Genomic DNA, 56,877 nt, shown 5'->3' with positions numbered 1-56,877 from the left:
GATATCCTAAGTAAACTTAAAATATCTCCGTTCGACTTGCATGTGTTAAGCGTGCCGCCAGCGTTCGTCCTGAGCCAGGATCAAACTCTTTATTAAAGTTGTATATTTAAATCTTTCGATTTAGATATCTGATCCAGTTCATAACGCTTGCGTTATTACTTCAAAGTGTTTTTTAGTCTTTTCTTGACTTTTCTTCTTTTACAAAGAAATCTCAAGGGTCGTTACTTTTTCTTATTCGCATTGTTCAATTTTCAAGATGCTGTTCCATACTCTCTCTTCCGAGACAGCTTTAATATTATATCACTTTCTTTCAGAGTTGTCAAGGCTTTTTTCAAAATTTCTTGATAAATTTTTCTCGACTCGCTGTTTTCTTTCAGCTCTCTGTCGGACAGTAAATATATTATATCATCAAAATACGCTTTTGTCAAGGATAAAGTTTTCAACTTTCTGCATGTTTAAACGTTGAAAACTCCTAATCAGAAGAATATACGCATAAAAAAACAGCTGCAAAAGCAGCTGTTTTAAATTCTTATTTTGTAACAACTAATTTTTTCATAATCGCATCATTGATGGACTTTATAGAAGTTGTTCTGACATCGCCTAAAGTTTTATTGTCGAGCTCATTCATCGACTTGGGATATGTACCCTTATAATTTCCGTTTTCGTAGGCTGTATATACTACAGACTGAACATTATAATCCTTGACGTAAATCTTATAGAAGCCTTCGCCACCTGTAATATTATTTACAGCTCTCGCAAATGCTCCGTTATTAAGGTTGTTAGTAGTTTCATCTACAGCAGTTCCCGAAGCACTTACCTTTACGCCTTTTTTACCGTCCCAGTAAAAATAGAACTCACCACTGCCCATATAGATCTGCTTTTTCAATTTATCACGAAGCGTCGAGTCAGTATTCGGATCATTGATCTTATTTAAAGTGCTTCGCTCACTGTTACAAACACGAGTTACCTCTGTCTGAGCAGCATTAAAAACTACCTTTGCTCTTGAATTCGCATCTCTTTCGCGTGCTCTTCTAATAAAATATCCCCAAGAAGGAATAATTATCGCCATCATTATGCCCATTATTGCAATAACGATAATAAGCTCCATCAAAGTAAAACCTTTGCGAGTCTTTTTCGCCTTCATAGATATGCACCTCCCAATACAATCTTTACATATATTATATCAAAAAGTTCACATTTTGTCAATAAAGAATTGGTCATTCCACGACAATTTTTTTGCAGTATAATTGTGCAATTTAGCCGAGAAAAGCCCCCCCTTATTCATTGTAAAAAAATGCTCCTCCCGATTGGAAGGAGCATCTTATTATTCATTTCAAGAATCTAATTCAATTAGATTATGAAGCCTTCTTTACAGCCTCAGTAAGAGCCTTGCTGTAGTCTCCGCTATACTTCTCATAGCTATCAACTGTAACTACGCCAGCAGGTGATGTACCTGTGTATGTCTTGTCAACTTCGATAGCAGCAGCGATACATACGCCACCTCTACAAGCAGCACCCCATTCCTTCTTCTGTGCCTTTTCCATGTAGTTATCTACCTTGGTCTTGAAATCAGTTGCATCAGTCTTTTCGCCAGCATTATCTGCGTAAGTAATTGTAACAGCCTTACCATCGCAAGCAAGCTCCTTGATGTTAGCTGCACCCTGATTCTCTTCATCAACTTCTACGAGAGCTGTGTTGATAGCCTTGAGAAGTGAGTTAGCTGCTGAGTTAGCTGAAGAAACCTTTGACTTCTTAACGTAACCGAGCATTGAAGGAACGAGGATTGCTGCGAGAACACCGATGATAGCGATAACAACGATGAGCTCAATAAGTGTAAAACCTTTCTTTGTAGTTTTCATAAGAAAACCCTCCTTAAATAATATAGTTTTGTGAAAGCTTTTTGCTTCCACCTCATTTTTGGGTTCGTGGTTTTTTTAACTCCCTTTCCCTTCCCTGTGATTATAGTATACCACCTTATTCACATAATGTCAACAGTTTTTGAAAAAAAATTCCATATATCAAGGCACTTTTTACATTAGAACGGTAAATAGGCATATTTTTTTTAGCGTTTCCGTCGAAATGCACAAGTTTCTGTGAATATGTAAATTCTTTTATCTTGTTTTTGTTATATTCACAGCTGATTATACTTTTTGTAAACGGGTATTTTGACCCCCATATGAACATTTCATTTCCTTTTTACGTTGCTTTTCTTAATATTTCTTTATCTTCTCACAGCAAAAAAACAATTATTTCTGTAATATTGTGTTAATATATTACGTGACGTAATAATTTTGGCGTATTATTTAAGTTACGATAATTTAAGTCCATTTAAGTGATGAGCAGTAAAATCAGTGCTTAGTTGTTAGGAATTAGTGAGTAGAGAGCAGTAAGTAGTGTGGCTTTGGAGCTGATAATATCTGACCATACAATCTTAGCTCTTAGTTCTTGCTCTTGAATTGGCGCTTGAGGACTGCCAAAGGCAGCCCCTACAAATAGTCCATTTATTCTTTACACGCATAACGTGGGACGTCGAGGACGCCGTCCCCTACTAATCTCTTTTATATTATAATAAGAAAGACCGTCGGAATTTTATCCGACGGTCGGTTTTACTTATGCAGTCATCAGCCCTGCATTCCACCTCTGGGTACTCCGCCCATCTGTGAAAGGAAACGATAGAATTCCTGCTTGTCGAGGCACTTTTCGAGAGCATCGACTTCGCCGATAACGTTCTTGGATACGAGTCTTGCAAGCTCCATATCCAGAGACATCATGCCCTGCTGCTTACCTGTCTGGATAGCAGACTGTACAAGATGGATCTTGTTATCACGGATCATAGCCGAAATAGCGTCTGTTACGTTAAGGATTTCCATACAAGCGATTCGTCCTGAACCGTCCTTCTTTGGAATAAGGGTCTGTGAAATAACAGCTACAAGGTTGTTAGCGAGCTGTGTTCTGATCTGCTGCTGCTGATGCTCAGGGTAAACGTCGATGATACGGTTGATAGTATCAGCGGCAGATGTTGTATGAAGTGTTGACATAACGAGATGTCCTGTTTCAGCGGCAGTTACAGCAGCCTGGATAGTCTCGAAGTCACGCATTTCTCCTACGAGGATTACGTCAGGGTCCTCACGGAGAGCAGCTCTAAGAGCAAGAGCGAATGACGGAACGTCGTCACCGATCTCTCTCTGGTTTACCATACATCTCTTATGCTCGTGTACGTACTCGATAGGATCCTCAACAGTTATAACGTGAGCACTTCTGTTAAGGTTAACGAAGTCGATCATAGCTGCAAGGGTTGTAGATTTACCTGAACCGGTAGGACCTGTTACGAGAACGAGTCCACGAGGACGCATTGCGAAATCTGCGAGTATCGGAGGAAGTCCGAGATCCTCAAGTGTAGGGATATCGTTTCTCAGAAGTCGGATAGCGATAGCAGGCTTACCCTTCTGGAAATATACGTTTACACGGTGACGGTAGCCGCTTCTTGTTGTGAACGAGAAGTCGGTATCGTGGTGATTGTTAACGCTTGTCTGCTGTGCATCGTTTGTCATCTGGTGAACGATGTTGAGTATTTCCTCTTCATCCATTTCAGGATACTGTGAACGCATGGTTCTGAGTGTACCGTTAAGACGTACAACAGGAGCGATCCTGTCTGTAAAGTGAAGGTCAGAACAACCGAGGAGTCTTACCTCGTCAAGTATTCTATGAATTTCAATTGCCATGTTATTATCCTCCCTATATAGATAAAGCTATTATACTGTGTATGTAGCTCTTACAAGCTCATCTATAGATGTTTCTCCTGCCATTACAAGCTCAGCAGCGTTATCACGAAGCAGCTTTGTTCCGTTTGCCTTTGCTGCCTTCTCGATTTCTTCCTTTGTACCGCCTGCTGCGATGATAGAAGAAACGGTTGTTGTACAGTGAATGATCTCGTGGATAGCAGTTCTTCCTCTGTAACCTGTGTTATTGCATACAGGGCAGCCGCCTGCCTCGAAGATCTGAATTGAATGATCTAATCCCATGAGTTCATTTTCTTCGGGAGTTGACATTCTTGGCTTCTTACACTCAGGGCAGAGAACCTTTACAAGTCGCTGAGCGATTACACCGATAAGTGAAGTTGCAACCATGTATGGAGCAACACCCATATCAACAAGACGAACAACTGTTGAAGCAGCGTCGTTTGTATGAAGTGTGGAAAGAACCAAGTGTCCTGTGATAGCGGCACGGATACCGATATCTGCTGTCTCGGTATCACGCATCTCACCGATCATTACTACGTCAGGGTCCTGACGGAGGATAGATCTAAGAGCTGCGGCGAATGTCATACCAGCCTTCATATTAACCTGACACTGGTTGATACCGTCGATAGCCTTTTCGACAGGGTCCTCAACTGTTACGACGTTTACGTTTGGCTTAGCGATCTCACCAAGAGCAGCGTAAAGTGTAGTTGTTTTACCTGAACCGGTAGGTCCTGTTACGAGGATAACGCCGTGAGTAACTCTCAGCATTGACTCGAACAGTGTATAGTTATAATCAGACATACCCAGATCCGTGATCTTACGGAGTGCGATCTGTCCGGTTGAAAGAATTCGGATAACGATCTTTTCACCGTGTACCATTGGAAGTGAGGATACACGGACATCAAGAGTTGTTCCGTCAACGACCTGTGTGAAACGGCCGTCCTGAGGTACTCTCTTTTCAGCGATGTTCATGCCGCTGATAAGCTTGAAACGTGTTGTCAGCGCACTATGAACTGCACTTGAGATATTCATGAGCTCAACGAGGTCGCCGTTTACACGGATACGGATTCTTGTATACTTGTCAAATGGCTCGATATGAATATCGGTAGCGTCTGCTCTGTATGAGTTTTCAACGATAGTAGTTGCAAGCTTAACGATAGGTGCGCTTTCAACTCTGTCCTTAGACTCGATATCAGCCTCGGTCATTTCACCAAGGTCGCCGCCCATACCGGCAACGCCTTCGAGAACGCTGTCAACATTCTGCATTGAGTAGCACTTACCGATAGCCTTATTGATAGCTGATGTTGTTGCAAGAACAGGAACGGTATCCATACCTGTAGAAACCTTGATATCCTCGAGGACGATGAAGTTTACAGGATCATTTGTAGCAACTGTAAGACGCTTACCTTGTACATTGATAGCGATTACTGTATGCTTTCTTGCAAGAGCCTCAGGTACCATCTGTACAGCATCGCTGTTGATCTCGATATTGTCAAGGTCAACATACTGAACTCTCAGGTTTCCAGCCAGTGCCTTAGCGAAGTTAACTTCTGACATGAATCCCAGTTCAACAACAACGTCACCAAATTTCTTTGAGCCGTTTGATGCCTTCTGAGCTTCGAGTACCTGCTGAAGCTGTTCGCTTGTGATAAGCCCTTGATTGACTAAGTAGTCACCAATTCTCTCGTTTCTCATAAAAAACCTCCGCTTATTTTCTGAACATCAGACATATCCGTCATACGCCTGATATTCTAAAATTGTACTTGAATTTTCCATAATTTATGTTATAATAAGATTATGTACTTTATAATATGAAGGAGGGGTAAAATCATGTTTGAATTTGAAAATATGCTCCACGATGAATTTACCGAGCTACCTTTCAAGATCATGTTTTACGTCATTATTTTCCTGTTCGGCATTTGTATCGGAAGCTTCCTTAATGTTGTCATTCTAAGGCTTCCAGCAGGCGAGTCGGTACTCGGAATAGGAAAAACCAAAGAGGACAAGGAAAAAGCTTCACACTGTATGACCTGTGGTGCAAAGATCAGACCGATCGACCTGATCCCTGTTTTCAGCTGGCTTATGCTGAGAGGAAAATGTCACAGCTGCGGTCAGAAGATCTCGCCGCGCTATCCGATCGTAGAGTCGCTGAACGGTTTACTCTACGTTCTGACGTTTTTTGCTTTGGATATTAATGTTAAATCCATAATAACCTGCGTTGTAATGTCGTTCCTTATATGTATAGGATTTATCGACTGGGACACAAAGGATATCTACGTCAGCATGGTAGCTGTTATTCTGATCCTTACGATCCCGCTGCATCTTTTCTACTCTCGTGAGTTTCACGATGTAAGTCTCAAGAGCCGCATAATCGGAGCACTCATAATCAGTGTACCATTCTTCCTTATCGGCGAGATAAGCCGACCGATCATCAAAAAGAAGTTCGGTGAGGATTTCAGAGCTATTGAACTCGGTGATACATATCTTATGTTTGCAGCAGGTGCGTTTCTTGGAACGCGGGCTGTTATCGCTTCAACATTCATTGGTATTATGACCGCCGCTATCGGAGGTCTCATAGTCAAGAAAGTGACTAACGATTCAAAGTTTGCTTTCGGACCGTTCCTTGCAATAGGAATTGCGGTCGGAAGTCTGTGTGGAAATCAGATAGCACAGTGGTATCTGAATTTACTTGCCACGGAATAAAAACAAAAAATAAGTACAGGCAGCAGCATTAACTGCTGCCTGTTTTTTTACTTATTAATAGAGCTCATCTGTATAAGCATATACAAAGTAGATGTCGTTAGTGAAACTGAAGTCAGCGCTTGCATATGTTTCGCTGTATGCAGAACCAACGTCTCCATCACCCTGAAGTGTTACTGCTCCATCTTCTAATTTTGGTCTTTTGAGACCCCATGGAGAAGGATTGTGCTTACATCTTATAGCTATATTTGTAAGTGGGAGATTTGCAATCTGTACAGCTACAGGACTTGCAAATACTCTACATGCCTTCTGTGTACCTACAGCAGGAATATCTATAGAGCCGCCAGTTTTCTGATCGAGAACTATTGACAACGAAAGATTTGTTGCTGATATCTCAGTTGTCTTATCAGCCATATCTCTGTCAAGAGCTCTGTAAACAACATTTTCTTTTACCTTTGCTTTTGTTTCTTCATCTAAATCACCAGCATCTGGCATCTTTGCTATTTTAAGGTTTGATGAACCAAGTGCGTAGTTGAAGTTATACGATGAGTCCTGAGCATTGAAGAAAGCAGGATTTAACTCGCTTTTTTCTTCGTATGTCTTTGAAGGATCAATAACGTTATTTGAAGTGAAATCGTATACTCTGTGAGTGATCTCGCCTCTCTTAAACTTTACCTTACCGTCTGATCCTACGACATCATTATTGCACAGTCTGAGAATATGGATATTGCCCTTTATGTAATGAGTATTTGTTCCGTCGTTAGTACCAACAGTATTCTTAAAGTGTTTATTTCTGAATTCCTCAGCGAGCTTAACAAGATCACCGTCGTCTACGCCGTTTACACCGTCAAAGTCGATCTTATCAGATGTACATACATAAAGGTCTTCTGCATACTCCAGCTTTCCCTGAAGGAAAAGCTGGATATTATTAGCATAAGAATAAGTTTTTTCTGAAAGAGCTGTGTTTTTGAACATTCTCTGAACCGGTCCTGTAAGAGCCATTACTGCTACCATAAGTATAGAGAAAATAGCCATTACAACGATAAGCTCAATAAGAGTAAAGCCCTTTTTGATACGTTTTTTCATAGACTTACCCTCCTCGCTTATTCCGTTTCTGCTGATTCGCCTTCAGCTTCTGGTTCTTCAGCAGGTAATACGTCGAAGAAATCGAGATTGAGCTTTCCGTTTACCTTCTTCTGCATATCTTTGATCTGCTCTTCAGTCATACCGTCGGTTACAAGCTTTTCTGTTGAATACTTTTCAGCCTTCATGTTAACAACTACATCACCGTCAGCATTTCCGTAGCTTTTCTCAACGAATTCAAATTTAGAAGGATCATCGGCATCAGTCTGTTCCTTTACCCAGTACTTTCCGCTTGCGTGGATCTTTACAGTGATGTCCATTTCCGACTTATCAAGATACTCGGGATCACCGTGTTCGTCCTCACCAATTTGACTTATGTGATTTGCTGCATAAGGCGACTCAACTACAACCTTGTTTTTTAGGTTGTTAGTTGCCTTTGAGGTAGCATCAATATGAGTACCTATAAGTATGAGCAAGCCGCCCATTATAGCAAATATGAATATCGAAATGATCATTTCGATCAGAGTCATGCCCTTCAGCTTTTTTTTGCTTTTTTTCATAAGAACATTCCTCCTTTATGAACCTGTGAAGTACGATATTTCATATGTTCCAAGTGCTGTTTTAACGCTGCCCTTGGTCTTTGTAGCGCCGCCGCCACCAGAGTTAAGAACGCCAAAATCATTCGTAGCCTTATCAACATGCTTGAACATAGCACTTCCTACGATTGGTGACTTATAATATGTTTCCTTGCCCTTAGCAGTGTATGCACCTCTGTATCTACAACCAATTAAACCAGCAACGTTACCGCTGAATGTTGTTTCAGGGCACATGAATGTTCCAACTAATGTACAGTCATTGAACATCGTAATAGATGAACCTTCTGTACCATAATACTCAACGCCCCATACAGAATCAGGAGTTACGATACAGTTTTCAGTATAAGCCTGAACGCCACTGCCCGAAACTACAGGTCTGATAGATGTCTTGGATATATCAAGTGTTTTATCAATAAGGAAGCATACCTTACCCTTTGTTGTATCGCAGAGTAAGCTGTTTTCAGAGTCATCAGTTGTTTTTACGTTTTGGAGCACAACCCAGATACCTTCACCTGAACCTACGACATTATAGCTCTTTTTATTCTCAAATTTAAATACCGTACCGTCTGTTTTTCCTATGATACATGAACGTATAATCTTTCCGTCTGACCATACACCTGAAGCTGTATTTGGTGTACCATCATTATTGAAAGCATATGGGAGCTTATTTCTCTGAGCTTTATTAGCAGGTGTATTATATGCTGGATCATCAGGATCATCAATAAATGTGTCATCAGCTGCATTTTCACAGAATCTCTTAGGAACGTGATTATGATATACCTTCTCGTCATAATTACCGTTTTCGTCCATGTTAAGATCTTCTCTTACTTCATATATATTCTTGACGATCTTTGTCTTAGGATCTGCTTCAATAAACTCATGTGTATCAGGATCTTCATATCCGTAGATTGCCTTACGTGTCATATTATCAGGATATGCAGGCTCCTTACCACTTCCTGTGTAGTCCATATGATTTACGGCTGAAAAACTGCCATAGGCTTCATTTCTACCATATACTGTATATGGATCGCCTTCCTTGGTATAATAGGTTGCTATTGCATGAGCTTCATCTGTCTCTTCGGCAACAGTATTATCCTCATTCATTTTATAGTATGAGAAGTCTTCATCGACCTTGCCGTAAACAGGCTTGCCATCATCACCTATCCATACACGCTCTTCATCGGTTGTAGGATCACCCTTATATGTAACAGTAGGTGTTGTTACAACTCTATCGGATACAAAGCCGTCAATGCCTGTTTCATAATAAGCATTTCCTACATACCATGTGTCCTTGATCTTCTTGTAACAATAATCTGCATTACGAATACCATCTGTCTTATCATTTTCCCAACCGAGAACAGTTGGTGTTGTATCGCCCGGCTTTGTGATAACATATCGCCAGCCCTCTGCTTCTGACTTTTCTGACCTGATAGTCTCCTGAACGTCTATATCGGGAACAAGCTCATTCTCATAGATAAAGTTATGAACTTCCTTGTATCTTGGAAGAAGAGCATTCTTATGCTCGATAAAGCCTTCTTTAAGACGCTCGGTATCTCTGTTGCCAGCACCTCCACCTACAACATTATCACAGTAAATATCACCGTGAACACTGTTTGCATTGCCGCCGTCAAATGTAAGAGTTTTCTTTACAATGAGGTCGCCCTTAATTGTAACGCCATTCTTGATAGTACAATTACCATTTACTCTAACATCGCCCTCAATCGTACACTGCTGCAATGTAAGGTTGCCCATTGAATAAAGATTACCGCCTGTTGTCTTATGCTGAGATTCGCTCTTATGAACATATGAGCTTGCCCAGTCATAAAGCATTGTGTTACCTACATCTTTTCCAAAGTGGTTATCTCCTACGACAACTTGCCTATCATTTTCCTTACCCGGTCTGTCTGCATCTTTAGCAGCTAATTCTTCGGAAGCGTAATCTCTTTCAGAAGAAAACAGTATGTTATATTTATTATCATCAGATGTGTATTCATCTAACATATAAACATCAGCGCCGCCAAATTTAACATCAGTCTGGAAAGTACGGCTATCGAATGTACCTATAAATACATTGAATGGTGCTTTACCCACTCTATTTGCATCGCCATTAAATTCATATTTACCGTCTTTTTTTACAAACTTACCACTTTTTACAAAGTTTAAAGATGAAAGACCAGCAATCGATTCGTCGATATAGATATACGGAATATCCTTCTGAGTAAAGTTATTTGTCATAACATAATCGAGATTGAACAGACTATCATTCTTCATATACAAACTGCCCATGATAACAGTCTGTGAATTAGGCATCTGAAGCTTGCCGGTTTTATTGTCAACAGGATTCTTTATATTTATCGCAAAAGAACCTGTACCGCCTGTTACACTTCCGTTTATGAAGGTTGACTTTGTTTCAATCGTAACTGCATTATGAAGTGTGAAAAGTCCTGATTTATCCTTGGAAATACCAAGACCAAGACCACCGGTGATAACCGCACCGTTAGGGAATGCGTTACCGCCGACTTCCTGAAGTCCATCAAGACCGCCAGGAGTTACCTCAGAATGAGCAGAAGCTGTCTTCTGAATGTACGCAGAAACAGTCTCCTCTTCCTTACCTACTCGGCAGGTTGCTGTGAGCTTTACTGCTGTTACTGGAACCCACTCAGGATTATTATCACCGTCGATATCGGTAAATATATAACCTGCTGAATCAGCAACAGGTGTAATTACCATTTTGTCCTTCTGCCATTTGTGTGAATCATCATAGTAACCAATGACGCCAAGTGTTGGATCATTGATCTTCATCTCTACCTCAAGTGGAGTATCTCCAATGTTCTCGATTGCGGCAGGGATTCCTGGCTCACGCCCCATTGACTGTACGAACGTGTCAATTGCGGCTCTTGCTGTGTAGCTGGCCTGTGATGATGAATATGACTTATGTGCTCTGTTGCTCGATGCTGATGCAAGAGCAAGAGTACCAGTCAGAAAGATTATCAACAGCGCCATTACACAAACAACTGTAAACAATACAGAACCGCGTAATGTTTTCTTGTTCTCTGTTTTCATTTTTCTAACCGCCTTTCAAGTTATATTAATTCAATAACTATAGCGTATGATGTAGAAAGCCTGCATCTTAATTAGAAGAAGGAACTTCGTCAACATTTGGCTTTGACATGTCGAATACTGAATAAAGTGTAACAACGATCTTTACATCTGTTGCATTAGAAATCTTCTTACCATTTGCATCTACGGTTACTTCTTCGTCACTATCCTTTGAATCAGGAAGTGAAACATTTGCAGCCTTTGCGTCATTCTGACCAAAGCTTGAATCGCCCATTGTAACTGAGTTTATGGTTGCAGTCTTGTCAAACTTCTTGAGTTCTTCAAGGTAAGCCCATATAGCCTTCTTAGTACCGTGTACGCTGATACCGTACTGTGTCTGCATTATAGACTCCTTAGCTCTCTGTGATACGGCTGTATCAGCAGCAGTGAGCTGCTCATATTCCTTTTTGAGACTGCCGTCAATATCAGCTGCACTACGCATTTCTGCGAAGTTATCAGTCCTTGAATTGAAGTAGTAATCAATAGGACTAAGCTTAGCTTCCTGAAGCTCTACGCTCATAAGCTTAGCATTTGCCTTTTCAGCAAAGTCTCTCATGTATCTATCAATTACTACAGGATCCTGTACATCCTTTACAGGAACGAAGTTAGCTGTAATAGCTGTTGTATCCTCATAGATCTTTAAGATATCTTTCTTAAGACCTGGGATCTCAGCGATCTTAGCTCTGATCTCTTTTTCTGTCTTCTGGACATCTTTAAGAGTTTCCTTGTGAGCCTTTATATCCTTATACTTTGGTTTGATAAATGCAAAGAAACCAATCAGAAGGATTGTGATAGCTATAAGAATAGCAGCAATGATCTTATCTCTGTAATTAAGTTTCATTATTAGTTAGCCTCCTCTTCTTATTCTGCCTTATCGGATCCGTTATCCTGATCGCCCTTATAAGCACTCTTAAAGCCTGTCAGCTTAGCACTTGAAGAGAAGTTGATCCTCTCAACAGGCTCTTTGCCTTCTTCTTCGATCTTATTTACACGGTATCCGCCATAGCTTGAGCCGCAGAATAATGGATCTGCCAAAATATTAGCAACAAAATCCGCAGGAAGCTTCTGAGCTTTTTCATCTTTATTGATGTCACAATCTACTGTGAACTGAATTGTTCCGTCTGCATAACGTGCATTGGAGATAGTGAAGTTCTCGATCTTTTCCTTTTCACAAGTTTCCTTGAGCACCTTCTCAACCTCTTCATATGACTTACCTTCGATAACAGGCTTTGACAGATATGCATCATATGCATTGTTTACCTTTGTGTAATACGCATTTACCGAGCTCTTCATATCTATAAGATGCTGACGGTGGTTAAGCTCCTGTTCTGTCTTAGGTGAGTTGATGTACTCCTCGCACTTCTCGATATCGTTCTGAATGCCCTTATCTTTGAAGTGGAAGAATGCATATGTACCGCCTGCGATAACTACAGAACCGATAAGAGCTGCGATCATAGCAACGTTGCCTGAGCTTTCGTTTCTGATCTTGTTCTTAACAGCAGTACTGAAGTCAGTCTCAAGAAGATTGATCTTTTCGATCTCTCTGTTTCTCTTGAACATAGCACCGATTGCATTTGCATACAGTGAGAATTCAAGATTTTCATGTCCGTGGATCTGTGGTGGAACATTGATAAGGCTTGTTTTAAGATCAAGCTTTTCAAGCTCATCGGTAAGTCTTACATACTCGTGAGTATCGCCGTAGAAAATTACGTTCTCGATAGACTCGCCTGTGTTACGGCTTCTGTGGAACTGGAGCATACGGAAGATGTTCTCGTTAACGGCTTCAAATACGTAGTCGTCAGAGTAACCGTAGTCAGCAGCATCGATAGAAGCGAAACGTGAGAATGAAAGCTGTCCCTGCTCATAGAGGTTGAGAGAGATGAAGTTGTTGTCGATCTGTACAGCAAGGAGCGGCATCTTTGATCTGATCTTTGTATCAGCAAGAAGTACCTTTGTGATACAGTTACAGCCGATCATTACTGATCTGAGAGAAATACCAAGAAGCTTGAATGCCTCTCTGTAGCTGTTAACGATCTCATAAGGACAAGCTGTAGCAAGGATCTTGTATGAAGGCTCGCTTACCTCGCTGCTGTCTGCGTCACCAACTATGATGTATGATACACTGTATGAATCATCAAGATTGAGCTCTGCCTGCATCTGGAGCTTAACTGTCTTCTGAAGGTCCTGACCTCTGCCCTTTGCAACTGTCATTTCCTTGAAGATCGTAAGGTTTGAAGAAATCGAAACGATTGCTTCCTTATCAGGCATTCTGTGCATTTTAATAACGTTGTTTATAAGTGTTGCAACTGCTGGAACGTCCTTAACGTGTCCGTTAACGATAAGTCCCTCTTCAACATTTACTGTAGCAGCAGAATTAATCTTGATCTTTCCGTTGCCCTCAACGCCTCTAACTACTCGTATGTTTCTATCTGTAATATCAAATGAAAGCATTTATCTTTCCTCCTTATTAACCGTTTTCTATGCTCTCTAATGAGCCGTAAAGTGCAGGGTAAATACCGCACACAACCATTCCTATGATAAGGCCCATGAAAATAAGAAGGATAGGCTCTAACATACCAACAAGACGCTGAATGGCTGAATCTGATTCTTCTTCGTAGTAATCTGAACTCTTTTCGAGGATAGTATCAAGAGCACCTGACTCTTCACCAACATAGATTACAGAGCAGAACATAGGCTCAAATATCTCTGTACGTGTTATTGCTGATGAAAGGGGCTCGCCCTGTTTTACTTCGTCGATAACAGTTTCAAATTTTTCATCTACGTATGAATTTCCGAGAATTGCTGAAGCTCTCTGTAAGCACTCTACCATTGGAAGACCACTTGAGTAAAGTGAAGAAAGTGTTCTTGAAAATCTTCCTGTGTAGACCTTGGTTACAAGAGGACCAAATCCGGGTCCCTTGATAAGCATTCGGTCAACCTTTTTACGGAAGCTCGGAACCTTCAGTGCATATCTTATACCAAAGAAAGCGCCGGCAACTATGATAATAAGTACATACCATTTTGTCTTCAGGAAATCACTGATAGCAGCCAGTATCTTCGTGAGGAGAGGCATCTTACTCTTATCCTCGAACATATCGATAAATGTAGGCATGATAACAGTAAAGAGGAAGATAACGATTACAACACAGAGTACGAGAAGTATGATCGGGTAGATCATTGCGCCTCTGATCGTGTTTTTAAGCTTATTTTCCTTTGCGTAGTGATCTGACATTCGGGTCATGATGATATCCAGCGAACCGCTGCTCTCGCCCGCGCCGACCATGGAAATAAGAAAGTCAGGGAATGAACCTGCGTGCATTTCGAGAGTTGACGAGAAAGATTCACCCTTCTGTACGTTCTCGTAGATATCCTGCCATATTGCTCTCGCCTTTTCGTTCTCCTGCTCCTTGGTTAGGATATCGATGGCTTTTACAAGTGTCAGACCCGAAGTAAGCATAGCACTCAGCTGTCGGCAGCAGAAGTTAAGTTCCTTCGTGCTGAACTTGTAGATTGATTTTGCGTCACCTGAATCGCTTTCCTTATAATCCTTGACATATAAGCCCTTTTCCTTGGCTTTCTGTAAGAATTCCTGCTCATTTTCCGCATTGATGATTCCCTTGACCTGTCTGCTTCTTGCGTCCTGAGCTACATAGGAAAAACTCTTCATGAAACCACCTCCATAATTAATTACTTGTGATGAACGTTTCTCACTGCCTTAATAATAACAATTATAACATTTTAATAGTTACTTTTCAATCGCTTTTTTGACATAAATAATCAACCGTTTTTTATCAATATTTACCAAGAAATATACTCTCTGTAATACCGACTGCTATAAACGGTTAGTTTTTTACAAAAACACAATATCAAAGGCAGCCCAATATATGGTATATGCACACGTATACCAAACATTGTTAAACTTCCACAATAATTATATCACACTCACTTTTAAATTGCAACATATAAGCTCATATTTTCTGCTAATTTTTACAGAATTGTAAACTGCGGCAATTTGCATATTGCTAATTTAGTTATTTTGACCGTTATTATATAAAAACCTTGTATTCAGCGTCGAAAATCGGAAGGGTATTCTGTGGACAAGTTTACATTTTTTACTATATACACACCGAAATTGGACTGACCGCCTGCGTATACTATTATAATATAAGCATTTTTGAAATAATATTCCTGCCGATACTATCAAAGCCCCTGTATCGTTTTCCATAGCTCCGCTGCGGTGTCCATATTTACTCCCGCAGCCGCCGCAAGCTCCTCGGGAGTCGCATTGCGGAGATTGGTTATGGTCTTGTACTGCATAAACAGCTTCGCCGCCTTTTTTTCACCTATTCCCCGTACATTCAGAAGCTCGGAGCTGTAGGTCTTTTTCTTGTGGCGCGAGTGCATAAAGCTTACGGAATAGCGATGTACTTCGTCCTGTATACGCGTAACAAGGTCGAATACGGATCTCAGATTATTTATCTGTATTTCCCTGCCGCCCGTTGCGATAGCTCTGGTGCGATGCTTATCGTCCTTGACCATGCCGAACAATGGGATATCCAGCCCCAATTCACGCAGTAGAGGCGCAACTGCGTTCACATGACCTTTTCCGCCGTCAAGGAGTATCAGATCGGGCTTTCTGGTGAAATACTCATCCCCCTCGCCTGTTACGATGTGCATGAGCCGCCTTTTGAGTACCTCATGCATACTGCCGTAGTCGTTCTGGAACTGCTGTTCCTTTACGGTAAAGCGTTTGTACGCCTTTTTAAGCGGTCTGCCGTCCTCAAAAACCACCATTCCCGCAACCATTGACTCCGATGACAGGTTTGAAATGTCATAGGCTTCGATATATCTGGGCGGCTTGGAAAGTCCGAGACTCTGCCCCAGCTGCTCAAGAGCGATGACCTCTTTTCCCGTGCGGTCATTCTTTATAGCGGCATACTCTGCACTGTTATTTTTTGCCAGCTTCAGCAGTTCCAGCTGTCTGCCCTTCTGCGGCACATGGAGCCTGACCTTATGCTGAGTCTGCTCCTCCAGCATCTCCGTCAGCAGCTCGCTGTCCTCGGGAATGTGGTCAACTATCACCGAACGCGGTATATCGGGCTTTTTGTAGTAGAATTGCAGCATGAAATGGCTGAGTATGTCTTCGTCCTTATCGGGAAGCGGAAGCTCAAATACAGCCTTATCAAAAAGCCTGTCCTCGCGGTACATGAGCACGGAAATATAAAGCCCGTCGTAAAATTCAGCAATGCCTATAACGTCAGCGGACTCGACTCCGCTGTTTATTATCTTCTGCTTTTCGGAAGCCTTTTTCACTGCCGCTATCCTGTCACGGAGCATTGCTGCTTTCTCGAATTGAAGCTCCTCGGCAGCTCTGTTCATCTCCTCCTCCATGCGTTCCACAGACTCGGCACTTCCGCTTTTGATGAACTCTATCGCCTGCTCTACTGCGCTGCGGTAGTCCTCGGCACTTATCCTGCCCCTGCAAACTCCCATGCACTGCTTTATATGGTAATTCAGACAGGGACGGGATTTGCCGAAATCCTGCGGGAATTTACGCTTACAGGTGGGCAGCATGAACACGCGGTTAGCTTCGTTGACGGCTTCCTTTGTGATAGCTCCGCTGGTATAAGGTCCAAGATATCTGCCGCTCTGTTTTGTGTTTTTTTCGTTGGTTATACGAGGGTACTCCTCATCTGAAATACGAATATAATGATATCCCTTGTCGTCCTTCAGAAGGATATTGTATTTCGGCTTGTGCTGCTTGATAAGACTGCATTCCAGAAGAAGCGCCTCGAACTCGCTGTCTGTGACGATAAAATCATAGTCGTACACATTTGATACCATAGCTGCGACCTTTGGAGTATGGTCGGGATTTTCGCGGAAGTAGCTGCTGACACGGTTATGAAGGTTCTTAGCCTTGCCGATGTAGATTATAGAGCTGTCCCTTCGGCGCATGATATACACCCCCGGAGACGAGGTGAGCTTCGAGGTCTTTTCGCGTAAATATGGTAATCTGGTATTCATGTATCCTCCTTTCTTGAAAATGCAGAGGACGACCATCGGTCGTCCATGTTTACCATAATATTATGGATCGTTCAACAAGCGGAGCATACCTGCTCATAAAAGCTGCTGCGCCTCTTAACGACGGCTTTTTCTGACCTGTCTGCGGATATAGCGGAACACCTCGTCCTCGCCCTTGTCACGCAGCATCGTCAGCAGAAACTCCAGCTTTGCCGCAGTCGTCTTTTCAATTATCCTCTTAGGCTTCGCTCTGAGGAAATACTCCAGCGGCATCGAATTATTGTACTTTTCCTTGTTATATATCTTTGAAGCTGCCACACGGTCACAGAACATCTCAAAAATGAAGATATCAGGCATTTTCACAGGCTCCATACGCTTTGTTTCGGGATTATAGTCCGTCCAGTATTCAAAATGATGACGATTGCGTCCTTTGTGATGCATCCACGCCCTTGAACAGCCGTAGACCTCTCTTTCGCGCTCATTAGGACTGCGGTTGCCCTGAAAATACATCACCCCCGGAATAAACTCAGTTGGCGAGAATTTCGACAGATCGTGGACAAATCCGCGCCACGGTATGCCTGCTTTCACGCAGTTTATAAATACCTGATGTCTGTGCTGCTGAACAGTCTTAAAATGGCCTATAAAGTTACGGAGTATCATTCTGTCACTCCCTGTTGTAGCTGCCGCTTATATCGAGTACACTGTCTTTCTCGATAAGCCTTCCGCTTATAATGCGTGTACCCTCGCTGTATGTGGGGTCAGATAGCTTCCTTGCCATGATTTCCACAGATACCTCAGCCATTTTTGCAAGGTCAACTTCCACTGTTGTTATAGTCGGAATACATATACTTGATACTGTATAATTGTCATATCCTACAACACTGATATCATCGGGAACACGTACACCCTTAGTTTTAAGAGCGGATATTACGCGAAATGCTGTCTCGTCGCAGTTGCATACGAAAGCGGTGGGCATATCAGCAGGAAAATCTATTTTTTCATTGAGTATTCCCTTTTCGTTTCTGTCACCGATTAACCATTCTATGCGGTATTCAAGCTCATTTTCCATAACGCACTTGAGATATCCGAGATATCTGTCATTGATACTGCTGGTAGCGTTAAGGGTACCGAAAAAGCCTATCTTGCGATGTCCCTTGGAAACAAGATAGTCCGTAATCATATATCCGCCGTTGAAGCTGTCGGATATGACTGAATCAACATGATATCGGTTATCATAGAAATCCACGAATATAAGCGGTATAGTCAGCTTGCTCAATATCTCTATGTAGCTTCTGTGTACCTGTCCGATAACTATAACACCGTCAACCTTACCGTCAACGATCATATTCGGCAGTATACCGTCCTTTTCGTTGTCAGCAGATATACATTCGTATACTGTGCAGACATTTATCTGCGAAAGCTGGTTAGAGATGCTCGCTGTAAGCTCCCAATAAAATGTACCTCTCGCACCGACGAAACGCTCAGACGTAAGAATACCCACATTTTTGCTCACCTTCGGTATGGACATACGTCTTTTCTCGCTCTTGGTATTTGAAGGCTTATAGCCCATTTTTTCGGCAGTTTCGCAGATCCTCTTGCGCATCTGCTCGCTTACTCCATCACGGCCTGCCAGTGCATTAGAGACCGTTACGACGCTGACGCCAAGCTTTGTGGCAATATCCAGCATCTTTACTCCGTTTTTCATAAGACTCCCCCTTCTGTTAAGCTGTCAGAAAGTTTTCTAAGGCATATAGCCTATCGTATCTATATTACGAATTAAATTAACATTGACTATTATACCATGCTTTAAGTAATAAATAAAGTAGTTTTACAAATTTTGGAACATATGTCAAAATCATCATATTTTTATTGTACATAATAGCGAAACTGCGGAGAAAAACTCCGCAGTTATCCTTATTTTTCGTCTTTATTTCCCCCGTATTCGGACAGGTGCGGGTACATTTCATCGTATGAGTCACGCTGAACGCTGTCCTCTGCGGCAACGGGAATATGTCCCGTCATGTCTCCCCACGAAGCCGAAGGGCAAATATACTCCTCTTTTTCGGGTTCAGGTACGGGAATTTTCTTTTTTCTGCTCATTTTATCATCTCCCGCAGCTATTATCTGCATAAAAACAATGATTATTCATGGCAAAAAAAATTGCCCCGACACGGTAAAATACCGCATCGGGACAATTCTGTATATTACACCATTATGAAACGTCTTGTTCATTCTTCGGGTGAATTATTCACCGTCTGAGTTATGTCAGGCTTTTCATCTGCTTCATCTTCACCTGTTTTAGTCATACGTGCATCAGGTTCATATTTAAGGATAACCTTCTTTATCTCTTCATCGCGCGTAAGATTATAAGTAAGCTTCAACGCTTTAAGAGCATTAGGTATATCCTTATCCATGAGGTAATTCGCCGAAAGCTGAGCAGCAACGGATACAACGTCCTCATTCGGACCGTAAGGGATATCGTACTTCTTCATAGCCGCATTTATCTCTGCCTGAGTAGGCGGCTTTATAGGACTTCCCTTGCGTTCTGCAACATCTCTGAGCTCATATGGAATGGCAGGGTGCGGAGCAAAGATAAGGCTTGCCGACAGGAACGCTACTGCGTCATCGTATTCGCCTAAATCAGTAAGTGCATAGCCCACATTTGCATAGCATCTTGCTATTGCAACAGGTGAAGCAGCTACTTCAAGAGTCTCCTTAGTGGTCTCTATAAGCATTCTCTTGTTTTTAAGAAGCTTATAGACCTCTGCAAGCTCGAATCTCGGGTTGCAGTCAAGGGGATTATACTCGATAGCCTTTTCAAGTACAGGTATGGCATCAAGAGGCGAGCCCGTCTCTACAAGGAGATATGCATATGTAGTGATATATGCCGGGAAATCGAAAGGAGTGCGGTTGAGCACCTTCTGATCCTTCTTGTATTTGAGCTGATACAGATTATCCTCAAAGGGATTTCTGAGTGAGACAAATCTTGCCTCCTCGCCCTCTCTGTAATCAATGATTATTTTCTTGTAAAGACGCTCTGCAAGCGACTTGGCTTCTGTCGTATTCTTCTCATTTATGAGCTTTACGATCTTATTCTGCATCTCGTCGAGGCGCAGACCGTCGATATGAGTAAGTCTCTCGACCTCCTCCTTCTGATCCTGTGGCATTATTTCCACAAGGAGCATTGTAGCGGCATTCATGCCCTCTACGTTGCCCTCCTTGGCAAAGCGCTCTGCTTCGCCGCGAAGGAATTTAGTATTTTGCTCGGGAGAGCCTGTGAGCTTTGCTCTCAGCTCTTCGAGGAGCTTGTTTTCTGCCATTGGTTTTCCTCATTTCATCGCAAGTTCTTTATGATCAGAAGCCTCTCTTGGACATTTCCTTCTTGAACTTAGCGTCGATCTTATCCTGCTTCTTCTTAGCCTTGAGCTCTGCCTTTGTCATATAGCGGGCATCATTCATTGAAGATGACTGCTGTCTCGGAGCTGAGCTGCCTCTGTAGCTGTTCTTCTGAGGAGCCTTGTATTCATCGAATACAGGAACGTTCTGCTGTGCCTGAGCCTTTGCCTGCATCTGTCTCTTTGCAGACTCATCTCCCATCGTGGAAAGAACGTCCTCAACAGATGTAAGAACAGGGCTGTTAGCCTTGAGACCCTGTGTCTCGATAAGGTTCTTGTCAGCATAGTCCTTTGAGCTTGCGATAGCGTTGATGAATGCCTGTGAAGTAGACTTGCTGTGTGGATTTACAGCGATCTTTGAGATGTTTGCAGATGGGATTCCGCTCTGCTGAACAGGCTTTCTCGGAACAGGCGACTTTACAGGAGCCTGCTGTACAGGTGCTACAGGTCTCTGAACGCCCTGCTGTACGGGAGCAACAGGTCTCTGAGCCTGAACGCCCTGCTGTACAGGAGCTGCAGCTGCTCTCTGAGCCTGTGCTGCTGTCTGCTGAGCAGGAGCTGCCGGTCTCTGAGCCTGACCTGCCTGTGGTGCTCCTACAGGAACATATACAGGCTGACCGTTCTGGTCGCGTCCTACGAGCTTCATCTGAACATACTTGTATACAGGCTGATTGTTTGCGTCATAGCCTGCAAGCTGAGGCACCTTTATTATCTGAGGCTGCTGTGCCTGCTGTTTTGGCTGCTCTGCCTCGTTTGTATTTGCACCTGCGCCCGGTGCTACATAATTATAATCACTCATAATATTATCATACTCCTCTTCTGCCATTAAAGGCTCATTAAATGTTTGTGAGGAAATATCCTCGATCACCGATCCGCCTGCATCGCCAAGTACAGGCATATCATCAAGCATCGGTGCTGTCAGATCCTCTGCGGCTGAGATATCATCGATTATCGGTGCAGCTGCATGACCTGCTGCGGGTATTTCGTCAAATGCTGGAACTGCAATATCTTCAACTGTCGGTACGGCACCTGGAGCAGCTGTTTCCTGCACCATTGATATGTCATCGATAACAGGTGCATTTCCGACGGTAGAGATCTCGTCGAAAGCAGGAGCTCCGATATTCTCGGCGGAAGGTATTGCTTCTGGAATAGGTGCTGATATATCATCTATAGCAGGGATATCAAGCTCTTCCATTTCCTTCGGCATATTCTCATCATACTGAGGATAAACGGGAGCTGATACAGGGACACCCTGCTGGATAGTCTCGTCATAACCGTACATCTGGTCTGCATTGTAATATTCTGCGCCCTGTAAGGACTCGGCAGGATATACCATATCAGGCTGGATATACTGTGCATCTGGCTGTATGTACTGCTGAGCAGGATCAATATACGGCTGAACTATCTGTCCGTCCTCTGTGTAGTAAACAGGCTGATCGCCGCCGTAGACAGGCTGCTCGTAAACAGGCTGACCGTAAGGGGGCTGACCGTATACAGGTTCCTGAGCATTGTTATTGTCTATAGAGAACATCTGCATGATATCCTCTTCGCCCTGACCCTGCATCGGCTGTTCGGGCTGACTGTAAACAGGAGCAGGCTGTACAGGCTGCTGATTGTAATTAAAGTCAAGACCGTCCATTTCTTCGGGCTCTGTACCGTAATTTACAGGTGCAGGCTCACCGCCGGGCAGTGTCGAATTCTGAGGTGCAGGTATTGCGAACTGTGCAAGAAAATCGTCCTCGGGAGCTACCGTATTGTCCTGAACGGGAGCTGCCTCGGCATCAGGCTTCTGGATAGCGAACTGAGCGAGGAAATCGTCCTCCTCCGCTGCTGCCGCAGCAGGGGCATTTTCTTCTTCATGCGGTACATTTATTGCAAACTGTGCAAGACTTTCGTCCATAGGTATCCCTGTTCCGGGGATATTGCCTGCGGGTGCTTTGTCCTCGGGCTGAGCATTATTCTGAGCGGGAGTATTGTAATACTCGATCGCTTCCTGTGCAGCCTCTTCCTCTGCCTTCCTCTTGGCTTCTGCGGCAGCTCTTGCCTCGGCAGCAGCCTTTTGTCTTGCCTCTTCTTCTTTTCTTCTCGCATCGGGATCCTTTGTGATCCTTGCAGTAGTATTTCCCAGCGGAACGATGCCCTCATCGCCGTAACCAAGCTTTTCACGCTTCTTCTCTTCCTTGAGAAGGAGTGCCATTTCTTTTTTATCAGCCTTTATGAGCTTTTTGGCAAGACTTGCCTTACATTTCTCACAGGTGATCTCTTTAAGGTCTGTCATTCTTGAAGTTCTGTGGAAACGGGTCACATTTTCCGGCTTCAGAAGGTTAATTCCACAGCCGGTCTTCTTATCGTTATCAGTACCGTGAACGACCTTATCATACGAAGAAGTTACCAGTGTTATATCCATAGTCCTCTCCCAACCGCAGACAACTGCAGCCTCCGCTTTACGGCAGCGGACCGCCGATTTCCCAGATCGCGGCAGACTTTCCGCGAAAAACAGCAAAACTGCCGCGAAACCTGCATGATGCGAACAACTATACAAGTATATTATACATGATACTTTGAAAAAAATCAACACTTTCTAAAAAAATGACGCAGCAAATTATACCCAATTTAAAATTTTCGGTGAAAATAACAAATCGTTATTGATTTTTTTGTCAAAATTCTCCTACACTGTTTAAGTTAAATTAGGTAATGGGGATAATGCTCATTTTATCAAAAAATATCACCGCATATACGCCGAAAAATCGTTTTCCTAACAGATAGACCAAAATAATAGCCCTTGTCGGCTATTATTTTACATAGACGTAAAAAATTATTAAATCCTGCAATTTGCTCTTGCATTATCAGTGATTTTGTTGTATTATTAATAGTGTATTGGCAGATAAAAAAACTCTTTTTATGAGCCGATTAAGCTTCTTTTGAAGGAGGAAAAAACGTGAAGCTCGTTTCAGTAGTAGTTCCGTGCTATAATGAGCAGGAGGTTCTCCCCATGTTTTATGAGGAGATCACAAAGGTAACAGGTCAGATGTCCAGGGACAATCCCGAGCTTACCTTTGAGTATCTGTTCATCAATGACGGATCAAAGGATACAACACTTGACATATTGCGTTCCCTCGCAGACAGGGACAAACGTGTAAGATATATTTCATTTTCCCGTAATTTCGGTAAGGAATCGGGTATGTACGCAGGTCTGAAAAACGCAAAGGGCGACTATGTTGTCGTTATGGACGCAGACCTTCAGCATCCGCCGTCATTCCTGCCTCAGATGTACAGTTATGTAAAGGACGGCGAGTTCGACTGTGCTACTACCCGCCGTGTCAGCAGAAAGGGCGAATCAAAGGTACGCTCATGGTTCGCAAGACTTTTCTACAGGATAATGAACAAGATCTCTCAGACAGAGATCGTTGACGGCGCACAGGACTTCCGCTTCATGACAAGACAGATGGTGGACGCTATCCTTGACATGACGGAATACAACCGTTTCTCAAAAGGAATTTTCAGCTGGGTAGGTTTCAATACCCGATACATAGAATACGAAAACGTTGAACGACCCGCAGGTACTTCCTCATGGTCGTTCTGGGGATTGTTCAAATACTCCCTCGAAGGTATCATGGCTTTCTCAACAGCTCCGCTGGCTATAGCCTCACTGCTGGGAATACTCACCTGCTTTATCGCGTTCATACTCATCGTTATCACGATCATCCGCTCAATATTCGGCTGGCTGGACGCTCCCGACGGATACCCCACACTGCTCTGCCTTATATTCCTTTTCAGCGGATTACAGCTCTTCAGCGTCGGTATCGTCGGACAGTATCTCTCAAAGACATACCTCGAAGCCAAGAACCGTCCTATATATATAACCAAGGAAACAGAGGACATCTACAGAAAACGCAAGGCTGAACAGCAGAACAACGCCCCGAAGTCAGAGAAATCTGACGATGAGAGCAAATGATCCCGAGGAGGTGCGGAGACATTGACTAAGCATATGAGACTTGTAGTCTCCGTACTGTTTATCGTTATTATAGTCCTCGCTGTGGCTATCACCCGTTTCTATTCAAATGCCAATCCTGCTACGGAGCTGAGCGGAACTCAGCCTGCTGTTGCAAAAAAACTGGAGCCGGCTCACGCAGGCAACCACATTTTTACCGACAGCGCAGGTCATTACGGTATGATCGACAGCAATGAACGTGTTATCGTGTATCCCGAATGGCAGGAGATAGAATTCACAGACAGCGACCTGTGCATCGCTTCAAAGCAGATGCGCGGAAAAAAGCTTATGGGCTGTATAGACTATGAGGGCAATATTTCCGTGCCCTTCGTGTATTCACAAATAGAAGCCCTGAAGTTCCCTGCACGTACATTATACGCTGCAAGATCGGCTGATAATAACACCTATGTGATATATGACCAGAACTTCAATCCCTGCTTTTCAAACCCATGGACTTCTTACGAAAAATACGATACCGAAGATAAGGAAAACATAATCAATAAAAAAAGCAGCGACAAAAGCACCGACAAAAACGAACTGATCCTGAAAACCCAAAAGGGAGAGTACAGCTATACCGTTACCGCAGGTGACCTTATTTTAAGGAATGCTTCCGTAAACTGCAAGGCAATGGATTGCTCCTGTAATATCGAGGTCACAAACAAGTATCTGCTTTCCGACCTGAGTGTTTCCACACTCGAAAAAATGAGCAATGCCGTCGAAAAGTATCTCGAATACGCCTTTACTGGCGACAGCAGCCTGCTTTCGGATATCGGCGCGGAACCGTCAGCGGTTTTCCTTACACTTTTTCCGCAGGATCACTCTGTTATATCAAAAAAGCTTATGAAGCTGTCAGAGCTGTCGGTATATAACGCTACCTCAGATGACGGCATCAGTCATTACAAGGTTTATATAACCGCTAATATATCTGCAAACTATAAGGGCGCAGATAAAAAGGCACAGTATTCCAGAGCCGATTACAAGGCTGTTGTGGAATTCACCTACGCTCCCGAAAAGGGGCTCCGTGTTATCTCGGGCAATTTTATTCCCAATGAGCTTTCTTATCCTATCAAAGCGGCTGAATCAAAACAGCCGGCAGAGGCAAACAGCGATCAGCAGGCTCACTGAGGGAGGTAATGTATGAAGAAAAAAACTGCTCTTTTATGCGCACTTATAATGCTTCTCACAACTGCCTGCGGAAGTATGGATAATTCCAGCGAAACAGACGAGGAGATCACCACTGCTTCCGAAGAAGAAACAACCGCAGAAGCTGAAACCGAAGAAAATACCGAAGTATCCGATAAGCTCGGTACAGAATTCAGAATATTCCCCGATATATCACTTGGCATGACCGAGGAAGAGTTACAGGCTGTTATCGGTGACGATTACGGGCGCAAGGCTGAAAAATTCCTTGATAACGGTCCTGAGCTCATATATTATACAGTTCCCTTTGAAAGTGTTCCTTACCTTGATACGGATATGGAGGGCTATGAGTTTTTCACATTCATTCCCGACGGCGAGCTTATAAGCATGGGATATAATTTCGGAGTCAAGGACAAAAATGATACTCCTTCAAAGGAACATTCCGAGGAAGAGATAAAGGCTGTTTATGATAAGCTTTTCGAGCAGGTGCATAAGCACTACGGTGACCATTATGATTCTGACGATAAGCAAGAAAACTGCATAGGTAATGTCAGCTGGAACAATGCTTTCGGATATCTTAACCTTTCAGCCTTCCATTATCCCGACAGCGGAACAGGAAAAGTCACTCTCTCGGTATCGGGCGATGACTTCATGACAAAGATACTGGCTGCTGCTAAAGAAAAAACAACAGTATCCGATGATCTGTCGGAGTCGGATATAATTGCAGAAGGCAGTCTGTTTTCCGAATTGAATAAAGGCGTTAAAAAATCCGAGGCTTTTTCCCTTATAGGAAAGGAACCTGCTACCTCCGAGGAAAGAGGCAGCACTTCGTTCTATGAATGGAATTTTGACAAGGACGATGCCTTTGGTACAGAGCTTCCTTTTTCACTTTATATCGAATTTAACGATGGTAAAGACATCATACTTTCATACGGATACGAGCTTGGAGTGCAGCACGTTGACGGAAATATTGATTATTATGATGTTCGCTGCGATTTCGACGATATCGACAGACCGTTCCATAATATTGCCGCTAAATTCAAAGCCGTATACGGTGAACCGCAAAACGACTCGGGCGAAACAGATAATATCTATATATGGAATAATTCCGGTATAGTAATGTTCCTTATGGTGACCCCACGGGAAGAAAATTATCCCGCCGAAGAGCAAAACAACGATACCTTCATGTGTATTGCAAGATCATATGAATAAAAATAAAGAAACGGAGAAATGAAAAATGGCTAAAAAAGTTGCAGTTATCATGGGAAGCGACAGCGACTTCCCTGTTGTAAAATCAGCTCTTACAGAGCTCAAGAAGTACGGCGTTGAATTTGAATGCCGCGTAATGAGTGCGCACAGAACTCCCGCTGAGGCTGCTGACTTTGCTTCAAACGCAAAGGCTAACGGCTTCGGAGCTATCATATGCGCCGCAGGTATGGCTGCTCACCTTGCAGGTGTTGTTGCAGGTCATACAACACTTCCCGTTATCGGTATCCCCATGAAGTCAAAGGCACTTGAAGGCGTTGACGCTCTCCTTGCTACAGTAATGATGCCTCCGGGAGTACCTGTTGCTACAGTTGGCATTGACGGTGCAAAGAATGCGGCTGTACTTGCTGTACAGATGCTTGCTATCGCCGATGATGAGCTTGCTGCAAAGCTTGCTGCCGAGAAGAAGGCAATGGCTGACGGCGTTATCGCCAAGGACAAAGCCCTTCAGGAGCAGATCGCAGCACTCTGATATAAACCCAATACCACCACTTTCCCCTAAAGGAGGTAAATCATGACACCTTCAGAAAGAAAAGAACGCTCAGAAAAGATATTAAAGAAAAAGGGAATTGGCATAAACAAAAACCTTCCTCTCATCGAGGACGCTTCTCAGGTAAAGCTCAGAAGCCTTGACGATATATGCAAGAGAGCCATAGCTGCTCTGCTCTGCACTCAGATAGGTATAGAGCTTGGCGAGAACAAAACAGATGAGACAGACATCTTTGTAAACCTTATAAAGCACTTCGGTGTTGAGGACTGCCTCAATGCAAAGGAGCAGAAGGTCGTAAACGGCAAGGGCTCTCAGCAGGATATCACAGATGTCGTATGGGAGTACGAGTGCTACTGGTCACTGTTATGGGCAGTTGGACTTGTTGAGGATATCACCGATGCAAGCAGCATATGCGACTGCACAGCGGCTATCCGCGCAGTTTCTCAGTGTGAGGACTTCGACGATTTCAAGAGCAGATGCTCTCTCAGAAGCACAGACGAGATACTTGATATGCTTGATCTCTATTACCGTTATCACTGGGCTGTGGTACAGAATGAACATATCGACAAAAAATGTCCTATAGGCGACCTTGAAGGCGATGTGGTATTCGAGCGCAGACGCGGTCTCGAATGGCTTATTTCCGATAAGGACGACTGGCACGACATCGAACTGCACACATGACAGATAATTTTGATACATTGCTTTTCGACCTTGACGGCACTCTTACCGACTCTACCGAGGGCATACTTAAATGTATGGAACACGCTCTCGTAACAATGGGCTATGAAGTCCCCGAGGATACAAATAAATTTCTCGGACCGCCGCTGTATCAGTCATTCGCTGAGTTCTGCGGCATGAACGAAGCGCAGGTAAACGAGGCTGTAAGGATATTCCGCGAACGTTACTCTGTAACAGGACTTTTCGAGAACCGCGTTTACGACGGTATCCCCGAAATGCTGGAAAGACTGAAGAACGCAGGCAAAAGGCTTATGGTAGCCACAAGCAAGCCTGAGGTATACGCAGTCCGCATTTTTGAAAGGTTCGGACTTTCTCAGTTCTTTGAAATAGTAGGCGGTGCCAATATCAACGGTACCCGCAACTATAAGGACGAGGTAATTGAATATGTCCTCGCTCAGGCAGGTATCACCGACAGGAGCCGTGTGCTTATGATTGGCGACCGTAAACAGGACGTTGAAGGCGCCCACAAAACAGGTCTGAAATGTATGGGTATCCTCTGGGGCTACGGCTCGATAGAGGAGCTCAACGGAGCAGGGGCTGACTTCATAGCAGAAACGCCGGTCAAAGCGGCAGATATGCTGCTGAAATAAAAAATAAGGGAGATATTTATTATGTTTGGTAAGGAAAAGAAAACAAAAAGATTTATCGTCACCGAAGAACAAGCAATAGGTATGGGTGGCTTGCGCATACTTGTTGATACTCAAACAGGTGTCAATTACCTCAATACAGCAAGCGAAATTTATGCAGGACTTACTCCCCTGCTTGATGAAAACGGCAAGGTCATTGTGACCCCAGTTTCAGATACTAAAGAATAAGCCTACAATTTCCGTAATGATGCGGAATTGCATATATAATCATTTATATAATTCTCAAGGAGGAATTTTAAAATGTCAAACATCGAAAAGAAGGAACAGCTCTATGAGGGCAAGGCAAAAAAGGTTTTCGCTACAAATGATCCTGATCTCGTTATCGTAGATTACAAGGACGACGCAACCGCTTTCAACGGCGAAAAGAAGGGCACTATCTCAGGCAAGGGCGTTATCAACAACAAGATGACAAACTATATGTTCAAGATGCTCGAAAAGGAAGGCGTACCTACTCACCTTGTTGAGGAGATCAGTGACCGCGAAACTATCGTTAAGAAGGTTTCCATCGTTCCCCTTGAGGTAATCATCAGAAACGTCGCAGCAGGCAGCTTCTCAAAGAGAATGGGCGTTGAAGAAGGAAAGAAGCTCCTTTGCCCTATCCTCGAATTCAGCTACAAGAACGACGATCTCGGTGATCCATTCATCAACGATTACTATGCACTTGCTCTCGGTATCGCTACAAAGGAAGATATCGACACTATCTCAAAGTATGCTTTCAAGGTAAATGAGTTCATGGTAAAGTTCTTCAAGGGACTCAACATCGACCTCATCGACTTCAAGATCGAGTTCGGTAAGACTTCTGACGGCACTATTATCCTCGCTGACGAGATCTCACCTGATACCTGCCGTTTCTGGGATTCTACAACACATGAAAAGCTCGACAAGGACCGTTTCCGCAGAGACATGGGCGGCGTAGAGGAAGCTTATCAGGAAATCATGAAGAGACTTATGGGAGAATAATCGTATGGGCGGATTTTTTGGTGCAGCCTCTAAAAACGACTGCGTTACCGACGTATTTTTCGGAACTGACTACCATTCCCACCTCGGCACAAGACGAGGCGGTATGACATCATGGTCAGAGGAAAACGGCTTTCAGAGAAATATCCACAGTATCGAAAACTCCCCTTTCCGTACAAAATTTGAAAACGATGTTGTAAATATGAGAGGCAAGCTCTGTATCGGCTGTATCAGCGATACAGACCCTCAGCCTATCCTCGTCCGCTCAAAACTCGGACTCTATGCAGTATGTTCAGTTGGTATAATCCGCAACGCAGATGCTCTCGTTAACGAGCTTCTCGAAAAGGGCTGCGCTAACTTCGAGGCAATGAGCAGCGGCAATATCAACTCAGGCGACCTCATCGGTGCTCTTATCGCACAGAAGGACAGCTTTGTTGAGGGTATCCGCTATGCTCAGGAGAAGATAGAGGGTACTATGTCCCTTATTATCCTCACAAAGGAAAGCATCATCGCTGCAAGAGATAAATTCGGCAGACTTCCCATCATCATAGGAAAGAGAAGCGACGGCTTCTGCCTTTCGACAGAGTCCTTCGCTTTCCAGAAGCTGGGCTATACAACCTATAAGGAGCTTGTGGCAGGCGAGATAGTCGAGATCACCTCAGATGAATGTAAGACACTTGCAGAGGGCGACCCTTCAAAGATGAAGATATGCACCTTCCTGTGGACATATTACGGCTATCCGAACGCTGTTTACGAGGGCGTTAACGTTGAAGTAATGCGCACCAGAAACGGTGAGATAATGGCTGAAAACGATATCAAGAACGGCAGGCTCCCTGACGTTGACTATATCTGCGGCGTTCCCGATTCGGGTACTCCTCACGCTATCGGCTATGCAAACAGAAGCGGCATACCATTCGCAAGACCATTCATCAAGTATACCCCAACATGGCCAAGAAGCTTCATGCCTACAAACCAGAGCATGAGAAATCAGGTGGCAAAGATGAAGCTTATCCCTGTCCATGACCTTATCAACGGCAAAAAGCTCCTCTTTGTTGACGACAGTATCGTAAGAGGCACACAGATGAGAGAGACAGTTGAATTCCTCTATGAGCACGGTGCTAAGGAAGTTCATATGCGCTCTGCCTGTCCACCTATAATGTACGGCTGCAAATACCTCAACTTCTCACGCAGCACCTCCGAAATGGAGCTTATCGCCCGTCAGATAATCGACGAATTTGAAGGACCTGTGGGCGTAAAACATATTGAGGAATACAGCAATTCCTCTACTGACAGAGGCCGCAGACTCAGAGATGAGATCTGCAAGAGACTCCGCCTCACTTCCCTTGAATTCCAGACCCTTGAGGGTACTGAAAAGGCTGTAGGCGTTGATACCTGCGGACTCTGCACATATTGCTGGAACGGCAAAGAATAATTTATTGCAACCGATTGTAGGGGCTGGCGTCCTCGACAGCCCGTAAATTACATAAGCTTTGCGGGACACCGAGGACGCTGTCCCCTACATTTATTCATGGAGGTAAATTAATGAACAACAGTTTTTCCGAAAGCTACAAAAAAGCAGGCGTTGACGTTACCGCAGGCTACAAGTCAGTTGAACTGATGAAGGAGCATATCGCACGTACTATGATAAAGGGTGCGCTTTCAGGTATCGGCGGATTTGGCGGTCTTTTCGAGCTTGATATGACAGGTATAAGCAAGCCTGTACTTGTTTCGGGTACAGACGGCGTAGGCACTAAGATAAAGCTCGCTTTCATCATGGACAAGCATGATACTGTAGGTATCGACTGCGTTGCCATGTGCGTAAACGATATCATCTGCTGCGGTGCAAAGCCACAGTTCTTCCTTGATTATATTGCCTGCGGCAAGAACTTCCCCGAAAAGATAGCAACTATCGTTTCAGGTGTTGCTGAGGGCTGCGTTCAGGCAGAATGTGCTCTTATCGGCGGCGAGACAGCCGAGCACCCGGGTCTCATGCCTGAGGACGAATACGACCTTGCAGGCTTCTCAGTAGGTGTTGTTGACAAGGACAAGCTCCTCCAGCCCGATACTCAGAAGGCAGGCGATGTGCTCATCGCTATCAAGTCAAGCGGTATTCACTCAAACGGCTTCTCACTGGTAAGAAGAGTATTCGATGTAAACGAGCAGAACCTCAATATGCATTTTGATGATCTGGGTACTACTCTCGGCGAGTGTCTTCTCACTCCTACACGCATCTATGTAAAGGCTGTAATGAGCCTTCTTGACGCTGTTAAGGTAAAATCTATCTCACATATCACAGGCGGCGGCTTCTATGAGAATATCCCACGTTCTCTCCCAAAGAACCTTGCTGCAAAGATCGAAAGAAACGCCGTACAGGTACTTCCTATATTCGATCTTATCCAGAGAACAGGCGATATCCCCGAGAGAGATATGTTCAATACCTTCAACATGGGCGTAGGTATGATAGTATCAGTTGACAAAAACGATGCAGATAAGGCTATCGCAGCTATCAAGGCAGCAGGCGAGGACGCTTATGTACTCGGCGAGCTTGTTGAGTCAGAGGAAGGCGTTATCATCTGCTGATACAGCATTTATTAAAGCATACTTCATAACATTAACCGCAAAAATATCCGAATTCATAATTACTTGACTGATTGAAAAAAAGCTCAGACAATGACAAATGGGATATGGGATTTGGAAATTTTATAAGGTCGTGATGTTTATGAAAAAACGAATTATATTGGCTGCATTGCTGCTTGGTGCGGCAATGACAGCTTCTCCTATAAATGGCGGAGCGGCTTCTCAGATCGATATGGACTACAATTCCGATGGTGTTGTTGACTGCTTCGATATGATAACCGCAAGAAAAAATACCGAGATATCAAGAGCTGAGATAAACGCTCTTCAGAAGTTCCTGCTTGGTGTCAACGGCAAGACTCCCACTGAATTCGAGGTGCAGACCAACCCTATCGACGAGGACTGTATCCTTGAACCAAAGGGCACTGTACATACAGGTGAGGGAACCTTCTACGGCGGCGGATACACAGGCGGTCATGCTATGCTCGACCCTGTTTCCCACGATTACTGGATAGTTGCCATGAACCATTCGGATTACAACGAGGCTCAGCTTGCAGGCGCATACCTTGAAGTAACAGGCGAGCTTGGCACTATAAAGATGCTGGTAACAGATGAGCTCCCTGAGGGTAAAAAGGGCGATCTTGACCTCTATACGGACGCTTTCCCCCTCATCGCTCCCGTTGAGAAGGGCAGAGTTCCCGTTAGCTGGAAGATAATCCCCCTTGATACCGCAGCAACAGCTCCTATCTCATTCAAATACAAAGAGGGCAGCACGGAATTCTGGTGCGGAGTTCAGGTGCGCAATCACCGCTACCCCATAACAAAGCTGGAATACCTTGACGCAGACGGCAATTTCGTGGAGATCCCCCGCCGTCCGTACAATTATTTCGAGTCAAGAGATATGGGAAAAGGTCCGTTCACCTTCCGCATAACCGATATATACGGTCAGGTGGTAATTGACAAGGATATCCCCCTGTCCTATGACGATACCGAAATAATACAGGGACACGTTCAGTTCCCCGAGTAATTCGGACAACCTGCCCCCGGCATTATAAATTTTACTATTGCATAAAATAATATCATTAAAAGCCTCAAAGGAGGAAAAAACATGAAAAATATAGTCGTTCTCGTTTCAGGCGGCGGCACAAATTTACAGGCACTTATTGATGCCGAAAAATCAGGCATCATCAAGGGCGGAAAAATAACCTGCGTGATAGCCTCTAAGGAGGGCGTATACGCTCTTGAAAGGGCGGCGCAGAACGGCATAAAAAGCCGCGTTATACCACGAAAGGAGTACGCTGATATAGCGTCCTACACCAAGGCAGTTACAGATGCTCTCATCGAGGAAAAGGCAGACCTTGTGGTATATGCGGGATTCATGACCATACTCGACGAGCAGGTAGTAAAGGCGTTCCCATACAAGATGATGAACGTCCACCCTGCACTGATACCAAGCTTCTGCGGAAAGGGCTTCTACGGACTTCACGTCCATGAGGCTGCTCTTGCGGCAGGAGTGAAGCTTTCAGGCGCAACAGTACATTTCGTAACCGAGGAGTGTGACGGCGGACCGATAATAATACAGAAGGCTGTCCCCGTAGAAAACGGTGATACTCCCGAGTCACTCCAAAAGCGCATAATGGAACAGGCTGAGTGGAAGATACTCCCCGAGGCTGTATCTCTCTTCTGTCAGGACAGGATAGAGGTAACAGACGGAAAGGCTTACGTAAAATAAAACTATGAATAAGATAAAGGAATTATTGGAAAAACAAACTATCCAGAAGCTTTTTCTGTGCTTCTGGATGTATGCTGTACTCGGCTGGCTTTACGAGGTGTTCCTCGAAGTAGTCGTATACAAATGGGGTTTCACAAATCTTGGAATAATGTTCGGACCGTACTGCCCGATATACGCCGTAGGAGCACTTCTGTTCCTGCTGTTCTTCAGTAAATTCATGAAGAAGGAAGGCGGCATCGGCTTGCAGATAGCCCGTCCGTTCATAATATTCTTCGGCTGTATGACAGTTGCCACTACAGTTGAACTTTTAGGTACATATGTCCTTGAATTCTTCACAGGCTCATGGCCGTGGCAGACCTATGCGGACTATAAGATCAATTTTCAGGCAAGAATAGCTCTCTCCCCTGCCCTTAGATTCGGAATGGGCGGACTGCTTTTCATGTACTTTGTACAGCCATTCTATGATTGGTTTCTCGCAAAACCAAAGAAAAAGACGCTTAACATCATCACGCTTGTCGTGCTGGTGGGAGTTGTCACAGACTTCATACTCACACTTATATTAAGATACTGATAAACCATTATCCGAAAGGAGCAATTATTATGAAAAAGCTTGATTTAGCACAGGAACTCAGTTCAAACGCATACCCCGGAAGAGGTATCGTAATCGGCAGATCTGACTGCGGAAAGTACGCTGTTACAGCATACTTCATCATGGGCAGAAGCGAAAACAGCCGCAACCGCGTTTTCATCGAGGACGGCAAGGGTATCCGCACAGAGGCTTTCGATCCTTCAAAGCTCACCGATCCCCACCTCATCATCTACGCTCCTGTAAGAGTTCTCGGCAATAAGCTCATCGTTACAAACGGCGATCAGACTGATACTATCTATGAGCTCATGGACAAGCAGTACACCTTCGAGCAGTCTCTCCGCACACGCGAATTCGAGGACGACGCTCCTAACTATACACCTCGTATCTCAGGTATACTCCGTTTCGGTGAGGAAGGCTTCAACTACGCAATGTCCATACTCAAGAGCGCAAACGGCAATCCTGAGTCATGTCAGAGATACACATTCAGCTACACAAATCCTATCGCTGGCGAGGGACACTTCATTCACACATACATGGGCGACGGCAATCCGCTCCCAAGCTTTGAGGGCGAACCTAAGCTCGTAGGCATCAGCGGCAATATAGATGAGTTCACAGATATGCTCTGGAACAACCTCAACGCCGACAACAAGGTATCACTTTTCGTTCGCTACGTAAATCTCGAAAACAATACCGAGGAGACTCGCATAGTAAACAAGAACAAGTGATATGAGTGCCGTTACAGAGGTTTTCTCGCGTATCATCGAGCTTTCAAAGCAGCTTCACGAAAAAGCCGACTGGTGGTTCTATGAGATCAATGAACCTGTATCGCGTGTCGAGATAAGCAAGCACGAATATGAAAATGATATCGTTCTACCCGAAGCCTTCCGCGAATGTCTTACCGTAAGCAACGGCTTTATGGTCGATCATTGCAGCACTGTAGGCTATCTCGAGCTGGACAAGCTTACGTGTGCAAGACACGTAACATCAAAGCGTCAGTGCATAGGCTGGATAAGAGGCTGCTGCCTTTACTACGATCATCAGAACGGCGATTTCTTCATTGAGCGTGAAAGATATAAGTACGACCTGATAAACGATTTCTGTCAGGAAGTGCTCATTCCCGCAGAAGAATACCTTAAAAAGCAGCTTTCAGCTTCCGAAAGGAAGTATGAGCTCCTTGAAAAGCAGAAGGACAATCCTTACCGCGAGTATTACGACATAGTGGTAAGCTTTATGAATAAAGGCAACGAAGCCAACATTGATCCTCCCGTTTCCGAGGAAGAAATAGCCGAATGGGAAAAAACGAACAATATCTTACTGCCCGAAAGCTACAAGAACTGGCTGCTGCTTGCAAACGGTATGTTCTTCGACGGCTGGGATCTTTACAGCCTCGATGAAGTTGCAGAAAAAGCCGACACATGGTACGAAGAATACGAAGGCGAGAAATATGTTTTCCTTGCATCGCTCACAGGCTGCTGTGACTTCCTTATCGGAAGCGTAACAACAGGTAAAGCTCTGGAGCTTTCTGAGGAATATGAGATCTCGGACGGAGAAGATTCTCTTGAATATAACCTTGACTTCAAGATCGATTCCTACAGGGAACGCTTTGATATCAGCGATTGACTTTTATTTAAAACCATGAAAATATCCTTTGATCTTGATGAAACTCTTTTCGTTAATCCTGCGGAGGTCCCCACAGAGCCCGAGCTGAAATTCCCGTATAACAAGATATACAAGGACAAGCTCAGAAAGGGTGCTGTGGAGCTTCTTACGGAGATAAACAATTCCGATACCGAGCTTTGGATATATACCACCTCCAACAGGACAGACAGATATATCCGCGGTATTTTCAAGCACTACGGCATAAGGATTGACAGTATTGTAAACGCCAAGCGTCACGAGGCAGAGGTGGCACGTGGACGAGCAAATTTTCCGTCAAAATATCCCTCTGTGTACCGCATTGACCTCCATGTGGACGATGAAAGATCGGTATACGAAAACGGTATCGCATACGGTTTCAGAGTTTATCATATCACCAATGATGATACGGACTGGTCTGACAATATCCGCAAGGAACTCCGGCGTATAAGAAGAAATCAGAATAAATGACAGAGCCGCATATATTGGCTTATAACAGGGGAAAAGTGATAAAATGGACATAATCAAAATAGACTGTCCTCACTGCGGTGCAGCAGTTGAGCGCAAAAAGGACGAATACTTCGGAGTCTGCCCATACTGCGGCAGCGAAGTATGCTTCGATGATGCAAAGGCAGAAGCAGAAGTAATTGGACTGCGTGACAAGGTCAGCGACCTTGACCAGCGTATCAATGACGATAAGCAGTACAAGCAGAAGCTTGCTGTCTGGGAGAAAAAGCGCAACAGAATGTATATAATCACCGGCATAATGACCTTTATCGGATTTTTATGCGCAGCATTCAGCGATAGCGAAGAAGGCGCCCTCATTGCCTGTGGAGTTATGCTCATACTGGCATCTTTAGCCGCTCTCCTCATTGTTTCTATCCTGAGGTGCGGAGACTGCCCGAAGCCTATTGATGAAAATACACCTAAAAAAGGAAACTTTCTGAAAGTATTCGGTATCGGTATGGTTATCCAATGCGGAGCAGCTTTCCTTTCAGCTATTATATGCGCTATTTTTGAATCATGATATGTCAATTTATCTGAAATGGCACTAATAAGCCCATGAGCGGCTGAATAATTATACATAAAGCATTATTAATTATGAATTAATATAAGGAGGACATTAACCATGTCAAATGAAATGCAGTTAAAATACGGCTGTAACCCAAATCAGAAGCCTTCAAGAGTCTATATGGCAGACGGCAGCGAGCTCCCTATCGAGGTACTCTGCGGAAAGCCCGGCTATATAAACCTTCTTGACGCTTTCAACGGCTGGCAGCTCGTTAAAGAACTCAAAGCAGCTACAGGTATGTGCGCAGCAACTTCCTTCAAGCACGTATCTCCCGCAGGCGCTGCTATCGGCAGACCTCTCTCAGACGATCTTAAGAAGATCTACTGGGTAGACGATCTCGGCGAGCTTACTCCTCTTGCAAGTGCTTACGCAAGAGCAAGAGGTGCTGACAGAATGTCCTCTTACGGCGATTTCATTGCTCTTTCAGACAAGGTAGACGTTTGCACAGCAAAGATGATACAGCGTGAGGTATCGGACGGCGTTATTGCTCCTGATTACGAGCCTGAGGCACTTGAGATACTCAAGTCCAAGAGAAAAGGTACATACTGCATACTCAAAATGAACGAGAACTACAAGCCTGCTCCTATCGAAACAAAGCAGGTATACGGCGTATCCTTCGAGCAGGGACGCAACGAGCTGGACATCAACCGCGAGCTCCTCGCTAATGTAGTTACAGATAACAAGGATATCCCAGACGACAAGAAGGACGACCTCCTTATCTCACTTATCACTCTTAAATATACACAGTCAAATTCAGTCTGCTACGTAAAGGACGGACAGGCTATCGGTATCGGCGCAGGACAGCAGTCACGTATCCACTGCACAAGACTTGCAGGTCAGAAGGCTGACAACTGGTGGCTGAGACAGTCCCCACAGGTAATGGGACTCCAGTTCGTTGATGATATCCGCCGTGCAGACCGCGACAATGCTATCGATGTATATATCGGCGATGAGTACGAGGACGTTCTCCGTGAGGGCGAGTGGCAGCGTATCTTCAAGGTAAAGCCTGCCGTATTCACAAGAGAAGAAAAGAAAGCATGGCTTGCTAAGAATACAGGCGTATGCCTCGGTTCGGACGCTTTCTTCCCATTCGGTGACAACATCGAACGCGCTAAGAAGTCAGGCGTTGAGTACATCGCAGAGCCAGGCGGTTCTATCCGTGATGACAACGTTATCGAGACCTGCAACAAGTACAATATCGCAATGGCATTCACAGGAATACGTCTTTTCCACCACTGATAAACAATGGGCTGCGGTCAGTAAATGACCGCAGCCTTGTGTTATGGAGATAATACATATGAAAAAACTTGATTTAGCAGCATCTTTGACTGCTGCATTAATGGCGGTATCACTTTTCAGCTGCAATGACAAAAAGCCTGCCGCCGAAAAAGAAAAATCAAAGCCTGCTCCTGCTGCTGTCTCGGAAGAAAGTGTTGAATACCAAAACGGCAATTATATCAGCGACTCCTTCAAAATGTATGCTGACCCGAATATATGGCAGTATGACAGCTCCGCATCTGTTACGACAGGCGGATCTATGCCCTGTTTCCTGAAAATGATAACCGACAGGGATTTCACCACCTGCGGTCTGAATGTATATGTTTCCGAAAACAAGGACGGCAAGTCCGCGCAGGAAGCCATAGATGCCGAAAACAGCAAGGATATAGTTTTTACAGGCACGACCGCTACCGCAAAATACACCTTCTACTATTGTGAATGGGCAGCAAATGATAATCTGCATTGCAGGTCATACCTTGCCGATCTTGGCGAAAAATATCTCTGCGTCTATGCAGAAAGCTCGAATTTCGGCTATGTTGAAGGAAAGATCGCGGAAGTCCTTTCAAGCATAAAAACAAAATAAGTGCCGACTTTCAACGCTCGGTCACGATTTCCCGACCCAAACTAATATATTCGTATTTTTTCGCCGCGTCTATTGCTTTTTACTCGATAATATGATATAATTTTTTGTGTGTATATTTACACCAAAACTATACGCAGTTATACAGTTAAATAAAAATGAGGGGGATATATATGAGCAGCAATTATAACTCTATCTCACTAAAAAAACTCTACATAACCGCAGCCGCCTTCACCGGCTTCTACATCGTCATATCAATAGCCGCTTACCTGACCTCGGGACCTGTTTTCAATGCTCTGCTGAGCAGTTCTATAACGGACAATCACCCCGATATCGGAATGTCAGGCAAATGCAAGGCTCTGCTATGTGCAGTACAGATAGTATGGCTGCCGTTTCTGATTTATATATTCAGCTGTGTCGGCTGGGCATTCTCCGCAAAAAGGTGCAAACGAACGCTTAAAGCCGCACCTGCACTGTGGCTGCTGGGATTTATTGCCGAGCATACATCAGCACTGTTCATATCACACACCTCTATGGCGGAAAGCCATATCTCGGAACGCTGGCTCATTCAGCGCACCGAATATGTGACCTTCTTCTTCAGTATACTCCTTGTGGGAGCACTGGTGCTTGTCTGCACCGCCGCTGCCCTCGGTATAGATGAGGATCGTCACGTTAAGCATTTAAAATACAAGTAAGGAGCAAAAAAATGCAAAAACCCAATACACTAAAAGTCACATTACTAACTTCAGCCCTATTTTGTATAATCAAACTTGCACTTGATATATTTTTCATAATGTATAATCATTTGTCATTATATACCGCACTTTTCGGAGAGCCGCTCAAAAGCGAGCCTCTGCCTACGAATATAAAGTTCGGGCTTATGCTCGAAGCAGTCATAGTTTCCGCACCTATATGCATACTTGCCTCAATAAACTGCGCATACAAGGACCTGAAGCGCAAAAGAGGCATAATCACATTGATAATCGCAATACTTATGTTCCTGCTGGACTATGTAGGCGCATTTCTGGTAAACAGTCTCCTCTGCAATAATATCAGGGAAAAATACGGTGAAAATATAATAACAATAGTTAAGCAGGTAAACTCACTGCGCGACTTTTCGGGATTTCTTGTCTGTGCCGCTTTCGTTATGGTATGCTGCTGTGCTTCTATAGAGATATACGGCGGCAGTCTTAAAGAAAAAGGGGCACAAGGCTGAAAAATTGCAAGTTTTTCCGAAAATTCGGTAATTTCAAGCTACAACAGTTAATAAACGAATGAGCAGAAGGGGTTCTGTGCCGTTCGTTTTAATAAAATGATATAAGGGAAACTAAAAAAGGGGTAATTCAACTATGAGAAAAATCATTATCATTCTGACATCTGTCATCATCGTTCTGGGCGCAGTATTGTGCGGAGTATACTTCTACAATACTACCCCGTCTACTGACTATGACAATAAAAACTTCAGCTTTAAAGTGCCCAAAGGCTTCAGGTGCACCAGCACCGGTAATCCGGACGAACCAAACCCTATTATGTACTTCGAGTGCCTTGGTGAGGATATAACAATTTTCAACATTGAAATGACCTTAACGCCCGAAGCATTTTCACATAAGATGTTTTCAAGTGAAGAAAGATCCGCAAAGGTCGAAAAGCTTGAAGGCTACCCGTATGATTGCTATTTCTACTCATCAGAGGAAACTTATAAAGATGAAAATGGAAAAGATAAACATGGAATAGAAATGTCATGCATTATCGGAACAGATACACATTTTATGGTAATAGATTGCTTTTGCAGTCCGTTAAAGGCAAAGATAATAAAGCCTGCGATCAAAAAATTTGCAAATACTGTAAAATACATCTCAGATTTCCGCCTTGCAGACAAGCCCGATGTTTTTGAATATGACTATTTAAGCATCAATACAGGTTCAAAATACCTTTGCCGTCCATCTGATAAGCTGACAGGCAAAGATTATATTTTCTCCTTAGTAGAAAGGTATGCTGAGGCTGACGATCCTGATAAATTTCCTTATCCTGTACTGAACGTATTGGTTTTTGACAACGGCAGCTCACCTGCTGACCTTGCTGATGAAGAATATAACAAGCACCTTGAAGAAAAACATATCGATGCGCTGACAAGAGATCAGAAGGATATGTTCGGCTTTAATTGCGAACACTTCCGTTATGAATCAAAACCCAGTACTTTATCAAACAGCAAACCGTTATGCCGCGATTATTACTATTTCAGCAAGGATAAATACACCTATGCTATCAGTGTAATATACCACAAAGATTCGGACGAAGCCGATATAAAGGAAATGCTTGACGGCATTACAATAAAATAAGCTTACAGCGAATGAGCAGAAGGGGTTCTGTGCCGTTCGTTTTAATAAAATGATATAAGGGAAACTAAAAAGGGGGGATTTCAACTATGAAAAAATTCATTATCATTCTGACATCTGTCATCATCGTTCTGGGCGCAGCTTTGTTCGGAGTATATTTCTACAACACTAACCCGTCTGAAAAGTATGAACTGGAAAGCTTTAGCTTTAAAGTGCCTAACGGCTTCAAGCGCACCGATTATAAAGAAGACTATATGTATACCTTCCAGTGCTTCGACGAAGATATAAACATCGAAAGTGTAAACCTAAACTGCACACCCGAATTGCTGAACGAGTTTATTTCGGACACTTCCGAAGAAAAAAGCGTTAAGCTTGAAAAGCTCAAGGGATATCTTTATGAAGGCTATTGCTTCACATCAGAGAAAACTGATTCCGGTGAAAAGGAAGTAACTTTCAGATACGCTCTCGGAACAGATACACACTTTTTGTTTCTTGATTGCTCATGCAGTCCTTTAAAGGCAAAGATAATTAAGCCTGCAATTGAAAAAATCGCCAAAACTGCAAAATATACATCTGATTTCCGCCTTGCCGACAAGCCTGATGTGTATGACTATGACTTGGTAAGCGTCAATACAGGCTCAAAATACGAATGTAAAGAAATGACAAGCGTAGTAAAAAGTGACGGCATATTCTGTATATTGGAAAGATATGTCGAGGCTGACACTTCAGAGAAAATGCTGTTTCCATATCTGACAATAAATATTTTCGATGACGGCAGTTCACCTGCTGAACGTGCAGATGAAGGATATAACAAGAAACTTGAAAATGAAGATAAATACACTGCACTTACCAGAGATCAGAAGGATATGTTCGGCTTTAAATGCGAACACTTCCGTTATGAATCAAAGTCTGATAATATACCAGACAGCAAACCGGTATGCCGCGATTATTACTATTTCAGCAAGGATAAATACACCTATGCTATCAATGTAATTTACCACAAAGACTCGGACGAAGCTGACTTAAAGGAAATGTTTGACGGCATCAAAATAAAATAAGCTTTTAGCGAATGAGCAGAAGGGGTTCTGTGCCGTTCGTTATAATATAATGATATAAGGGAAAAATCAAAAAGGGGTAATTTAACTATGAAAAAATTTTTAATAATAATCTCATCTATCATCGTGCTTGCAACAGCAGGCTCTATAGCATATACATACTATATGACTCACCCTTCTGTAGAGTACAAAACTGAAAATTTCAGCTTTAAAGTACCAAAAGGCTTTAAGCTTTTGAATGATGACGGAGTCGGACTATACGATATGATGTTCAGCGGTCCTTTGCACAGTCATATCTATTTCGATGACTGTACCTATAACTGTACAGTAAAAGCATACGCAGAAGGTTCCGAATCCAAAGCAAAGGCTTTTGATATCGGTTCTGACCTTGAATGTTATGCAGATCATTCCACAAATATTCAGTCAGAGCCGCTGATACAATATGTTGCAGGAACTGATACCCGCTTTTTAGATGTAAAGACCAGTTGTTCTTCCATAAAGGCTTTTCTTTCAGAAAAGGCTATAAAGAATATCATGAAGACGGTAAAGTACACTTCGGATTTCAGAATTGCTGATCTTCCCGAAGAATATGACTATCCCTACTTCAACATAAAGACAGGTCATAAATATTTCGCCGCAGATACTGAGAGAAACAACGATTCTCTGCTTGATATCCTGATAAGATATACCGAGGGAGATGATTATTACAACACTTCCTATCCCGCAGTATTTTTGTATGTGACTGAGGCAGGTAAAACAGATCCTCCGTCCGAAAATTTTGACAAACGATATGAAAAATATAAAAGCGGAAATGAATATTTTTTTGATCCTGTACGCGATCAAAAAGAGCTTTTCGGAATTAAATGTGAGTATCTCTGCTTCAAACAAAAATCTGTTGAAGATGAATCCATAATAAAGTATGAGTTATATGGCTTTGCCAAAGACGATAAATATTACCTTATCACCGCAGAAGGCATCATGGATAAGGATGAAACAGCCATAAGCGAAATGCTTGACAGCATCACAATTAAATAAGCTGTCAGCAAATTGTATGACAGCATAACCATTAAGAATAAATAACTTTTTTATATACAGGAGGAAAAATCCCAATGAAGAACGTATTAGTAGTAGGCGGAGGCGGCCGTGAACACGCTATCATAATGAAGCTGGCTGAGAGCCCCAAGGTAGGCAAGCTCTATTGCACCCCTGGCAACGGCGGTATCTCCAAATATGCCGAGTGCTTCAACGTAGGCGCAACAGACGTTGACGGCGTAGTAGCCCTTGCAAAACAGCTCAAGCCCGATATGGTAGTAGTAGCTCCCGATGACCCGCTTGTACTCGGTATGGTAGACGCATTACAGGCAGAGGGCTTCATGACATTCGGTCCAAAGGCTAATGCAGCTATTATAGAGGGCTCTAAGGTATTCTCAAAGGAGCTTATGAAGAAATACAATATCCCTACAGCCTTCTATGAGGTATTCACTGAGTCCGACAAGGCTATCGCCTATCTCAAGGAGCAGAACAGCTATCCTGCTGTTATCAAGGCTGACGGTCTTGCACTGGGCAAGGGCGTTATCATTGCTCAGAATGAGGAAGAAGCTGTTGCAGCTGTACATGAGATGATAGACGAGCTCAAATTCGGCAAGAGCTCTGCACGTATAGTTATCGAGGAATTCCTCACAGGTCCCGAAGTATCTGTCCTCAGCTTCACTGACGGCAAGACCTTGGTACCTATGATATCCTCTATGGACCACAAACGCGCTCTTGACGGCGACAAGGGGCTCAACACAGGCGGTATGGGAACTGTTTCACCTAACCCATGCTATACCGAGGCTATAGCTAAGGAATGTATGGAAAAGATATTCATTCCTACCATGAACGCTATGAACGCCGAGGGACGCACCTTTGAGGGCTGTCTCTATTTCGGACTTATGATAACTCCAAAGGGACCAAAGGTAATTGAGTACAACTGCCGCTTCGGTGATCCCGAAACACAGGTAGTACTCCCAATGCTGGACGCTGACCTCTACGAGATATTCGAGGCTATATACAACCACGAGCTGGACAAGGTCGACATCAAGTGGCATAACGGAAGCTGTGCCTGCGTAGTAATGGCAAGCGGAGGCTATCCCGAAAGCTATCCAAAGGGCATCGTTATGAACGGCTTTGACGACAAGGGACAGGTCGAGGGCTGCTTCGTTTACCATGCAGGAACAAAACTCAGCGAAAACGGCGAATTTCTCACAAACGGCGGTCGTGTAATCGGCGTTACCGCAAAGGGCGATACTCTTCAGGCTGCACTTGACAAGGCTTATGAAGGAGTATCAAGGATAAGCTTTGAAGGTGCTCACTACAGAAAAGACATAGGACAGAGAGCACTTAAAGCACTCAGCTAAGGAGCAGCTTATGCACGAACGTTTAAATAACGGCTTTAAATTCTGCTTTATTGCAAACATTCTGTTTTTTGCATTTGGCTTGATATGCTTATACTACTATAATACTTATATCTCGACCTCGCTGATTTCAAAAACTATCGAGATCATAGCGTATACCGTGGAAATAGGCGGTTTCTGCCTGTTTCTCTGGGGAGACTGGCTAATATCAACGGCTATGCGTTTCAGAAACATGATGAAGATATGCATTACTGTATATATCATTATAGAAGCAACAATGATGGTACTGGAGCTGAATTCCTACCAGCTTGAATTCTACCAGCCTTATTCGCTTCTGCTCGCTATGGTACATTCAGCTTTCTCGGGACTCACCTGCCTAACATTTTTACAGCTTGACCCTGATAAAAAGAAGCTTGAAGTGTTTACTATAATCAGTATTGCTATCATGTTCTGCGGAATGCTCGGAAATATCATTGGATATCGAATTTATTTCAGTATTATAGTAAATTCTATCGCGTTTGCTTTCATGTTCTTTTCTGTACGCTGGCTTATAAAGCGTGAAGATATCGAAGTGGACTGCCACGGCGATAAAGCAAGAGTTGCAGAATTTACAAGTAAGATAGTCGATGACTGAAAAACCGCCTGCATATGCAGGCGGTTTTTAGTGAGCAGAGATTAATGAGTAGTCTTCGGGACGTCGAGGACTCCCAACAGGAGCCGCGACTCTCTGTCCTTCGGACATCTCCCTGTACTACAGGGAGTCATCGTCCCATACACATTATCAAACAAAAAGGCGAACCCGAATAAACGAGTTCGCCTTTGTTTTTATAATTCCGAATTACGAATTCCGCATTCCGAATTTAATAATCCGCAAGCGGATTATTAGTACATTCCGCCTGCCGGCATTGCAGGAGCTGCGGGAGTCTCTTCCTTGATATCAGCAACAAGGCTCTCAGTTGTAAGAACCATTGAAGCAACTGAAGCAGCGTTCTGGAGTGCGCTTCTTGTAACCTTAGTAGGATCAACGATACCAGCAGGTATCATGTCTGTGTATACCTCGTTGTAAGCATCGAAGCCGTAGCCGATCTTGCGTGAACGAACGATCTTGTCGATGATAACGCTGCCCTCGAGACCTGCGTTCTCAGCGATCTGACGTACAGGAGCTTCAAGTGCCTTGAGGATTATCTTAGCACCTGTCTTCTCATCGCCGTCAAGTGTTGGGATAAGCTTGTTTACAGCAGGCATAGCATTTACGAATGCTGTACCGCCGCCTGCTACGATACCCTCTTCAACAGCTGCTTTTGTAGCTGCAAGAGCGTCCTCGATACGGAGCTTCTTTTCCTTCATTTCGATCTCTGTAGCAGCACCTACCTTGATAACTGCAACACCGCCTGCAAGCTTAGCAAGTCTCTCCTGGAGCTTCTCGCGGTCGAAATCAGATGTTGTAGTCTCGATAGCTGCACGGATCTGGTGAACTCTTGACTCGATAGCCTTCTTGTCGCCTGCACCGTCAACGATGATAGTGTTCTCCTTCTGGATAACTACCTGCTTAGCCTGACCAAGCTGGTCGATAGTTGTCTCGTTGAGTTCGAGACCGAGCTCGGAAGAAATTACCTCGCCGCCTGTGAGTACAGCGATATCCTTGAGCATTTCCTTACGTCTGTCACCAAAGCCTGGAGCCTTAACAGCTGCAACCTTGAATGTACCACGGAGGTTGTTAAGGATAATTGTTGTAAGAGCCTCGCCCTCAACGTCCTCAGCAATAATAACGAGCTTCTTGCCCATTTTTACGATCTGCTCGAGAAGTGGGAGGATCTCCTGAATAGAAGAGATCTTCTTGTCAGTGATAAGAACGAAAGCGTCATCGTAAACAGCCTCCATTTTATCTGTATCTGTTACCATATATGGTGAGATGTAACCTCTGTCGAACTGCATACCTTCAACGACTTCGCTGTATGTCTCAGCAGTCTTGCTCTCCTCGAGAGTGATAACGCCGTCAGCAGTTACCTTCTCCATAGCCTCAGCAATGAGCTTACCAACATTCTCGTCAGCAGAAGAAACTGTACCTACTCTTGCGATATCTTCGCTGCCCTGAACAGCCTTTGAGTTGTCAACGATAGCCTTTACAGCAACGTCTACAGCCTTAGCGATACCCTTCTTGAGAACCATCGGGTTAGCGCCTGCTGCGATATTCTTCATACCCTCACGAACGATTGACTGAGCGAGAAGTGTAGCAGTTGTTGTACCGTCACCTGCTGCATCGTTTGTCTTTGTAGCAACTTCCTTAACGAGCTGTGCGCCCATATTCTCGAAAGCGTCCTCGAGTTCGATATCCTTAGCGATAGTAACACCGTCGTTTGTGATGAGCGGAGCACCGAACTTCTTGTCGAGAACTACGTTTCTGCCCTTAGGACCCATTGTTATCCTTACAGTATCAGCAAGCTTGTCGATACCTGCCTGAAGAGCCTTTCTTGCGTCTTCGCCGTACTTTATATCCTTAGCCATGATAATTAACTCCTTTATATCAATAATTAAAAATTAACGAATTCGGAATTCATAATTCGAAATTCAGAATTAAATGTGTCCCTTCGGGACGATTAAAAATCTATCGCGTAAGCGATTACCATAATTCCTAATTCCGAATTACTTTACTGTTGCGAGAATGTCTTCCATCTTAACGATGATATACTCTTCACCCTCGAGCTTTACGTTTGTACCTGAATATTTAGAAATAAGGACCTTGTCGCCCTTCTTTACTTCCATTTTAACGTCATTGGTTCCCGGACCTACCTCAACGACCTCAGCTACCTCAGGCTTTTCCTTTGCTGAACCTGAAAGAATGATGCCGCTCTTTGTAGTCTCCTCAGCCTCAACCATTTTAACTACAATTCTGTCCTGTAAAGGTTTGATAGTCATAATATATACCTCCTGATAATTATATTCAAAGTGCCTCGCACATTCGCTCGCTGCTGCCGGCTTCGTGCGGATCGGCAAATAGCAAACTTCAAAAATATTGTCGTTCGCTATAATAAGCAATTCCAAGTTTAGCACTCTTTATCTCTGAGTGCTAATTATATTTTACCACCTTTTTACAATAAATCAAGCCTTTTCTTAAAGCTTTCACAATTTTTGTCACTGTACACAAATTGAACCATTCAAAGTGAATTTTTATGTGCTTTCAGCTATCTTTTTATTGCTTTTTCCGCCCATTTCCCACATAAGCATCACCGTCATAAGCACCAGCATTACAGATGATACGGGCGAACCGCCGCTTCTGTTCACATTAACTGCCGCTGCCTCAACAGTCTCGTATTCAATAAAGTACGGAAGCAGCAGCCTGCATATCCAAAAGCTCATCAAAGCTGCTATAATACGCATAATGATAAACTGTCTCAGCGACAGCCTTCCTGCTGTTATAGCAGAAAGCTGAAAAATCACGCATACGCCCCCAAAAGAGACCAATGCACTTATGTAAGGCAGCAGCAGCCAGTCGCCGCAGGGAAAAGCTGAGATACTTGTAACATCAAGGAGAGCGGCGACTATTGCCTCACCGCTTTTGCGGTCGAGGCAGGTGAGCTTCGCAAGAAGCTCACCAACTGCTGCTGCCGTCCCCATGCGTACAAACATAATATTCAATACCGAGAAAGCTGTTATCATAATACATATATCCGCCATAGCTCTGCCGCTGCGGAGCACCGACTCCGTAAGCATTTCCGAAGATATGCGGAATTTTCTGACATTACAGCTCTCGCCCGCACCTTTTCTCAAAAAAAAGGACATAAACAGTGCAAGGATAAGATTTGCTGAGATATTGGATATGAGTATCACAGTCCCTGCCTTGTCGGAGCTGTAAAGCTGACGCGATATACAGCCGAATGTAAAGGCAGGACCTGCTCCGAAGCACAGCCCTGCCAGTATCTCCGCACGCCCTTTCGTGAGCCTGCCTGCACTGTATTCCCCGCACAGCATCTTTATCCCGACAGGATAGCCTGCGAACATACCGAAAGTGAATACGGGAAAGATACTTCCCTCGATACCGAATAAAAGCCTGCTGATACGCCCGAACCACGCAGGCACAAGTGTAAGTGCTCCGCTCCTGACAATAATTGCAGAGACTATCATCATTGCGAAAAGTGACGGTATGACCACATTTATACAGCGCGAAACACTCTCCCCCACTGCTACCGCGGCGGAAGCAGTATCAACTGTACAGAATAAAACCGCCGTCCCAAGCAAGCCAAGCTTCGCAAGCTCAAAAGCTTTTTCAGCAAATTTCCTCATAATCATCACCCCATTAATCATATTATTGGAAATGAAAAAATATACAGGAGTGACGCTTATGTTTGACTGGCTTGCGGAGCTTACCCGTGATACTCTGTATCTCAACTCGGGTATACACATTTCCGACAACAAGGAGCTGATAATAGACAACTGCCGCAGGATAGAGGAATACAACGAGGTCTATATGCGGCTGGTCTCAGGCAGATTATATATAAGTATACACGGAAACGGTCTCAGAGCCTTCGACTTCCGCACAGGAGGACTTGTTATCCGCGGATATATCGAAAAAATAGAATTCGCAGAAAGGAGCAAGCACAATGAGTCTGAAAATAAGAGGCTTAGTGAGGATAAACGCACAGGGAAAGAAGCTCTATAAATTCATAAATCTTATGCACGAAAGCCGCATCGAATGCAGGGAGCAGTACTGCCGCGGCGAGGTGTTCCGCGGTGATGTTTTCCGCAAGGATATGAAGAAAATACGCTCACTTGCAGAAAAATGTGCTGTAGAACTGAAAACCGCAGAATACGACAGCATTTCCGCAAGGCTTCACCGTTTCCGCAATCGGGCAGGTCTTATTATAGGACTCGTACTTGCAGCCGCAGCAGTGCTTTACTTCTCCCGAACCGTAGTTACCATCGAAATAGAAGGAAATACCTCCATAAGTGACGAGGTGATACGCGCCGCCCTTGCAGAGCTTGACGTAAAAGCAGGCACTCCCCTTTACCGCCTTGACCTGCGTGACTGCCAGAACCGCCTCAAAACTATGGTTGACGGCATTGCATGGGCAGGTATGAGACATACAGGCAGCCGTATCGTAGTGCAGATACGTGAAGCTGTTCCCAAGCCCGATATGGCTCTTGAACGCGTCCCCTGCAATATCGTGGCAAGCCGTGACGCAGTCATATCCTCTGTGCTTGTACAGTGCGGCGAGCTAAAACACATAGTCGGTGACTACGTCCCAAAAGGCACTCTGCTTATCAGCGGAGTCTCCGACGGAGACAACGGCAAGTCCTTTATTTATCACGCTATGGGCGATATCCGCGGCACATACGAGGAAAATATAAGCTTTTCCGCCCCCTTTGTCTCAAAAGAGCTTCTCCCCACAGGTAAAAGGAAAAAGCTTCGCAGACTGCGGCTTTTCAGCCTTGGTATACCTCTTTCCTTCGGTCATAACGACTATGAGCACAGCAGCTCCAAAAAATCCCGTAAAAGCCTTGAGCTCTTCGGAAAAAAGCTCCCTTTAGGTATAGACAGAACCGATATCACAGAGCTGTCGCCGACTGAATACAGCTTCACCGAGGAAGAGCTGTCACAGCGACTCATGGAAAGAGTTTACCTCTACGAAAACAACTTTCTCGATAAAGATACCCGTATACTCTCGCGGGAAATCACTCCCGTAAAAACAGATGATACCCTTACCCTGAATGTAAAATACCAGCTGGAAGGCAGTATATCCGTGTCCAAAGACATATACATAAAATAAAAGTCATCAATTTTTACAAAAATATGTTGACAACTCGATATTTTTAATGTAAAATAGTAAGCAGGGGATCATTTTTTCGCCTTGAAAGGAGAGACTTTCCATGATTTCGATCAAAAGTGATGACTTTAGCGATAACTATGAGCTTTTTGTGAAGCTGTGTTCTATCACATCTGAACCCATGAAGCTCATAAACGATAAATGTCAGGATATGATAGTCATGACTGCCGAAGCCTTTGAACGAAGGAAAAAAATGCTGGATCTCCGTGAAAAACTCCTCGGCATCGACACGGACGAGTGTCTCAGTTCACCAAATACCGACTTTGAAAAACTCGGGCAATATATTAATGAACTGGAAAAAAACGGGGAATAATTTTGTAATAATGCGTTCACACACAGGTCTGATAAATGAAAATCAGATGAAATCGCACAGTTTTTTCTTGACAACCACAAAATTATAACATATAATTATCTTGTGGCACAAGGGGTGTGCCTAAAACACATTGTTACATGAAACAGGAGGATTATAAAAATGGGTGTATTCAGAAGATTAAGCGACCTTCTCAAGGCTAACGTAAACGATCTTATCGACAGAGCAGAAGATCCTGAGAAGATGGTCAAGCAGATCATCATTGATATGCAGACAGAGCTTACAAAGGCTACTCAGAACTACGGCAAGGCAAAGGCAAGCGAGCGCCTTGCTGAGAAGAAGTACCTTGATGCTCAGAAGATATCGGCTGACTGGGAGTTAAAGGCTAAGGCTGCACTCTCAAAGGGCGATCAGGACCTTGCTAAGCAGGCTCTCGCAAGAAAGGTAAAGGCTGACGAGGACGTTGCTAACTATAAGGAAATGTATGAGTCTATCTCTGCACAGACAGACGCTATCGGCGATCAGGTAGAGGTACTCAAGGCAAAGCTTGAAGAGGCAAAGAGCCGTCAGGCTATGCTTATCGCACGTTCACAGATGGCTGATACTCAGAAGAGCCTTGCAAAGGCAGCAGGTACCTTTGATCCTAACTCCTCATTTGAGAAGTTCCAGAGAATGGAGGACAAGGTAATGCGCAAGGAAGCTGAGGCTGCTGCATTCACAGAGATCGCAGGCGACGCACTCGGCGGCGGTTCAGGCGACGAGCTTAGAGACACCTTCAAAAATCTGGAATCAGATGCTAAGGTAGATGCTGAGCTCCAGAGACTCATGGCTGAGATGAACGGCGGTACAGCTTCAAATAATTGATAAAATAACAGCAAAGGATATCATAATATGAGCCGCAAAAAAGAAAATGTATATTCCGCAAAAAAGATGTTCAAGGATTCACTGCCTACACTGTGTGCAATATTCCTTGCAATTTGTTCCGTAGCATATATCCTCTTCCGCAGCTGGAGCAACAAGCTCTACTATGAGAAGTGGAAGGAATACGAGGATTGCGGTATCTGAAAAAATTCAAATCTCCGAAGCAAATGCTTCGGAGATTTTTAATGCATAATGCTTAATTCATAATGCATAATTGTGGTGTCCGCTTGCGCGGACGGATCAAAATGTTCCGACAAGAGGCTCTCCTTTGTCCGCACCTTTAAATCTGTCTCTTTGGATAAACTAAAAAGCTCCCCGAATTATCGGGGAGCTTTCAAATTTGCTATTCAATTCATGGTGCAGGCCATACGGGAAGTGATGGATAATAATTAAGAAGATACTTCTGTATTGCAACCGCATCGTTTGTTGTTACGCCTGCACCTGCCTTATCAGCATCTGCATTAGCGTATCCCTGCTCTGTGATATGGTTCTTATCTGTACCATTAAGTCCGTACTTGTTAGGATTTGCCAGTGACTGCATGATAAGAACTATATCAGACATATCAACTTCACTGTCACAATTAGCATCACCGTATTTTGTTACCTCCGTCGTATTTGTGCCGCCTTGATTATCTGTAGTTGTTGTTATCTCAACAGGCTTTGTAGTAGTTGATGTTGTGCTTGTAGTAGTTTTAGATGTAGTAGTTGTGGTGGTAGTTGTCTCCTTTGGCTTTGTAGTAGTTGATGTAGTTACCTTTGGAGTATCGCTGCCTGTACCGCCGAGACCGTCAGCCTTTGTGCCGTCAGGCTCTTCACCGTAGTAAAGCTTGCCGTTTACATAAACAGGAACATAAGGAGTCATAACTCCGATAGTTGAGCCGTCAGCACCCTTTGCAGTCTTGCCCAGACCCTTGTTTGAGAAGTCATTTGAAGCGTCCCAGCCGCTGCCGTAATCAGGCATTACAAGTGCAAGGAGTATCTCGCACTGCTGCTGTCCCTCTGAGATAGGAAGAACAACTCTTCCGTCAGGGAGTTTAACTTCGATATAGTAGATATCGCCGCTGTACTGGATAGGCTTTGATATTTCAGCTGACTTATAGCCCTTGCCTGCGTACATTTCAGACTGGTCACGGTCGCAGCGGATAACCAGATCCTCAGGATTCTTGCCCTGAGCCTTTACCTCGCTGAGGTCCATGAAGTATCTGAATGAGATATTGTCCTGTACTCTTGCAGGCCATGCAGAGTGGTTTGTTACCTTGAAGCTTATAGTCTGTCCGCTTGCATCTCCGCCCTTTGAGAGAACTTCAACGTAGAACTCAGGGCTGTCGTGTACTTCCTTTGCAGGGAAGCTCGGATCCTTAGAACCGCCGTACTTGTCTATCATTTTACAGAGCATAGCAGTAAATCCTGCGTTATAGTCTGTAGCGACCTCATTGTTGATGAAGTCCTGACGGTCATCGTTATAAGAACCGTCCTCATTAGGACCGCCTACGAGAGCACCGTAAAGGATATGACGAGCGTGTGAAGGTATCTTCAGGTCGTTCTTCCATGAACCGTGTGATGTACGGTGATGCGGGTTCTGAGGATACTTGTCGCCGAAGCCTACAACAAAGCTCTGCTTCAGCGGGTTATCACCGAGAGCGTAGTTTACCTGAGTCTCGGCAAAGTCATTATACTTATCAGCCTCAGACTTGAGAACTGTATCAGCTGCAACAGTTGCAAGGAAAGCAGAAGCATTTGCATATCTCAGGCTGCCCCAGTTGCTGAGCCAGCGGAGTCCGCCGCTTATCTTCTTTGCTTCTTCACCGTTTACCCAACGGTCGCAGTGCTTCTTAACGTGTGCGATAGCAGTTGAATCGTTTGTGTTTATAGCATAGAGCAGCATACCGCCCTGTGTATTATCGTCCCAGCAGTGTGCCCAGCCGTATGCAGTACCGCCCTCACCGAGCATCTGTGGGAGCTTTGAGATATAGCCCTTAGCTTCATCGAGGTATGACTGGTCGCCTGTTGCGATATAGAGCCAGTTTGCAGCGTAGAAAAGCTGGTCGTAGCAATGCTCCGAGCGGTAGAAGCCCTGTGCATCGCTGTCGTTGTAAACTGCATCGCTTGGAGATTCCTTTGCGATATTGTAGATATTCTCAGCGTGCTTGATATAATCAGCCTTCTTTGAAGCGTCTATATCACCGTCAAGTGCTGCTGCACCTGCTGCGAGAGCTGCTGCCATTTCGCCGAATACAGCTGTACAGCCCTTTGATGATTTCAGAGCAGCACGGCAGTCCTCAAGCTTATGTGAGTTATCTGCCATACCATATTCAAGAAGCTCAACAGGACCCCACCATGTATGGTCGTCCTTACCGATACCTACCTGATATATTACCTCTTTGCCCTTGTCACATTCAGCAAGATAATCAAGGACAAATTCAAGGTTATTAACGTATGTTTGTTTAAGACCTGCCTTTTCAACTCCGTCGGGATACTGATAAAGTCCCCATGCAAGCATAGAAGCCGAATAAGCCATAGGCAGATTGAATTTTACGTGGTCACCTGCATCGTACCAGCCGCCCAGTACAGGGTCCTCCATAGTAGAATCGGCTCTCCACTCAACTCTGTTCCATTCGGGGAGCGGACCTGCCTGCTGGACCTCATAGAAGTACAGCGATTTGTCAAGTGCGTCAACGTAATTGTACTTTCCGTCAGCAGCAGTTGCAGTATTGATAACAGCCGAAGGTACTGACGACAATACGGACGTGCCAAGAACTATAGCAGAAAGAAATCCGCTTGTGATTTTTTTAAGCATAGTAAAACTCTCCTCTCATTTTTTATTGCCGCGTATAAATACGCAGCTTCCTCACGAGTATACATAGCTATACAACTTAGATTATGCCATATAATCGCAGAATTGTCAAGGGCATAAGCCACTAAAAATGGCTGTATAACGACAAAAACAACGATAATTTATCACAATGACCAATTTCACTGTCCCTATTTTGTGAAAGCTGCTGATTATCAGTATCTATGTCGCTGCTCTATATTTACTTGCAGGCACACACTGTGCGCACTACCACTCATCACTTACCGACGGGCGGCGGAACGCCGCCCATACAATGTGTCATTTATACTTGCATCGTTGCTCGCAGGCGGATAATATCCGCCCCTACATAGATAATGCATTATTTGCACGTTTTTAGAATTTGCGGGACGTCGAGGGCTCCCAACAGGAGCCGCGACCCTCTGTCCTTCGGACATCTCCCTGTACTACAGGAAGTCACCGTACCCTACAATTGTGTCATTTAGCGAAGCCATATCCTAAGGGCTAAAGGCTAAGGGCTTGCGGGTACACACTGTGCGCCCCTACACAAATTCAAATCCGTCTGCGCAGCAGACACAATAATTCGGAATTCCGAATTCCGAATTGATAACGCCGTTCCCTACAATTCACTAATACTACTAAAATTTCGCCTCGTCTGTTGATTTATTGAAAATCATATGGTATAATATTGTTATTATATAATATGGTGAGGGTATAACAATGAAAAAGTTTTTCAAGTTTGTTCCCGTAATTGCAATTCTTCTGTGTCTTATCATCATTCCGCTGAGGTCTCGTGCGGATTTCGGTGATTTTGCAGGCGACTCCGATTACGACAGCGGCGGCTGGGACAGTGACAGCTGGGACAGCGATTACGACAGTAACGATTGGGACAGCGACAGCAGCTGGGACGACGATGACGATTATTCAGGCTCAGGAAGCGGCAGCGGTACAGCTTTTGGTTTGGCTGCGGCTTCAATCGTACTTTTTACAGCCTTTAGAATTGACAGAATAAGCAAGAAACAACATCACCATACATACAATCTGAAGCCAAAGAGCGATCTCCGCAGCATTTACGAATATCTCAATGTTGATCCTGATTTCTCAACATTTGATTTCCGCGAAAAGGTATCAAATCTCTATGTACGTTTCCAGAATGAATGGCAGAATAAGAATATAGAATCTCTCAGACCTTACATGACAAGCGCAATGTTCGCTCAGATGGACAGACAGCTCGACAAGTACCGTCAGAACAACCAGACCAACCACATCGACCGCATTTCTGTACTTGATACGGATATCCTCGGCTGGAAGCAGGAGGGTAACCTTGATGTGATCGTTATCAGTATCGAAACACGTATCGTTGATTATGTAACCGATGATAACACAGGTGCTATCGTCCGCGGCAGCAATACCGATGAGAAGTTTATGACCTACGAATGGACTCTCGTCCGCACTACAGGCGTAAAGACATCAAAGTCTACAGGTACGACCTCACAGACTTGTCCGTACTGCGGTGCTCATATCGACATCAACCAGAACACAGTCTGCGAATACTGCGGCTCTGTTCTTACTACAGATACATTCGACTGGGCTGTAAGCAATATCAAGGGCATCTCACAGCACACCAAGAAGTAAAGCTTTTATATTCATCGGGGGACAATATGAAAAGGCTGAAAATATTTATTCTTCTGCTGCTTTCATCATTCTGTCTGCTTACGATGCCGATAAATGCGAAGGCTCTGGATTTCGGCAATTTTGCAGGCGATGAGGATTTCAGCTATGACAGCGACTGGCAGAAAAAGGATATCTCCGAGCTTCGTCCGTATATGACAGATGCTTTCTATGCTCAGATGCAGCGTCAGCTTGACCAGCTCAAAAAGGCCGGTCAGACCAATATCATACGCCGCC

At 44.1% G+C, this 56,877-nt stretch carries 54 protein-coding genes and 1 rRNA gene (1 of these 55 cut by a window edge); 34 read left to right on the top strand and 21 right to left on the bottom strand.

Features of this window, described 5'->3' with window-relative positions:
- The 5 genes from BUB28_RS11440 to BUB28_RS11415 all read right to left on the bottom strand — a co-directional run.
- Positions 1-96 (bottom strand): 16S ribosomal RNA (locus tag BUB28_RS11440); the annotation flags it as partial.
- Positions 97-529: 433 nt separating this feature from the next.
- Positions 530-1,144 carry a prepilin-type N-terminal cleavage/methylation domain-containing protein gene (locus BUB28_RS11435; RefSeq protein ID WP_072951537.1) on the bottom strand — a complete coding sequence of 205 codons (615 nt, stop codon included), beginning with the start codon at positions 1,142-1,144 and terminating at the stop codon, positions 530-532.
- 211 nt (positions 1,145-1,355) lie between these two features.
- A complete protein-coding gene (locus BUB28_RS11430; RefSeq protein ID WP_072951535.1) occupies positions 1,356-1,859 on the bottom strand; it encodes a pilin in 504 nt (167 codons plus the stop codon).
- Between the two features lie 762 nt (positions 1,860-2,621).
- A complete protein-coding gene (locus tag BUB28_RS11420) occupies positions 2,622-3,722 on the bottom strand; it encodes a type IV pilus twitching motility protein PilT (RefSeq protein WP_081373496.1) in 1,101 nt (366 codons plus the stop codon).
- A 30-nt stretch (positions 3,723-3,752) separates the two neighbouring features.
- Positions 3,753-5,435, bottom strand: a complete 1,683-nt coding sequence (locus BUB28_RS11415; RefSeq protein ID WP_072951531.1) for a GspE/PulE family protein — start codon at positions 5,433-5,435, stop codon at positions 3,753-3,755.
- A gap of 135 nt (positions 5,436-5,570) precedes the next feature.
- Here BUB28_RS11415 and BUB28_RS11410 point away from each other — a divergent pair, with 135 nt between their 5' ends.
- Entirely contained in the window at positions 5,571-6,443 is an 873-nt protein-coding gene (locus BUB28_RS11410) for a prepilin peptidase (RefSeq protein ID WP_072951529.1), read from the top strand.
- A gap of 54 nt (positions 6,444-6,497) precedes the next feature.
- Here BUB28_RS11410 and BUB28_RS11405 read toward each other — a convergent pair whose 3' ends face one another.
- The 12 genes from BUB28_RS11405 to BUB28_RS11350 form a co-directional block, all read right to left on the bottom strand.
- On the bottom strand, positions 6,498-7,526 hold the full coding sequence (locus BUB28_RS11405) for a type II secretion system protein (RefSeq protein WP_072951527.1): 1,029 nt from the start codon (positions 7,524-7,526) through the stop codon (positions 6,498-6,500).
- A gap of 17 nt (positions 7,527-7,543) precedes the next feature.
- Positions 7,544-8,083, bottom strand: coding sequence for a type IV pilus modification PilV family protein (locus tag BUB28_RS11400; RefSeq protein ID WP_072951526.1), 540 nt, complete (start codon positions 8,081-8,083; stop codon positions 7,544-7,546).
- A 15-nt stretch (positions 8,084-8,098) separates the two neighbouring features.
- The gene (locus BUB28_RS11395) at positions 8,099-11,182 is read right to left on the bottom strand and encodes a bactofilin family protein (protein WP_072951524.1); all 3,084 of its coding nucleotides are present in this window, start codon (positions 11,180-11,182) and stop codon (positions 8,099-8,101) included.
- 67 nt (positions 11,183-11,249) lie between these two features.
- Positions 11,250-12,059 (bottom strand): hypothetical protein, encoded by an 810-nt coding sequence (locus BUB28_RS11390; protein ID WP_072951522.1) that lies wholly within the window; start codon positions 12,057-12,059, stop codon positions 11,250-11,252.
- Positions 12,060-12,079: 20 nt separating this feature from the next.
- Positions 12,080-13,669 (bottom strand): pilus assembly protein PilM, encoded by a 1,590-nt coding sequence (gene pilM, locus BUB28_RS11385; RefSeq protein WP_072951521.1) that lies wholly within the window; start codon positions 13,667-13,669, stop codon positions 12,080-12,082.
- 16 nt (positions 13,670-13,685) lie between these two features.
- Entirely contained in the window at positions 13,686-14,885 is a 1,200-nt protein-coding gene (locus BUB28_RS11380; protein WP_072951519.1) for a type II secretion system F family protein, read from the bottom strand.
- A gap of 533 nt (positions 14,886-15,418) precedes the next feature.
- Entirely contained in the window at positions 15,419-17,242 is a 1,824-nt protein-coding gene (gene uvrC, locus BUB28_RS11375) for an excinuclease ABC subunit UvrC (protein WP_072951517.1), read from the bottom strand.
- 114 nt (positions 17,243-17,356) lie between these two features.
- Positions 17,357-17,899 carry a DUF5662 family protein gene (locus BUB28_RS11370; protein WP_072951516.1) on the bottom strand — a complete coding sequence of 181 codons (543 nt, stop codon included), beginning with the start codon at positions 17,897-17,899 and terminating at the stop codon, positions 17,357-17,359.
- Positions 17,900-17,903: 4 nt separating this feature from the next.
- Positions 17,904-18,944, bottom strand: coding sequence for a LacI family DNA-binding transcriptional regulator (locus BUB28_RS11365; RefSeq protein WP_072951514.1), 1,041 nt, complete (start codon positions 18,942-18,944; stop codon positions 17,904-17,906).
- A 209-nt stretch (positions 18,945-19,153) separates the two neighbouring features.
- A complete protein-coding gene (locus BUB28_RS11360; protein ID WP_072951513.1) occupies positions 19,154-19,339 on the bottom strand; it encodes a hypothetical protein in 186 nt (61 codons plus the stop codon).
- Positions 19,340-19,467: 128 nt separating this feature from the next.
- Positions 19,468-20,559 (bottom strand): hypothetical protein, encoded by a 1,092-nt coding sequence (locus BUB28_RS11355; RefSeq protein WP_072951511.1) that lies wholly within the window; start codon positions 20,557-20,559, stop codon positions 19,468-19,470.
- A 34-nt stretch (positions 20,560-20,593) separates the two neighbouring features.
- On the bottom strand, positions 20,594-23,041 hold the full coding sequence (locus BUB28_RS11350) for a hypothetical protein (protein WP_072951509.1): 2,448 nt from the start codon (positions 23,039-23,041) through the stop codon (positions 20,594-20,596).
- 531 nt (positions 23,042-23,572) lie between these two features.
- Between BUB28_RS11350 and BUB28_RS11345 the strand changes: the two genes are divergently transcribed.
- From BUB28_RS11345 to BUB28_RS11220, 26 genes are all read left to right on the top strand, one after another.
- Complete coding sequence (locus BUB28_RS11345; RefSeq protein ID WP_072951508.1) at positions 23,573-24,589, top strand: glycosyltransferase family 2 protein; 1,017 nt, start codon at positions 23,573-23,575, stop codon at positions 24,587-24,589.
- Between the two features lie 21 nt (positions 24,590-24,610).
- A complete protein-coding gene (locus BUB28_RS11340) occupies positions 24,611-25,750 on the top strand; it encodes a WG repeat-containing protein (RefSeq protein WP_072951506.1) in 1,140 nt (379 codons plus the stop codon).
- A gap of 12 nt (positions 25,751-25,762) precedes the next feature.
- Entirely contained in the window at positions 25,763-26,977 is a 1,215-nt protein-coding gene (locus BUB28_RS11335; RefSeq protein WP_072951505.1) for a hypothetical protein, read from the top strand.
- A 25-nt stretch (positions 26,978-27,002) separates the two neighbouring features.
- Positions 27,003-27,503 (top strand): 5-(carboxyamino)imidazole ribonucleotide mutase, encoded by a 501-nt coding sequence (gene purE / locus BUB28_RS11330; RefSeq protein WP_072951503.1) that lies wholly within the window; start codon positions 27,003-27,005, stop codon positions 27,501-27,503.
- Between the two features lie 42 nt (positions 27,504-27,545).
- Positions 27,546-28,202 (top strand): DUF4272 domain-containing protein, encoded by a 657-nt coding sequence (locus BUB28_RS11325; protein ID WP_072951502.1) that lies wholly within the window; start codon positions 27,546-27,548, stop codon positions 28,200-28,202.
- Complete coding sequence (locus BUB28_RS11320; RefSeq protein WP_072951500.1) at positions 28,199-28,849, top strand: HAD hydrolase-like protein; 651 nt, start codon at positions 28,199-28,201, stop codon at positions 28,847-28,849. Before BUB28_RS11325 ends, BUB28_RS11320 begins: the two co-directional genes overlap by 4 nt.
- Positions 28,850-28,870: 21 nt before the next feature.
- The gene (locus BUB28_RS11315; protein WP_072951499.1) at positions 28,871-29,074 is read left to right on the top strand and encodes a DUF6440 family protein; all 204 of its coding nucleotides are present in this window, start codon (positions 28,871-28,873) and stop codon (positions 29,072-29,074) included.
- Positions 29,075-29,146: 72 nt separating this feature from the next.
- Positions 29,147-29,866 carry a phosphoribosylaminoimidazolesuccinocarboxamide synthase gene (gene purC, locus BUB28_RS11310; protein WP_072951497.1) on the top strand — a complete coding sequence of 240 codons (720 nt, stop codon included), beginning with the start codon at positions 29,147-29,149 and terminating at the stop codon, positions 29,864-29,866.
- Positions 29,867-29,870: 4 nt separating this feature from the next.
- On the top strand, positions 29,871-31,295 hold the full coding sequence (locus BUB28_RS11305; protein WP_072951495.1) for an amidophosphoribosyltransferase: 1,425 nt from the start codon (positions 29,871-29,873) through the stop codon (positions 31,293-31,295).
- Positions 31,296-31,405: 110 nt separating this feature from the next.
- On the top strand, positions 31,406-32,443 hold the full coding sequence (gene purM, locus BUB28_RS11300; RefSeq protein WP_072951494.1) for a phosphoribosylformylglycinamidine cyclo-ligase: 1,038 nt from the start codon (positions 31,406-31,408) through the stop codon (positions 32,441-32,443).
- 139 nt (positions 32,444-32,582) lie between these two features.
- Positions 32,583-33,464 (top strand): expansin EXLX1 family cellulose-binding protein, encoded by an 882-nt coding sequence (locus BUB28_RS11295; protein WP_072951492.1) that lies wholly within the window; start codon positions 32,583-32,585, stop codon positions 33,462-33,464.
- An 81-nt stretch (positions 33,465-33,545) separates the two neighbouring features.
- The gene (gene purN / locus BUB28_RS11290; protein WP_072951490.1) at positions 33,546-34,169 is read left to right on the top strand and encodes a phosphoribosylglycinamide formyltransferase; all 624 of its coding nucleotides are present in this window, start codon (positions 33,546-33,548) and stop codon (positions 34,167-34,169) included.
- Between the two features lie 4 nt (positions 34,170-34,173).
- Entirely contained in the window at positions 34,174-34,740 is a 567-nt protein-coding gene (locus BUB28_RS11285; RefSeq protein ID WP_072951489.1) for a putative ABC transporter permease, read from the top strand.
- Between the two features lie 29 nt (positions 34,741-34,769).
- A complete protein-coding gene (locus BUB28_RS11280; RefSeq protein WP_072951487.1) occupies positions 34,770-35,483 on the top strand; it encodes an IMP cyclohydrolase in 714 nt (237 codons plus the stop codon).
- Position 35,484: 1 nt separating this feature from the next.
- On the top strand, positions 35,485-36,378 hold the full coding sequence (locus BUB28_RS11275; protein ID WP_072951485.1) for an SMI1/KNR4 family protein: 894 nt from the start codon (positions 35,485-35,487) through the stop codon (positions 36,376-36,378).
- Positions 36,379-36,393: 15 nt separating this feature from the next.
- Complete coding sequence (locus BUB28_RS11270) at positions 36,394-36,864, top strand: hypothetical protein (RefSeq protein WP_072951484.1); 471 nt, start codon at positions 36,394-36,396, stop codon at positions 36,862-36,864.
- 43 nt (positions 36,865-36,907) lie between these two features.
- A complete protein-coding gene (locus BUB28_RS11265; protein WP_072951482.1) occupies positions 36,908-37,420 on the top strand; it encodes a hypothetical protein in 513 nt (170 codons plus the stop codon).
- 102 nt (positions 37,421-37,522) lie between these two features.
- Positions 37,523-38,704: a phosphoribosylaminoimidazolecarboxamide formyltransferase gene (locus BUB28_RS11260; RefSeq protein WP_072951481.1), complete on the top strand. Its 1,182-nt coding sequence runs from the start codon at positions 37,523-37,525 to the stop codon at positions 38,702-38,704.
- A gap of 58 nt (positions 38,705-38,762) precedes the next feature.
- The gene (locus tag BUB28_RS11255) at positions 38,763-39,326 is read left to right on the top strand and encodes a hypothetical protein (RefSeq protein ID WP_072951479.1); all 564 of its coding nucleotides are present in this window, start codon (positions 38,763-38,765) and stop codon (positions 39,324-39,326) included.
- A gap of 170 nt (positions 39,327-39,496) precedes the next feature.
- Positions 39,497-40,018, top strand: a complete 522-nt coding sequence (locus BUB28_RS11250; RefSeq protein ID WP_072951477.1) for a hypothetical protein — start codon at positions 39,497-39,499, stop codon at positions 40,016-40,018.
- Between the two features lie 98 nt (positions 40,019-40,116).
- Positions 40,117-40,539 (top strand): hypothetical protein, encoded by a 423-nt coding sequence (locus tag BUB28_RS11245; protein WP_207647107.1) that lies wholly within the window; start codon positions 40,117-40,119, stop codon positions 40,537-40,539.
- Positions 40,540-40,672: 133 nt separating this feature from the next.
- Entirely contained in the window at positions 40,673-41,662 is a 990-nt protein-coding gene (locus BUB28_RS11240; protein WP_072951473.1) for a hypothetical protein, read from the top strand.
- Positions 41,663-41,748: 86 nt separating this feature from the next.
- On the top strand, positions 41,749-42,717 hold the full coding sequence (locus tag BUB28_RS11235; protein WP_072951471.1) for a hypothetical protein: 969 nt from the start codon (positions 41,749-41,751) through the stop codon (positions 42,715-42,717).
- A gap of 87 nt (positions 42,718-42,804) precedes the next feature.
- A complete protein-coding gene (locus tag BUB28_RS11230; protein ID WP_072951469.1) occupies positions 42,805-43,749 on the top strand; it encodes a hypothetical protein in 945 nt (314 codons plus the stop codon).
- A gap of 74 nt (positions 43,750-43,823) precedes the next feature.
- A complete protein-coding gene (gene purD / locus BUB28_RS11225; RefSeq protein WP_072951467.1) occupies positions 43,824-45,110 on the top strand; it encodes a phosphoribosylamine--glycine ligase in 1,287 nt (428 codons plus the stop codon).
- Positions 45,111-45,120: 10 nt separating this feature from the next.
- A complete protein-coding gene (locus BUB28_RS11220) occupies positions 45,121-45,741 on the top strand; it encodes a hypothetical protein (RefSeq protein ID WP_072951465.1) in 621 nt (206 codons plus the stop codon).
- Between the two features lie 248 nt (positions 45,742-45,989).
- On the opposite strand, the gene groL is transcribed toward BUB28_RS11220, so the two are convergent.
- The 3 genes from groL to BUB28_RS11205 all read right to left on the bottom strand — a co-directional run bounded on the left by groL (position 45,990) and on the right by BUB28_RS11205 (position 49,388).
- Positions 45,990-47,612, bottom strand: a complete 1,623-nt coding sequence (gene groL / locus BUB28_RS11215) for a chaperonin GroEL (protein WP_072951464.1) — start codon at positions 47,610-47,612, stop codon at positions 45,990-45,992.
- A 138-nt stretch (positions 47,613-47,750) separates the two neighbouring features.
- Positions 47,751-48,023 (bottom strand): co-chaperone GroES, encoded by a 273-nt coding sequence (locus BUB28_RS11210; protein WP_072951462.1) that lies wholly within the window; start codon positions 48,021-48,023, stop codon positions 47,751-47,753.
- A 252-nt stretch (positions 48,024-48,275) separates the two neighbouring features.
- Positions 48,276-49,388 (bottom strand): hypothetical protein, encoded by a 1,113-nt coding sequence (locus tag BUB28_RS11205; protein ID WP_072951461.1) that lies wholly within the window; start codon positions 49,386-49,388, stop codon positions 48,276-48,278.
- Positions 49,389-49,446: 58 nt separating this feature from the next.
- On the opposite strand from BUB28_RS11205, the gene BUB28_RS17085 reads away from it, so the two are divergent.
- From BUB28_RS17085 to BUB28_RS17080, 5 genes are all read left to right on the top strand, one after another.
- Positions 49,447-49,764 (top strand): YabP/YqfC family sporulation protein, encoded by a 318-nt coding sequence (locus tag BUB28_RS17085; protein WP_072951459.1) that lies wholly within the window; start codon positions 49,447-49,449, stop codon positions 49,762-49,764.
- Positions 49,706-50,872 carry a sporulation protein YqfD gene (locus BUB28_RS11195; RefSeq protein WP_072951457.1) on the top strand — a complete coding sequence of 389 codons (1,167 nt, stop codon included), beginning with the start codon at positions 49,706-49,708 and terminating at the stop codon, positions 50,870-50,872. Before BUB28_RS17085 ends, BUB28_RS11195 begins: the two co-directional genes overlap by 59 nt.
- Before the next feature lie 100 nt (positions 50,873-50,972).
- Positions 50,973-51,242, top strand: a complete 270-nt coding sequence (locus tag BUB28_RS11190) for a hypothetical protein (RefSeq protein ID WP_072951455.1) — start codon at positions 50,973-50,975, stop codon at positions 51,240-51,242.
- 159 nt (positions 51,243-51,401) lie between these two features.
- The gene (locus BUB28_RS11185) at positions 51,402-52,103 is read left to right on the top strand and encodes a PspA/IM30 family protein (RefSeq protein WP_072951454.1); all 702 of its coding nucleotides are present in this window, start codon (positions 51,402-51,404) and stop codon (positions 52,101-52,103) included.
- A gap of 27 nt (positions 52,104-52,130) precedes the next feature.
- Positions 52,131-52,304: a hypothetical protein gene (locus tag BUB28_RS17080; RefSeq protein WP_175547846.1), complete on the top strand. Its 174-nt coding sequence runs from the start codon at positions 52,131-52,133 to the stop codon at positions 52,302-52,304.
- Positions 52,305-52,512: 208 nt separating this feature from the next.
- Here BUB28_RS17080 and BUB28_RS11180 read toward each other — a convergent pair whose 3' ends face one another.
- Positions 52,513-54,957: a glycoside hydrolase family 9 protein gene (locus BUB28_RS11180; RefSeq protein ID WP_072951452.1), complete on the bottom strand. Its 2,445-nt coding sequence runs from the start codon at positions 54,955-54,957 to the stop codon at positions 52,513-52,515.
- 732 nt (positions 54,958-55,689) lie between these two features.
- Here BUB28_RS11180 and BUB28_RS11175 point away from each other — a divergent pair.
- Both BUB28_RS11175 and BUB28_RS11170 read left to right on the top strand, forming a co-directional pair.
- The gene (locus BUB28_RS11175) at positions 55,690-56,604 is read left to right on the top strand and encodes a zinc-ribbon domain-containing transport protein (protein ID WP_072951450.1); all 915 of its coding nucleotides are present in this window, start codon (positions 55,690-55,692) and stop codon (positions 56,602-56,604) included.
- A gap of 26 nt (positions 56,605-56,630) precedes the next feature.
- Positions 56,631-56,877, top strand: partial view of a TIM44-like domain-containing protein gene (locus tag BUB28_RS11170; protein ID WP_072951448.1) — the beginning only. 356 nt of this gene lie beyond the right edge of the window; 247 of the gene's 603 nt are visible here — the first part of the coding sequence; its start codon is at positions 56,631-56,633; the stop codon falls past the right edge of the window.

Origin of the sequence: Ruminococcus flavefaciens, assembly GCF_900143025.1 — a bacterium.
Lineage (GTDB): Bacteria > Bacillota > Clostridia > Oscillospirales > Ruminococcaceae > Ruminococcus > Ruminococcus flavefaciens_I.
Note: the sequence above shows the minus strand (reverse complement) of the source record. Positions and strands in the feature narration are given on the sequence as shown.

Excerpts from the sequence above, each read along its gene's own strand:
- BUB28_RS11175 (WP_072951450.1), top strand. The coding sequence starts at position 55,690 with ATGAAAAAGTTTTTCAAGTTTGTTCCCGTAATTGCAATTCTTCTGTGT.
- BUB28_RS11415 (WP_072951531.1), bottom strand. The coding sequence starts at position 5,435 with ATGAGAAACGAGAGAATTGGTGACTACTTAGTCAATCAAGGGCTTATC.
- purC (WP_072951497.1), top strand. The coding sequence starts at position 29,147 with ATGTCAAACATCGAAAAGAAGGAACAGCTCTATGAGGGCAAGGCAAAA.
- purD (WP_072951467.1), top strand. The coding sequence starts at position 43,824 with ATGAAGAACGTATTAGTAGTAGGCGGAGGCGGCCGTGAACACGCTATC.
- BUB28_RS11360 (WP_072951513.1), bottom strand. The coding sequence starts at position 19,339 with ATGAGCAGAAAAAAGAAAATTCCCGTACCTGAACCCGAAAAAGAGGAG.
- uvrC (WP_072951517.1), bottom strand. The coding sequence starts at position 17,242 with ATGAATACCAGATTACCATATTTACGCGAAAAGACCTCGAAGCTCACC.
- BUB28_RS11435 (WP_072951537.1), bottom strand. The coding sequence starts at position 1,144 with ATGAAGGCGAAAAAGACTCGCAAAGGTTTTACTTTGATGGAGCTTATT.
- BUB28_RS11350 (WP_072951509.1), bottom strand. The coding sequence starts at position 23,041 with ATGGATATAACACTGGTAACTTCTTCGTATGATAAGGTCGTTCACGGT.
- BUB28_RS11405 (WP_072951527.1), bottom strand. The coding sequence starts at position 7,526 with ATGAAAAAACGTATCAAAAAGGGCTTTACTCTTATTGAGCTTATCGTT.
- pilM (WP_072951521.1), bottom strand. The coding sequence starts at position 13,669 with ATGCTTTCATTTGATATTACAGATAGAAACATACGAGTAGTTAGAGGC.
- BUB28_RS11400 (WP_072951526.1), bottom strand. The coding sequence starts at position 8,083 with ATGAAAAAAAGCAAAAAAAAGCTGAAGGGCATGACTCTGATCGAAATG.
- BUB28_RS11380 (WP_072951519.1), bottom strand. The coding sequence starts at position 14,885 with ATGAAGAGTTTTTCCTATGTAGCTCAGGACGCAAGAAGCAGACAGGTC.
- BUB28_RS11285 (WP_072951489.1), top strand. The coding sequence starts at position 34,174 with ATGAATAAGATAAAGGAATTATTGGAAAAACAAACTATCCAGAAGCTT.
- BUB28_RS11275 (WP_072951485.1), top strand. The coding sequence starts at position 35,485 with ATGAGTGCCGTTACAGAGGTTTTCTCGCGTATCATCGAGCTTTCAAAG.
- BUB28_RS11245 (WP_207647107.1), top strand. The coding sequence starts at position 40,117 with ATGTATAATCATTTGTCATTATATACCGCACTTTTCGGAGAGCCGCTC.
- groL (WP_072951464.1), bottom strand. The coding sequence starts at position 47,612 with ATGGCTAAGGATATAAAGTACGGCGAAGACGCAAGAAAGGCTCTTCAG.
- purE (WP_072951503.1), top strand. The coding sequence starts at position 27,003 with ATGGCTAAAAAAGTTGCAGTTATCATGGGAAGCGACAGCGACTTCCCT.
- BUB28_RS11185 (WP_072951454.1), top strand. The coding sequence starts at position 51,402 with ATGGGTGTATTCAGAAGATTAAGCGACCTTCTCAAGGCTAACGTAAAC.
- BUB28_RS11370 (WP_072951516.1), bottom strand. The coding sequence starts at position 17,899 with ATGATACTCCGTAACTTTATAGGCCATTTTAAGACTGTTCAGCAGCAC.
- BUB28_RS11430 (WP_072951535.1), bottom strand. The coding sequence starts at position 1,859 with ATGAAAACTACAAAGAAAGGTTTTACACTTATTGAGCTCATCGTTGTT.
- BUB28_RS11205 (WP_072951461.1), bottom strand. The coding sequence starts at position 49,388 with ATGAGGAAATTTGCTGAAAAAGCTTTTGAGCTTGCGAAGCTTGGCTTG.
- BUB28_RS11255 (WP_072951479.1), top strand. The coding sequence starts at position 38,763 with ATGAAAAAACTTGATTTAGCAGCATCTTTGACTGCTGCATTAATGGCG.
- BUB28_RS11305 (WP_072951495.1), top strand. The coding sequence starts at position 29,871 with ATGGGCGGATTTTTTGGTGCAGCCTCTAAAAACGACTGCGTTACCGAC.
- BUB28_RS11335 (WP_072951505.1), top strand. The coding sequence starts at position 25,763 with ATGAAGAAAAAAACTGCTCTTTTATGCGCACTTATAATGCTTCTCACA.
- BUB28_RS11295 (WP_072951492.1), top strand. The coding sequence starts at position 32,583 with ATGAAAAAACGAATTATATTGGCTGCATTGCTGCTTGGTGCGGCAATG.
- BUB28_RS11325 (WP_072951502.1), top strand. The coding sequence starts at position 27,546 with ATGACACCTTCAGAAAGAAAAGAACGCTCAGAAAAGATATTAAAGAAA.
- BUB28_RS17085 (WP_072951459.1), top strand. The coding sequence starts at position 49,447 with ATGTTTGACTGGCTTGCGGAGCTTACCCGTGATACTCTGTATCTCAAC.
- BUB28_RS11250 (WP_072951477.1), top strand. The coding sequence starts at position 39,497 with ATGAGCAGCAATTATAACTCTATCTCACTAAAAAAACTCTACATAACC.
- BUB28_RS11260 (WP_072951481.1), top strand. The coding sequence starts at position 37,523 with ATGTCAAATGAAATGCAGTTAAAATACGGCTGTAACCCAAATCAGAAG.
- BUB28_RS11320 (WP_072951500.1), top strand. The coding sequence starts at position 28,199 with ATGACAGATAATTTTGATACATTGCTTTTCGACCTTGACGGCACTCTT.
- BUB28_RS11315 (WP_072951499.1), top strand. The coding sequence starts at position 28,871 with ATGTTTGGTAAGGAAAAGAAAACAAAAAGATTTATCGTCACCGAAGAA.
- BUB28_RS11270 (WP_072951484.1), top strand. The coding sequence starts at position 36,394 with ATGAAAATATCCTTTGATCTTGATGAAACTCTTTTCGTTAATCCTGCG.
- BUB28_RS17080 (WP_175547846.1), top strand. The coding sequence starts at position 52,131 with ATGAGCCGCAAAAAAGAAAATGTATATTCCGCAAAAAAGATGTTCAAG.
- purM (WP_072951494.1), top strand. The coding sequence starts at position 31,406 with ATGAACAACAGTTTTTCCGAAAGCTACAAAAAAGCAGGCGTTGACGTT.
- BUB28_RS11365 (WP_072951514.1), bottom strand. The coding sequence starts at position 18,944 with ATGAAAAACGGAGTAAAGATGCTGGATATTGCCACAAAGCTTGGCGTC.
- BUB28_RS11220 (WP_072951465.1), top strand. The coding sequence starts at position 45,121 with ATGCACGAACGTTTAAATAACGGCTTTAAATTCTGCTTTATTGCAAAC.
- BUB28_RS11355 (WP_072951511.1), bottom strand. The coding sequence starts at position 20,559 with ATGGCAGAAAACAAGCTCCTCGAAGAGCTGAGAGCAAAGCTCACAGGC.
- BUB28_RS11195 (WP_072951457.1), top strand. The coding sequence starts at position 49,706 with ATGAGTCTGAAAATAAGAGGCTTAGTGAGGATAAACGCACAGGGAAAG.
- BUB28_RS11410 (WP_072951529.1), top strand. The coding sequence starts at position 5,571 with ATGTTTGAATTTGAAAATATGCTCCACGATGAATTTACCGAGCTACCT.
- BUB28_RS11395 (WP_072951524.1), bottom strand. The coding sequence starts at position 11,182 with ATGAAAACAGAGAACAAGAAAACATTACGCGGTTCTGTATTGTTTACA.
- purN (WP_072951490.1), top strand. The coding sequence starts at position 33,546 with ATGAAAAATATAGTCGTTCTCGTTTCAGGCGGCGGCACAAATTTACAG.
- BUB28_RS11420 (WP_081373496.1), bottom strand. The coding sequence starts at position 3,722 with ATGGCAATTGAAATTCATAGAATACTTGACGAGGTAAGACTCCTCGGT.
- BUB28_RS11390 (WP_072951522.1), bottom strand. The coding sequence starts at position 12,059 with ATGAAACTTAATTACAGAGATAAGATCATTGCTGCTATTCTTATAGCT.
- BUB28_RS11235 (WP_072951471.1), top strand. The coding sequence starts at position 41,749 with ATGAAAAAATTCATTATCATTCTGACATCTGTCATCATCGTTCTGGGC.
- BUB28_RS11280 (WP_072951487.1), top strand. The coding sequence starts at position 34,770 with ATGAAAAAGCTTGATTTAGCACAGGAACTCAGTTCAAACGCATACCCC.
- BUB28_RS11265 (WP_072951482.1), top strand. The coding sequence starts at position 36,908 with ATGGACATAATCAAAATAGACTGTCCTCACTGCGGTGCAGCAGTTGAG.
- BUB28_RS11230 (WP_072951469.1), top strand. The coding sequence starts at position 42,805 with ATGAAAAAATTTTTAATAATAATCTCATCTATCATCGTGCTTGCAACA.
- BUB28_RS11210 (WP_072951462.1), bottom strand. The coding sequence starts at position 48,023 with ATGACTATCAAACCTTTACAGGACAGAATTGTAGTTAAAATGGTTGAG.
- BUB28_RS11190 (WP_072951455.1), top strand. The coding sequence starts at position 50,973 with ATGATTTCGATCAAAAGTGATGACTTTAGCGATAACTATGAGCTTTTT.
- BUB28_RS11180 (WP_072951452.1), bottom strand. The coding sequence starts at position 54,957 with ATGCTTAAAAAAATCACAAGCGGATTTCTTTCTGCTATAGTTCTTGGC.
- BUB28_RS11240 (WP_072951473.1), top strand. The coding sequence starts at position 40,673 with ATGAGAAAAATCATTATCATTCTGACATCTGTCATCATCGTTCTGGGC.